The sequence below is a fragment of the Mesorhizobium sp. M0938 genome (genome assembly GCF_040319125.1).
GTDB classification, from domain to species: Bacteria; Pseudomonadota; Alphaproteobacteria; order Rhizobiales; family Rhizobiaceae; genus Mesorhizobium; species Mesorhizobium robiniae.
In genome coordinates, this window is record NZ_JAMYNS010000009.1 from 114,224 (window position 1) to 170,841 (window position 56,618).

51 protein-coding genes, 1 tRNA gene, 1 other RNA gene and 1 pseudogene (2 of these 54 running past the window's edge) are annotated in these 56,618 nt (G+C 62.9%); 21 read left to right on the forward strand and 33 right to left on the reverse strand.

Translation table 11 applies throughout. The features are described from left to right. From NKH73_RS17825 to NKH73_RS17850, 6 genes are all read right to left on the reverse strand, one after another. On the reverse strand, window positions 1-17 hold the beginning of the coding sequence (locus NKH73_RS17825; protein WP_352934083.1) for a DUF1513 domain-containing protein. Its footprint begins 1,090 nt before the window's first position; only the first 17 of its 1,107 coding nucleotides appear in the window; its start codon is at window positions 15-17; the stop codon falls past the left edge of the window. A 2-nt stretch (window positions 18-19) separates the two neighbouring features. Further along, window positions 20-1,111 carry an imelysin family protein gene (locus tag NKH73_RS17830; RefSeq protein WP_352934086.1) on the reverse strand — a complete coding sequence of 364 codons (1,092 nt, stop codon included), beginning with the start codon at window positions 1,109-1,111 and terminating at the stop codon, window positions 20-22. A gap of 89 nt (window positions 1,112-1,200) precedes the next feature. Further along, window positions 1,201-2,808, reverse strand: coding sequence for a di-heme oxidoreductase family protein (locus NKH73_RS17835; protein ID WP_352934089.1), 1,608 nt, complete (start codon window positions 2,806-2,808; stop codon window positions 1,201-1,203). Window positions 2,809-2,820: 12 nt separating this feature from the next. Continuing rightward, window positions 2,821-3,306, reverse strand: a complete 486-nt coding sequence (gene bfr / locus NKH73_RS17840; protein ID WP_352934092.1) for a bacterioferritin — start codon at window positions 3,304-3,306, stop codon at window positions 2,821-2,823. Beyond that, entirely contained in the window at window positions 3,272-3,583 is a 312-nt protein-coding gene (locus tag NKH73_RS17845; protein WP_065005901.1) for a (2Fe-2S)-binding protein, read from the reverse strand. The genes bfr and NKH73_RS17845 overlap by 35 nt, the downstream gene beginning before the upstream one ends. A 107-nt stretch (window positions 3,584-3,690) precedes the next feature. Further along, a complete protein-coding gene (locus NKH73_RS17850; protein WP_352934468.1) occupies window positions 3,691-4,983 on the reverse strand; it encodes an imelysin family protein in 1,293 nt (430 codons plus the stop codon). 456 nt (window positions 4,984-5,439) lie between these two features. Here NKH73_RS17850 and NKH73_RS17855 point away from each other — a divergent pair, with 456 nt between their 5' ends. Beyond that, window positions 5,440-6,693, forward strand: coding sequence for an NAD(P)/FAD-dependent oxidoreductase (locus NKH73_RS17855; protein ID WP_352934096.1), 1,254 nt, complete (start codon window positions 5,440-5,442; stop codon window positions 6,691-6,693). Between the two features lie 157 nt (window positions 6,694-6,850). Here NKH73_RS17855 and NKH73_RS17860 read toward each other — a convergent pair whose 3' ends face one another. The 14 genes from NKH73_RS17860 to ffs all read right to left on the reverse strand — a co-directional run bounded on the left by NKH73_RS17860 (window position 6,851) and on the right by ffs (window position 20,373). Next, window positions 6,851-8,128: a 4-aminobutyrate--2-oxoglutarate transaminase gene (locus NKH73_RS17860; protein WP_352934099.1), complete on the reverse strand. Its 1,278-nt coding sequence runs from the start codon at window positions 8,126-8,128 to the stop codon at window positions 6,851-6,853. 213 nt (window positions 8,129-8,341) lie between these two features. Next, window positions 8,342-8,671 carry a hypothetical protein gene (locus tag NKH73_RS17865; RefSeq protein ID WP_352934102.1) on the reverse strand — a complete coding sequence of 110 codons (330 nt, stop codon included), beginning with the start codon at window positions 8,669-8,671 and terminating at the stop codon, window positions 8,342-8,344. Between the two features lie 30 nt (window positions 8,672-8,701). After that, on the reverse strand, window positions 8,702-9,451 hold the full coding sequence (locus NKH73_RS17870) for an ABC transporter ATP-binding protein (protein WP_352934105.1): 750 nt from the start codon (window positions 9,449-9,451) through the stop codon (window positions 8,702-8,704). Then, window positions 9,448-10,281: an ABC transporter ATP-binding protein gene (locus NKH73_RS17875; protein WP_352934108.1), complete on the reverse strand. Its 834-nt coding sequence runs from the start codon at window positions 10,279-10,281 to the stop codon at window positions 9,448-9,450. Before NKH73_RS17875 ends, NKH73_RS17870 begins: the two co-directional genes overlap by 4 nt. A gap of 25 nt (window positions 10,282-10,306) precedes the next feature. Continuing rightward, complete coding sequence (gene nikC, locus NKH73_RS17880; RefSeq protein ID WP_352934111.1) at window positions 10,307-11,227, reverse strand: nickel transporter permease; 921 nt, start codon at window positions 11,225-11,227, stop codon at window positions 10,307-10,309. After that, the gene (locus NKH73_RS17885) at window positions 11,224-12,291 is read right to left on the reverse strand and encodes an ABC transporter permease (RefSeq protein WP_352934114.1); all 1,068 of its coding nucleotides are present in this window, start codon (window positions 12,289-12,291) and stop codon (window positions 11,224-11,226) included. The genes nikC and NKH73_RS17885 overlap by 4 nt, the downstream gene beginning before the upstream one ends. Before the next feature lie 18 nt (window positions 12,292-12,309). Beyond that, the gene (locus tag NKH73_RS17890; RefSeq protein ID WP_352934471.1) at window positions 12,310-13,950 is read right to left on the reverse strand and encodes an ABC transporter substrate-binding protein; all 1,641 of its coding nucleotides are present in this window, start codon (window positions 13,948-13,950) and stop codon (window positions 12,310-12,312) included. 224 nt (window positions 13,951-14,174) lie between these two features. Continuing rightward, on the reverse strand, window positions 14,175-15,452 hold the full coding sequence (locus tag NKH73_RS17895; protein WP_352934117.1) for a lytic murein transglycosylase: 1,278 nt from the start codon (window positions 15,450-15,452) through the stop codon (window positions 14,175-14,177). Between the two features lie 176 nt (window positions 15,453-15,628). Further along, on the reverse strand, window positions 15,629-16,234 hold the full coding sequence (recR, locus tag NKH73_RS17900; protein WP_352934120.1) for a recombination mediator RecR: 606 nt from the start codon (window positions 16,232-16,234) through the stop codon (window positions 15,629-15,631). A gap of 170 nt (window positions 16,235-16,404) precedes the next feature. Beyond that, on the reverse strand, window positions 16,405-17,340 hold the full coding sequence (locus NKH73_RS17905) for a cell wall hydrolase (RefSeq protein WP_352934123.1): 936 nt from the start codon (window positions 17,338-17,340) through the stop codon (window positions 16,405-16,407). A gap of 155 nt (window positions 17,341-17,495) precedes the next feature. Beyond that, window positions 17,496-17,810: a hypothetical protein gene (locus NKH73_RS17910; protein WP_352934126.1), complete on the reverse strand. Its 315-nt coding sequence runs from the start codon at window positions 17,808-17,810 to the stop codon at window positions 17,496-17,498. A gap of 120 nt (window positions 17,811-17,930) precedes the next feature. Next, on the reverse strand, window positions 17,931-18,254 hold the full coding sequence (locus NKH73_RS17915) for a YbaB/EbfC family nucleoid-associated protein (RefSeq protein ID WP_352934129.1): 324 nt from the start codon (window positions 18,252-18,254) through the stop codon (window positions 17,931-17,933). Between the two features lie 26 nt (window positions 18,255-18,280). After that, entirely contained in the window at window positions 18,281-20,134 is a 1,854-nt protein-coding gene (locus NKH73_RS17920; RefSeq protein WP_352934131.1) for a DNA polymerase III subunit gamma/tau, read from the reverse strand. A gap of 142 nt (window positions 20,135-20,276) precedes the next feature. Continuing rightward, window positions 20,277-20,373: signal recognition particle sRNA small type (ffs, locus tag NKH73_RS17925), an RNA gene on the reverse strand. A gap of 275 nt (window positions 20,374-20,648) precedes the next feature. On the opposite strand from ffs, the gene NKH73_RS17930 reads away from it, so the two are divergent. Genes NKH73_RS17930 through NKH73_RS17940 form a run of 3 tightly spaced genes read left to right on the forward strand, consistent with a single transcriptional unit; the run spans window position 20,649 to window position 22,362 of the window. Continuing rightward, window positions 20,649-21,068 (forward strand): HIT family protein, encoded by a 420-nt coding sequence (locus NKH73_RS17930; RefSeq protein WP_352934134.1) that lies wholly within the window; start codon window positions 20,649-20,651, stop codon window positions 21,066-21,068. 36 nt (window positions 21,069-21,104) lie between these two features. Beyond that, window positions 21,105-22,052: an NAD(+) diphosphatase gene (gene nudC, locus NKH73_RS17935; protein WP_352934137.1), complete on the forward strand. Its 948-nt coding sequence runs from the start codon at window positions 21,105-21,107 to the stop codon at window positions 22,050-22,052. A gap of 13 nt (window positions 22,053-22,065) precedes the next feature. Further along, window positions 22,066-22,362, forward strand: coding sequence for a Dabb family protein (locus NKH73_RS17940; protein WP_352934140.1), 297 nt, complete (start codon window positions 22,066-22,068; stop codon window positions 22,360-22,362). A 54-nt stretch (window positions 22,363-22,416) separates the two neighbouring features. Here the strand turns inward: NKH73_RS17940 and NKH73_RS17945 are convergent, their stop codons facing one another. The 5 genes and pseudogenes from NKH73_RS17945 to NKH73_RS17965 form a co-directional block, all read right to left on the reverse strand. Beyond that, complete coding sequence (locus tag NKH73_RS17945; RefSeq protein WP_352934142.1) at window positions 22,417-23,070, reverse strand: glutathione S-transferase family protein; 654 nt, start codon at window positions 23,068-23,070, stop codon at window positions 22,417-22,419. Window positions 23,071-23,215: 145 nt separating this feature from the next. Beyond that, the gene (locus NKH73_RS17950; RefSeq protein ID WP_352934145.1) at window positions 23,216-24,019 is read right to left on the reverse strand and encodes an alpha/beta hydrolase; all 804 of its coding nucleotides are present in this window, start codon (window positions 24,017-24,019) and stop codon (window positions 23,216-23,218) included. A gap of 171 nt (window positions 24,020-24,190) precedes the next feature. Next, window positions 24,191-24,981 (reverse strand): annotated as a pseudogene (locus tag NKH73_RS17955) (phytanoyl-CoA dioxygenase family protein). Window positions 24,982-25,212: 231 nt separating this feature from the next. Further along, the gene (locus tag NKH73_RS17960) at window positions 25,213-26,076 is read right to left on the reverse strand and encodes a prephenate dehydratase (protein WP_352934148.1); all 864 of its coding nucleotides are present in this window, start codon (window positions 26,074-26,076) and stop codon (window positions 25,213-25,215) included. 35 nt (window positions 26,077-26,111) lie between these two features. After that, the gene (locus tag NKH73_RS17965) at window positions 26,112-26,849 is read right to left on the reverse strand and encodes a 3-deoxy-manno-octulosonate cytidylyltransferase (RefSeq protein ID WP_352934150.1); all 738 of its coding nucleotides are present in this window, start codon (window positions 26,847-26,849) and stop codon (window positions 26,112-26,114) included. Window positions 26,850-27,042: 193 nt separating this feature from the next. Between NKH73_RS17965 and NKH73_RS17970 the strand changes: the two genes are divergently transcribed. The 7 genes from NKH73_RS17970 (at window position 27,043) to NKH73_RS18000 (ending at window position 36,522) form a co-directional block, all read left to right on the forward strand. After that, window positions 27,043-27,738: a c-type cytochrome gene (locus NKH73_RS17970; protein WP_352934153.1), complete on the forward strand. Its 696-nt coding sequence runs from the start codon at window positions 27,043-27,045 to the stop codon at window positions 27,736-27,738. A 157-nt stretch (window positions 27,739-27,895) separates the two neighbouring features. After that, the gene (locus NKH73_RS17975) at window positions 27,896-29,770 is read left to right on the forward strand and encodes an extracellular solute-binding protein (RefSeq protein ID WP_352934156.1); all 1,875 of its coding nucleotides are present in this window, start codon (window positions 27,896-27,898) and stop codon (window positions 29,768-29,770) included. After that, window positions 29,770-31,656, forward strand: coding sequence for an extracellular solute-binding protein (locus NKH73_RS17980; RefSeq protein WP_352934159.1), 1,887 nt, complete (start codon window positions 29,770-29,772; stop codon window positions 31,654-31,656). Before NKH73_RS17975 ends, NKH73_RS17980 begins: the two co-directional genes overlap by 1 nt. 30 nt (window positions 31,657-31,686) lie before the next feature. After that, window positions 31,687-32,781, forward strand: coding sequence for a microcin C ABC transporter permease YejB (locus NKH73_RS17985; protein ID WP_352934162.1), 1,095 nt, complete (start codon window positions 31,687-31,689; stop codon window positions 32,779-32,781). After that, window positions 32,781-33,920 (forward strand): ABC transporter permease, encoded by a 1,140-nt coding sequence (locus tag NKH73_RS17990; RefSeq protein ID WP_352934167.1) that lies wholly within the window; start codon window positions 32,781-32,783, stop codon window positions 33,918-33,920. Before NKH73_RS17985 ends, NKH73_RS17990 begins: the two co-directional genes overlap by 1 nt. Then, entirely contained in the window at window positions 33,917-35,548 is a 1,632-nt protein-coding gene (locus NKH73_RS17995; protein WP_352934170.1) for an ABC transporter ATP-binding protein, read from the forward strand. Before NKH73_RS17990 ends, NKH73_RS17995 begins: the two co-directional genes overlap by 4 nt. 32 nt (window positions 35,549-35,580) lie before the next feature. Further along, on the forward strand, window positions 35,581-36,522 hold the full coding sequence (locus NKH73_RS18000; RefSeq protein ID WP_352934173.1) for a 2-hydroxyacid dehydrogenase: 942 nt from the start codon (window positions 35,581-35,583) through the stop codon (window positions 36,520-36,522). Between the two features lie 148 nt (window positions 36,523-36,670). On the opposite strand, the gene NKH73_RS18005 is transcribed toward NKH73_RS18000, so the two are convergent. Beyond that, window positions 36,671-37,030 carry a hypothetical protein gene (locus NKH73_RS18005; RefSeq protein ID WP_352934175.1) on the reverse strand — a complete coding sequence of 120 codons (360 nt, stop codon included), beginning with the start codon at window positions 37,028-37,030 and terminating at the stop codon, window positions 36,671-36,673. Window positions 37,031-37,236: 206 nt separating this feature from the next. Between NKH73_RS18005 and NKH73_RS18010 the strand changes: the two genes are divergently transcribed. Beyond that, a complete protein-coding gene (locus NKH73_RS18010; protein WP_352934178.1) occupies window positions 37,237-38,247 on the forward strand; it encodes a ligase-associated DNA damage response exonuclease in 1,011 nt (336 codons plus the stop codon). A 237-nt stretch (window positions 38,248-38,484) separates the two neighbouring features. Next, on the forward strand, window positions 38,485-40,086 hold the full coding sequence (locus NKH73_RS18015; protein WP_352934474.1) for a cisplatin damage response ATP-dependent DNA ligase: 1,602 nt from the start codon (window positions 38,485-38,487) through the stop codon (window positions 40,084-40,086). A 39-nt stretch (window positions 40,087-40,125) separates the two neighbouring features. On the opposite strand, the gene NKH73_RS18020 is transcribed toward NKH73_RS18015, so the two are convergent. Continuing rightward, window positions 40,126-41,295, reverse strand: coding sequence for a hypothetical protein (locus tag NKH73_RS18020; protein ID WP_352934181.1), 1,170 nt, complete (start codon window positions 41,293-41,295; stop codon window positions 40,126-40,128). Between the two features lie 334 nt (window positions 41,296-41,629). Here NKH73_RS18020 and NKH73_RS18025 point away from each other — a divergent pair. Further along, window positions 41,630-41,705, forward strand: a tRNA-Thr gene (locus tag NKH73_RS18025). Window positions 41,706-41,753: 48 nt separating this feature from the next. Here the strand turns inward: NKH73_RS18025 and NKH73_RS18030 are convergent. Beyond that, entirely contained in the window at window positions 41,754-42,881 is a 1,128-nt protein-coding gene (locus NKH73_RS18030; protein WP_352934184.1) for a PQQ-dependent sugar dehydrogenase, read from the reverse strand. Between the two features lie 559 nt (window positions 42,882-43,440). On the opposite strand from NKH73_RS18030, the gene NKH73_RS18035 reads away from it, so the two are divergent. The 3 genes from NKH73_RS18035 (at window position 43,441) to NKH73_RS18045 (ending at window position 44,922) form a co-directional block, all read left to right on the forward strand. Further along, complete coding sequence (locus NKH73_RS18035; protein WP_352934187.1) at window positions 43,441-43,866, forward strand: globin family protein; 426 nt, start codon at window positions 43,441-43,443, stop codon at window positions 43,864-43,866. Window positions 43,867-43,932: 66 nt separating this feature from the next. Next, a complete protein-coding gene (locus NKH73_RS18040) occupies window positions 43,933-44,259 on the forward strand; it encodes a hypothetical protein (RefSeq protein ID WP_352934190.1) in 327 nt (108 codons plus the stop codon). Between the two features lie 75 nt (window positions 44,260-44,334). Then, entirely contained in the window at window positions 44,335-44,922 is a 588-nt protein-coding gene (locus NKH73_RS18045) for a DUF2380 domain-containing protein (protein WP_352934193.1), read from the forward strand. A 49-nt stretch (window positions 44,923-44,971) separates the two neighbouring features. Here NKH73_RS18045 and NKH73_RS18050 read toward each other — a convergent pair whose 3' ends face one another. The 5 genes from NKH73_RS18050 to NKH73_RS18070 form a co-directional block, all read right to left on the reverse strand. Continuing rightward, entirely contained in the window at window positions 44,972-46,564 is a 1,593-nt protein-coding gene (locus NKH73_RS18050) for an indolepyruvate oxidoreductase subunit beta family protein (RefSeq protein WP_352934196.1), read from the reverse strand. After that, window positions 46,557-48,710, reverse strand: coding sequence for a thiamine pyrophosphate-dependent enzyme (locus NKH73_RS18055; RefSeq protein ID WP_352934198.1), 2,154 nt, complete (start codon window positions 48,708-48,710; stop codon window positions 46,557-46,559). The genes NKH73_RS18050 and NKH73_RS18055 overlap by 8 nt, the downstream gene beginning before the upstream one ends. 44 nt (window positions 48,711-48,754) lie before the next feature. Further along, a complete protein-coding gene (locus tag NKH73_RS18060) occupies window positions 48,755-49,234 on the reverse strand; it encodes a MarR family winged helix-turn-helix transcriptional regulator (RefSeq protein WP_352934200.1) in 480 nt (159 codons plus the stop codon). Continuing rightward, complete coding sequence (locus NKH73_RS18065; RefSeq protein ID WP_352934202.1) at window positions 49,234-50,805, reverse strand: phytoene desaturase family protein; 1,572 nt, start codon at window positions 50,803-50,805, stop codon at window positions 49,234-49,236. The genes NKH73_RS18060 and NKH73_RS18065 overlap by 1 nt, the downstream gene beginning before the upstream one ends. 313 nt (window positions 50,806-51,118) lie before the next feature. Then, window positions 51,119-51,910 carry a cyclase family protein gene (locus NKH73_RS18070; protein WP_352934205.1) on the reverse strand — a complete coding sequence of 264 codons (792 nt, stop codon included), beginning with the start codon at window positions 51,908-51,910 and terminating at the stop codon, window positions 51,119-51,121. 124 nt (window positions 51,911-52,034) lie between these two features. Here NKH73_RS18070 and NKH73_RS18075 point away from each other — a divergent pair, with 124 nt between their 5' ends. The 4 genes from NKH73_RS18075 to NKH73_RS18090 all read left to right on the forward strand — a co-directional run. After that, on the forward strand, window positions 52,035-53,609 hold the full coding sequence (locus NKH73_RS18075; protein WP_352934208.1) for a phytoene desaturase family protein: 1,575 nt from the start codon (window positions 52,035-52,037) through the stop codon (window positions 53,607-53,609). A gap of 109 nt (window positions 53,610-53,718) precedes the next feature. Then, the gene (locus NKH73_RS18080; protein ID WP_352934211.1) at window positions 53,719-55,245 is read left to right on the forward strand and encodes an ABC transporter substrate-binding protein; all 1,527 of its coding nucleotides are present in this window, start codon (window positions 53,719-53,721) and stop codon (window positions 55,243-55,245) included. 70 nt (window positions 55,246-55,315) lie between these two features. Beyond that, the gene (locus NKH73_RS18085) at window positions 55,316-56,323 is read left to right on the forward strand and encodes an ABC transporter permease (RefSeq protein WP_352934214.1); all 1,008 of its coding nucleotides are present in this window, start codon (window positions 55,316-55,318) and stop codon (window positions 56,321-56,323) included. Next, window positions 56,316-56,618, forward strand: partial view of an ABC transporter permease gene (locus NKH73_RS18090; protein WP_352934217.1) — the start only. The gene runs 546 nt beyond the window's last position; 303 of the gene's 849 nt are visible here — the first part of the coding sequence; the start codon lies at window positions 56,316-56,318; its stop codon lies beyond the right edge, outside the window. Before NKH73_RS18085 ends, NKH73_RS18090 begins: the two co-directional genes overlap by 8 nt.

The window sequence follows — 56,618 nt, forward strand, 5'->3', positions numbered from 1 at the left end:
ATCAGCGGCGTGCGCATGCTCAGTCGCCGTCGAGCGACGAGAAGCCGGCGGTCAGGCCGAATTCGGCGGTCAGCCTGGTGCCGATCAGGGTCGTCAGGCTGGATGTCACCAGCGAGAAGTGATCGAGCTTCTGGCGCAGTGCCGGGTCGGCGAGCGCCTTGTCGATTGGACCTCTGATGGCCGCAGCGTCGGCGGCCCCGTTGACAAGCTGGATGTGGATGGATTCCGCCATCCAGCGCGCGTCAGGCGACAGCGCATCGCCAAGCTGCGAGGCCTGGAACAGCGCGTCCATGCCCGAAAGATTGCCGGTCAGCGAACGCGCCGTATTTTGCGACCGCCAGTAGATCGCCTGTTTCGGCTTGTCGGCTTGCGGATTGCTGCCCAGAAAGCCTTTCAGGCGCACGTCGCGGACCATTTCCAGCTCGTTGATGAAGACGCCGACCAGTTCGGTCACCGCTTCCGTGCCGTCGCGGTAGAGCGCGTTTTGCGGGCCCGGATTGGCCCAAAGCGCTGCAAAACCGTTTGGCTTGTTCCAGGCGTCGCTGACGTCGGCGGCAATCGTTTCGATGTTGCCGGCAACGGCGGCGCCGTAAGCGCAGCGATAGGGATCGTCCTTGTCGGCGAGCTGCTCGGCGCCATCACCGTAAAGCACGAATTCCAACGCGCCGAGCCCTTGCATGGCGACACTCTTTGTCGCCAGCTGGGCCGGATCGGCGGCGGTCTTATCTTTACCGGCCAGCGCCGCCTGCACCTGTCTCAGGCCGATGCTCTTGCGGTCCGGCCAGAACAGCATGCGCTCCAGCTGGTTGTTCTCGGTTATCGGTCCAATGCGAATGATTTCCACGACCGACCACGCATCCACAGTGCCGGAGAATTCCGTGCGCGCCGCATCGAGAAGGTCTTGCGAGGGCGCGTCGCAAAGCGCGCGCATTGCCTTGGTCAGGCTGTTCGCATGGTCATGCAGGCGTGCATAGGCTGGGCGGACAAAGCCGTCGATCGCCCGCTGGATCACGTCGGAGGCCTTGACCGCGGCGGATGCCGGCAACGCGCCGGCGAGGATCAGCGGGAGAACCAGGGCAAGCGCTAAGCAGGCATTCGTGGGCTGGCCCACGAATGCCTGCTTAGATGCTTTTGTTTGTCGCAGGTTCCTGCCGCAAAACCGTGGGACACTTTTGCGGAACCTGCTTAGACGCTTCGACATCACAACGACTCCAGGAATTTGACCAGTGCGTCGCGATCAGCCGCATCGGCGGCGGCAAAGCGGTCGCGCGCCTTCTGCCCCTCGCCGCCATGCCACAGGATCGCCTCGGCCAGAGTGCGCGCGCGCCCGTCATGCAGGAAGAAGCTGTTGCCGTTGACGGTCTCGGTAAGACCGATGCCCCAGAGCGGCGGCGTGCGCCATTCGCTGCCGGTAGCCTCGCCCACCGCCTGCCCGTCGGCGAGGTCCGGTCCCATGTCGTGCAGCAGGAAGTCGGAATAGGGCCAGATCAGCTGGAAGGCCTGCGCCTTATTGGGGGTGCCGCGACGGGTGACGAATTTCGGCGTATGGCAGGAAATGCAGCCCATGTCGTAGAACAGCTTCTTGCCGGCCAGCACTTCGGGCTTGTCGAGATCGCGCCGCGCCGGCACGGCGAGGTTTTGCGAATAGAAGGTGACGAGATCCATGACCGGCGGCGGCGCCTCGACCGGGCCGAGGCGCTCCTGCACGCCGTTTGGCATGGCAAGACATGCCTTTTCGGCCGCGCTGCAATCGCCCCAGTGGTTCGGCACTTCCGGCGTCGAAATGCCGATGTCGCCGGCGAATGCGTCCGCTGCTTGCTGGCGGATCGATGGGGTCTGCCCCTTCCAGCCGAAGCGGCCGATCGTCGGCTCGCCGCTCTGGCTGTCGCGTACGATGTTGGGCTTGCCGGAAATGCCATCACTATTCCGATCGTCCGGATCGGCATGGGCGAGAATGTCCGCCGGGGCGATCTGCTCGACCAGACCGAGGCCGATCATCGGCGGCGTCAGGCGCGGCGAAAGCGTGGTGCGCGGATCGAGCGGTCCGTTGGCGAGATCATCGACCGAATAGCTCGGCTTGCGCAGCGAAACCACGGTGCCGTCCGGCAGCGTGACTTTCTGCTCCTGATAGTCGACACGCATCCTGCCTTCGCCGCGAAGGCCCGGAACGGCCAGGTCCTGCAATTGCGAGCCATAGACCGGATCGGGGAAGTTGAGCACCTTGCGGGCGGCCAGCGCGGCTTTCTCCTCCTCGGTGCTCGCCTGGCGCGCCAGCCGCAGGAACATGGAGGTGGTCGCGCTTTCGCCTTCCGGCGGATGACCGCGACCGTCCTTCAGATGGCAATTCTGGCACGCCCGTTCGTTGAACAGCGGCCCAAGACCATCTGATGCCTGCGTCGAAGAGGGCGATGACACCCAGTTCTTGCGGAAAAGGGCATTGCCGAGCTTGAAGGTGCCCTCTTCCTCGAAGGTGATATTGGCCGAGGATTGCGAGAAAGCGTCCTTATTGGCATCTTTGCGCGATGTGCCGGCGCCGCCCTGCATCGGCTCGAACTGTTCGGGCTTGGAAAAATCCTTGGTCGGCTTTGTGATGGCAATGACGCGCGCCAGATCCTTCGGCGTCAGATCGCTGCGGCTGGTGGCGAGGCCCGCCGGTTCGGGTGCGCCGGCCAGCGCCGAGGCCGTCAGCGCAACCACTCCGGCAAGCGAAAGCCCGCGAAGCCATCTGTGTCGCGGGTTTTGCTGGGGCGGCAGGCCGCAATCCTCGGCCCGCCGCAAGCGGCGCAAGAAATCTAAGGGGCGCCGCATTCCCGCATGTCCCTATTCCGCCTCGTCGGCCGATGCGGCGTTGAGCTGGCCATATTTTTCCTCGCCGATCGAGGCGAGCAGGTCGAGTTGCGTCTCGAGGAAGTCGATGTGACCTTCCTCGTCTGACAGCAGGTCCTCGAACAGCTTCATCGTCACGTAGTCGCCTGCTTCGTCACAAATCTCGCGCGACCGTTTGTAGGCAGTGCGCGCGTCGTATTCGCCGGCAAGATCGGATTCGAGCACTTCCTTGACATTCTGTCCGATGCGCAGCGGCGCTACCGACTGCAGGTTCGGATGACCTTCAAGGAAGATGATGCGGGCCACGAGCCTGTCGGCATGGTGCATCTCCTCGATCGATTCAGCGCGTTCCTTTTTCGCCAGCTTAGCGTAGCCCCAGTCTTCCAGCAGCCGGAAATGCACCCAGTACTGATTGACCGCTCCAAGTTCCAGAAATAGAGCCTCGTTAAGCCGCTCTATGATCTGCTGTTCGCCTTTCATGGGTTCTGCTCCCGTATTGGACGCGCAGGCCTCTGACGCGATCCAGGTGTGAAACGACATCCACGCCGCTCGCCTCCGAGCGGGCGTGGTAATTTTCGGTTACCCGAATGATCGTTTCGACCACATTTGGGAAGCAGCCGCAACAGCGACCACGCTTCTGCATGGCATGATAGATCTTCGCCGGTACGATAAGCTGCCAGGGATCCTGATCCAGCAGCCCGACGATCGTCTGCTCAATCTCCTTTTCGGTGATGATGTTGCAATGGCAGATCAGCATTATTTGCTCTGTATGGCTGACGGCGCTTGCTCGGCGCCGTGTGGCTTGTTTCTTGGTCGAGCCTGATCCCGAAAACCGGTTCGGGATCTTGCTCAGCTTTTGACGCCTTACTGGAACACCTTGTCGGGCGCGTCGAGGCTGTCCGACCCCTCGAAGGCGATGGCATTGAGTTTCAGGGTGCCGACGGCGCGTTCGATCGACTTGGTCTGGTCGACCAGTGCGTCGATCGCCGCCTGCACGGTGGCGTTGCCCTCGGTGTTGCCTTCTCCAATCTGCTGGTCATAGGCCTCGCCGCCAAGCGCCCGCGCCTTGATGGCTTCCATCTTGGCGACGGTGACATCCAGCTTGTCCGACAGTTCCTTGTCGATCGCCGGATCGGTCTCCTTGACCATGTCGGATACCGAGGGCCCTTCGACGACGGTGCCGTCGAGGCGCGTGTAGCTGCCACGATAGGCGGCGCGAATGCCGACGGCATCGTAGAGATGGGAATCGTAGGTGTTGTCGGAGAAGCAGTCATGCTCCTCTTCCGGATCGTGCAGCAGCAGGCCGAGCTTCATGCGCTCGCCGGCGAGTTCGCCATAGGACAGCGAGCCCATGCCGGTGAGGATGGTCGAGATGCCGGCTTTCGGCTCGCTATCGGTAAGGTTCTTGCGGGCGGCGCCGCCTTCCTTCCAATCGTTGACCATGTCCTGCAGATCGGAAACCAGGAGGTCGCTGGCCGACTTCAGATACTGCGCGCGACGATCGCAATTGCCGCCGGTGCAGTTGGCGAGATCATAGTCCGTATAGGGCCGTTCGCCGGCGCCCGGGCCGGTGCCGTGCAGGTCCTGGCCCCACAGCAGGAATTCGATGGCGTGATAGCCGGTCGCCACATTGGCCTCGATGCCGCCGGCCTCCTGCAGCGTTGAGGAAAGGAACTCCGGAGTAAGATTGGTGGCGTCGATCTTCTTGCCGTCGATCTCGATCGACTTGTTGGCGATCACATTGGCGGTGTAGAGCGCATTGGCGTCCGACTCGGTGCCGTAGCCGGCGGCGACATAATCGATCAGGCCTTCGTCCAGCGGCCAGGCATTCACCTTGCCTTCCCAGTCGTCGACAATGGCGTTGCCGAAGCGGTAGACTTCGGTCTGCTGATAAGGAACGCGCGACGCCCTCCAGGCCTCGCGGGCGGCAGTCAGCGTTTCCACCGAAGGCTTGGCGAGCAGCGCATCGACAGCCTTGTCGAGCGCCTGCGCCGTGGTCAGCGAATCCTCATATTTGGCGAGCGCAATATCGGAATAAGTCTTGATGACCGCCTTGGCGTCGGTTTCCGCCTTGGCCGGCAACACGAATATCGCCGCCGTCAAGGCCGCCGTGGCGCCGATCGCTGCGAGCCTGCTGCCATATCGCGCCGTGATCATCGCTCTCATGATTGTCATCTCCCTCGGGAATTCAGTGAAATGCCGGCGCTAAAGGCGCATCGACAGATAATCGGCGCCAAGGCAAGTCCATGCCATTGGGCGAGAAACAGGCCGCGACATGGCGCGGTTTGCGGAAGAAAGACATCGAAATGCCTCCAATCGAAAGGGTTCAAGGCCCAGACATCAAAGGGATGCGCTTGACACGCAAGCTTCCATAAAGCGATGAAGGCGCCGGAAGTCAATCAATTTCAGAAAGAAAAGCCAATCGAAACAACATTTTAGAATTATTCTAAACTGCAAGTGTCAACTTTAGCCGCATATATTGTGCCGTCATTGAACAGCACTCTTGGCGGACCGCCGTTCCGGGTGCGACTTGCAAAGGCGGTCTTGCGGCGGCGTCAGACAATTGCCACTTGGCGAGACGTCCTAGACTTGGATCAAGGAATTGGGGCTACGATGAAAAACGGTGTGGTCATTGTCGGTGCGGGTCATGCGGGCGTGCAAGCGGCCGCCAGCCTGCGCGAGGACGGTTACGACGGGCCCGTGATCCTGGTCAGCGACGAGAACGAGCTGCCCTACCACAAGCCGCCGCTGTCGAAGACCTTCATCAAGGATCAAGAGGCCAAACCGCAGCCCCTGCGCGGCGAGGCCTTTTATACCGGCAGCGCGATCGACTACCGGCCGGGCATTCGCATCGATCGCATCGATGCCGGCGACCGCAGGCTCGAAATATCAGGTGGTGGCATGCTGCCGTTCGATCGGCTCATCCTGGCGACCGGTTCGCGACCGCGCATCCTGTCGCTGCCGGGTTCGGATTTTTCGGGCGTTGTGTCGCTGCGCTCGCTCGCCGACGCGCGCCTGGTCCGCGAATTGAGCGCGCAAAGCGGGGATGTCGTCATCCTCGGCGGCGGCTTTATCGGGCTGGAGATCGCCGCGACGCTCAAAGCGGCCGGCCGCAAGGTCACCGTGGTCGAGGCGGTCGACCGGCTGCTCGGCCGGGCGGTGGCGCCGGTCATCGCGAGCCATGTGCGGCAGCGGCTGGAAGCGATCGGTGTCCGCATCCTCACCGGCGCCACGGTTGCGCGGCTGGAAGGCGAGAACGGCCAAGTCTCGGCTGCAATCACCGCATCCGGCGAGCGGCTGCCAGCGCAGATGGTCATCATCGGCGTCGGCGTCGTGCCGAATGTCGAACTGGCCGAGGCAGCAGGCATCACGATCGCCAACGGCATCCGCGTCGATCCGCAGATGCGCACGTCGGTGCCCGAAATCCTCGCCATCGGCGATGCCGCCTCCTACCGGCACTGGCTCACCGGCGGCGATGTGCGACTGGAATCGGTGCAGAATGCGACCGACCAGGCGCGTCTTGCCGCGCGCACGATTCTCGGCCATGCGGACGCCTTCGGAGCGGTGCCATGGTTCTGGTCCGATATCGGCGACATGAAGCTGCAGATGGTCGGCCTGATTTCGGGCGGCGACAACCATGTCGTGCTGGGCGACGTCAACGAGAACAAATTCTCCATCTATCACTATGCTGGAAATCGTCTGCTCGGCATCGAATCGGTCAACCGGCCGGGCGACCATATGCTTGGCCGCAAGATGCTCGGCGCCGGCTTCTCGCCGACGCCGCAGATGGTCGCGACCGGGCCCGACGGACTGAAGGCGGCGCTCGCCGCCTTCCAGCAGGAAGAGCCTGTCCGCGCCGCCGAATAGGATATGTTGATATTCAGGTGATGCCAGCCTGCGAACGGCGGTTTCCTGCGCTTCCGGTACTCACGTACCCAAAAGTACGCTCCGTTCCGGTTCTCGGAACCCACCATTCTCGGCTCGGCCTGACCTGAATCTCACCACATCCCGGAGCAGACGAGTGTCAGGCGGCGCGAACTTCGCGGATCGAGCTTTCCAGGATGTCGAGCGCTTCGTTCATGACGCCGTCCTGGATGGTGATCGGCGCCAGGAAGCGGATGACATTGCCGTAGACGCCGCAAGTGAGCAGGATCAGGCCCTTGTCGAGCGCTTTCAGCCGGACCGCATTGGCGATCTCGGCCGACGGCAAGCCCTTTTTCACATCGTTGAATTCGACCGCGTTCATGAAGCCGGGGCCTCTGATATCGACAATCTCCGGCGTGTCGTCGCGGATCGATTGCAGCCGCTGCTTCAGCCGGTTGCCCAGCGTGTTGGCGCGGTCGCAGAGATTTTCCTCGTCGATCACGTCGAGCACGGCGTGTGCTGCGGCAACGCCGATCGGGCTGCCGCCATAGGTGCCGCCAAGCCCGCCGGGGTTCGGCGCATCCATGATCTCGGCGCGGCCGGTAACCGCCGACAGCGGGAAGCCGCCGGCCAGGCTTTTTGCCATGGTGGTGATGTCGGGCGCCACCTCGTGATGATCCATGGCAAACATCTTGCCGGTGCGGGCAAAGCCGGTCTGCACTTCGTCGGCGATCAGCAGCATGCCGTGCTGGTCGCAGATCTTGCGCAGCGCCGTCATAAACTCGCGGGGCGCCTCGTAGAAGCCGCCCTCGCCCTGCACCGGCTCGACGATGATGGCGGCGACGCGGGCCGGATCGACATCGGCCTTGAACAGCCGGTCGAGCGCCGCCAGCGAATCGGCGACCGAGACCCCGTGCAGCGCCACCGGGAACGGCGCGTGGAAGACATCCGCCGGCATGGCGCCGAAGCCAACCTTGTAGGGCACGACCTTGCCGGTCAGGGCCATGCCCATGAAGGTGCGGCCGTGGAAGCCGCCGGCAAAAGCGATGACCGCCGGCCGGCCGGTGGCGTTGCGGGCGATCTTGATGGCATTCTCCACCGCCTCGGCGCCGGTGGTGACGAAGATCGTCTTCTTGTCGAATTTGCCCGGTAGCATGCCGTTCAGCCGCTCGGCCAGCCTGACATAGCTCTCATAGGGCACCACCTGATGGCAGGTATGGGTGAAGCGGTCGAGCTGCGCCTTGACCGCTTCGATCACCTTCGGGTGACGGTGACCGGTGTTGACTACGGCAATGCCCGACGAGAAATCGATGTAGCGGCGGCCTTCCACATCCCAGATTTCCGAGTTTTCGGCGCGGTCGGCATAGATCTGCGTGGTCATGCCGACGCCGCGCGAGATCGACTGGTTCTTGCGTTCGGAAATGGCTGAGTTCTTCATGATCGCCCTTCGCCGGGCCGGCGCCCGTTCTCGTTTGATAGGTATTCAAAACCCTTCTGGCTTTATTTCATGTTTTCCTCAAGTGGGCACCGCCGGCGGGCGATTGGGCCTGCGCGGCCCCGCGCTTTATGTGACATGGCTCGAGATCAAGTAGCCGAACGGCCGGCAAGAGCCACCTGTTCTGGAGAGCGGGGAACCGCTGCAAGCTCCGACTTAGGGCTCTGCTGGATCATCGTTGTCATCAAAGCCCACGGGCGGCGATTTTGCCCGCTGCCAAGGCGATAATTTCGAGCTGCGCCAAGCGTGCCAGCCGTCCGGCAAGTCGGCCAATTCGAGGATGCTCTCATCTCGCTTAACCACTTCCTGCAGCCCGACGATCATTATGTCGCCGTCATCGACGGGTCCGGGCTCGCTGTTGTGAAATTGCCAACTGCCGTCTTCGTCGTCATGCGACACATACGCGATCCAATCATCCCGGCGGAAGATGCCCCTGTCTACGAACACCGCGACATTGGGCGGATCTGAAAACTTCCATTCGCCCATAACATTTCCCCCAAAACAGTCCGGGCGAAGTCACGCCGTCCTCACAAACCCCTCGCTCGCCCTGAGGAGGTTGCGCGTATAATCCTTGGTCACGCGGTGCCCGACAAGCTGGCTTGCCGTGAGATTCTCCACCGCCTCGCCGTTCTGCATCACCATCAGGCGCTCGCACATATGGGTGATGATGGCGAGGTCGTGGCTGACCATCAAGAAGGTCAGCTTGCGCCGCCGCCGAACTTCTTCCAGCAGGTTGAGCACTTCCGCCTGCACCGAAGCATCGAGCGCCGAGGTCGGCTCGTCGAGCAGCAGGATCGAGGGTTCGAGGATCAGGGCACGCGCGATCGCCACGCGCTGGCGCTGACCGCCCGACAATTGATGCGAATAGCGGAAGCGGAAGCCGGTTCCCAGGCCGACCTCGTCAAGCGCCCGCTGGATGCGCTTTTCACTATCGGCGAAGCCGTGGATGGCGAGCGGCTCCTGCAGCAGGCGGTCGACGGTCTGGCGCGGATGCAGCGAGCCATAGGGGTCCTGGAAGACCATCTGCACCTCACGATAGAAAGCCTTGTCACGGCGCGCGCCGAGTCTTTTTCCGTTGACGGTGATGCTGCCCGAAGCGGCCGGTGCGAGGCCGGCGATTGCCCTGAGCAGCGTCGATTTGCCGGAGCCGGATTCGCCGACAAGGCCGAAGGATTCGCCTGATTGCACTTCGAGGCTGACGCCCTTCAGCGCGCGAAACCGGTCGAAGATCACTTCCAGCCTGTCGACGGAAAGTGCTGAAGTCATGCCGCCCACTCCGGCTTGCGGTCGAGCACCGGCAGCGGATGGCGTTCGAAGCCGATCCTGGGCATGCAGTTGAGCAGGCCGCGCGTGTAGGGATGCTGGGCATCGCGGAGTTCCGAGGCCTTGAGCTGCTCGACCACTTTACCGGCATACATGACGATCACCCGGTCGCAGAAGGACGAGACCAGGCGCAGGTCATGCGAAATGAAGATCAGCCCCATGCCGCGCTCGCTCACTAGCTTGTCGAGGATGCCGAGCACGTCGAGCTGCACGGTGACGTCGAGCGCCGAAGTCGGCTCGTCGGCGATCATCATCTCGGGACCGGCGATCAGCATCATGGCGATCATGGCGCGCTGGCCCATGCCGCCCGAAACCTCGTGCGGATGCAGGTCGAAGACACGCGAGGGATCGCGGATCTGCACCGCCTCCAGCATGGCGAGCGCGCGATCGCGGGCTTCGGCCTTGCCAACCTTCTCATGCGTGCGCAGCGTCTCCACGATCTGGCGGCCGATGCTCATCACCGGGTCGAGCGAGTATTTCGGATCCTGCAGGATCATGGCGATGCGTTTGCCGCGCAGCGCTCGGCGATCGCGAGGCGGGGCCGCGAGCAGATCGATGCCGTCGAAGGCAAGTTTGTTGGCGGTGACCTCGGCCTGCGGCGGGGTCAGGCCCATGATGGCGCGGCCGGTCTGCGACTTGCCGGAGCCGGATTCACCAACGATGCCTAGCCGTTCGCGGCCAAGCGAGAAGGAGACGCCGCGCACCGCCTCGATCCGGCCGGTGCGCGTCGGAAAGGTGACGCGCAGATCGTCTACCTCCAGAAGTGTGCTCATCGATAACCGCTCATGGGGCCGCTACTCATTGATCACCACTCCGGGGGTCGAGCGCGTCGCGCAAACCGTCGCCGAGCAGGTTGAAGCCGAGGCTGACGATGAGGATGGCAAAGCCCGGGGCGCCGGCCACCCACCACTGGTCGAGCACAAAGCGGCGGCCCGACGCGATCATCGCGCCCCATTCCGGCAGCGGCGGCTGGGCGCCGAGGCCGAGGAAGCCGAGACCGGCGGCAGTCAGGATGATACCCGCCATGTCGAGCGTCACCCTGACGATCAGCGACGAGATGCAGAGCGGCATGATGTGGCGCAGAACGATGCGGAACGGCGAAGCACCCATCAATTGCACCGCCTTGATGTAATCCGAATTGCGCACGGTCAGCGTCTCGGCACGGGCAATTCGGGCGTAAGGCGGCCATGAGGTGATGGCGATGGCGAGCACCGCATTCTCGATGCCGGGGCCAAGTGCCGCGACGAAGGCCAACGCCAGGATCAGCTTCGGAAAGGCCAGAAAGATGTCGGTAATGCGCATCAGGATCGCATCGATCCAGCCGCCGGCATAGCCGGCGACGGTGCCGACCAGCAGGCCGATAGGGGCGGCAATGACGGCGACGAGAATGACGACGTAGAGCGTCCATCTTGAGCCGAAGATGACGCGCGAAAAGATGTCGCGGCCGAGGTCATCGGTGCCGAACCAGTGCTCGGCACTCGGGGCCAGCAAGCGCGAACCCTTGAGGTCGCCGAATGTCGGCGAATAGGGCGCCAGCACATTGGCAAGGGCGGCGACCACCAGCAAAGCAATGATGATCAGCAGGCCGAGAAACGCCAGCCGGTTGGCGGAAAAGCGACGCCACGCCACATAGGCGCGGCCGAGCCTGGCCTGCATGCGCGAGGCCGGCCGCTCGCTGAGCAGCCAGTCGCGGCGGCTCTGGATCGTCTCAGCGCTCATCGTACCTTGGTCCTTGGATCGAGCACCCGGTAGAGCAGATCGGACAAGAGATTGATGCCGATGAAGACCGAGCCGATGACGATGGTGCCGCCGAGCACAGCGTTCATATCGGCGTTCTGCAGGGAATTGGTGATATAGAGGCCGATGCCCGGCCACGAAAACACGGTCTCGGTCAGCACCGAGCCTTCGAGCAGGCCAGCATAGGAAAGCGCAATCACGGTGACCATCGGCACCGCCGCGTTGCGCAGCGCGTGGCCCCAGATGATGCGTGTTTCGGACAGGCCCTTGGCGCGCGCCGCGACGATATATTCCTGGGCAAGCTCGTTCAGCATGAACGAGCGAGTCATGCGGCTGATATAGGCGAGCGAGAAATAGCCAAGCAGCGCGGCCGGCAGGATGATGTGGCGGAAGGCATCGCGAAACACATCCCACTGCCGCTGCCACAGCGCATCCAGAAGATAGAAGCCGGTGATCGGCGTGAAGGTGTATTCGTAGACGATATCGAGGCGGCCCGGAAAAGCCACCCATTGCAGCCTGGCATAGAACAGCACGAGCGCCAGCAACCCCAACCAGAAGATCGGCACGGAATAACCAACCAGGCCGATGATCCGCACGACCTGGTCGATGATGCTGCCGCGCTTGACGGCGGCCAGCACGCCGAGCGGCACGCCGATGAGTGCACCGATCAGCGTGCCCAGCGTCGCCAGTTCGATCGTCGCCGGAAAGGCGCGGCGGATGTCGGTCATGACAGGATTGGTGGTCAGCACCGATGTGCCGAAATCACCATTCAGGGCATTCTTCACATAGATGTAGAATTGCTCGATCAGCGGCAGGTCGAGCCCCATCTCGCGGCGTGTGCGCTCGACGACATTGGCGGGCGCCCGGTCGCCGAGCACTGCCAGCACAGGGTCGATCGGGATCACCCGGCCGATGAAGAAGGTCACAGCGAGAAGCCCGAGATAGGTGGTTATCGCGATGACCAGGAAACGGGCGATCGACGATGCGACAGCGACGGCACGGGCGCTACCGCGCCCTGCCGTCACTTCGCTTTCAACAGTACTCATGCGGCGCGTCCGCCGGCATCATTCCTTGGAGATCTGGCCGACGAAGTTGGTGTCGAAGCTCGGGCCGAGCGCGAAGCCCTTGAGGTTCTTGCGCAGGCCGGCCACTTCCAGCTGCTGGTGAACGATGATGAAAGGGCTGGTCTCCAGGATCTTCTTCTGCAGATCCTGGTACATTGCGGCGCGCTTGGCCGGATCCTTCTCCAGCAGGGCCGCTTCGGTCTCCTTGGTCAAGTCCGGAATGTCCCAGGCGTTGCGCCAGGCAAGGGTCTTGGTCTTGCCTTCGTCCGAATTGTCGGGGTTGCTGGCGAACGTCTGCGCATTGGAGTTCGGATCGAAATAATCCTGGCCCCACTGGCCGATATAGATGTCGTGGTTGCGGGCGCGGTATTTGGTCAAGGTCTGCTTGCCGTCGCCGGGAATGATCTCCAGCTTGACGCCGGCCTGTCCCAGCGTCTGCTGGAACGATTCCGCCATGCCGGTCACCGGCTGGGTGTTGCGCACGTCCATGGTGACGCTGAAGCCGTCGGCGAGGCCGGCTTTGGCAAGCAGTTCCTTGGCCTTGGCGACGTCGAATTTGAACGGGTTCTCGTCCAGCTCACCAAGCACGCCTTTCGGCAAGAAGCTCTGGTGGATCTCGCCGATGCCCTTGAGAATGGTCGTGCTCAAGGCGTCGTAGTCGACCAGATATTTGAAGGCCCGGCGAACCTCTGGCTTGGCGAGGTTCGGGTTCTTTTGATTGAGGCTGATGTAGTAGACCGTGCCCTTCGGCGCGCTGGTGGTGGTAAGATCGCCATTCTTGGCAATGGCGTCGAGGTCGTTCGGCTCGAGATTGCGGGCGACGTCGATGTCGCCGGCCTCGAGTGCCAGGCGCTGGCCCGAGCTTTCCTTCATGTTGCGATAGATGACGCGGGCAAGCTTGGCCTTTTCGCCGTGATAATTGTCGTTGCGCTCCATGACCACGACTTCGTTGGCCCGCCATTCGCGCAGCTTGAAGGCGCCGGAGCCGGCATAGCCGGTCTTCAGCCAGGCATTGCCGAAGTCGTTGTCGTATTTATAGTCGTCGCTGGGCGTGACCGCGGCGACATGTTCCTTGACCACCTTGGCATCGACGACCGAGGCGACCGTTGCCGACAGACAGTTCAGGACGAAGCTCGGCGCATAGGCCTTGTCGACGGTGAATTGGAACGTCGTGTCATCGACGGCCTTGGCCTTCTCGGTGACGTTGTCGCCATTGATGCCGAACTGCCCGATGATGAAGGCCGGGCTCTTGTCGAGCTTGATAACGCGCTCGAACGAATAGGCGACGTCGGCCGCCGTGATCGGATTGCCTGACGCAAATTTCAGGCCGGGCTTTAGCTTGAAGGTGTAGACCAGGCCGTCATCTGAGACAGCCCAGCTTTCAGCGAGGTCGCCTTTGACCTTGGACGTATCGCTGAGATCGAGGCGGACAAGAAGATCGTAAGTGTTGCCCGTGACCTCTGCGGTCGACAGTTCGAAGGCCTCGCCAGGGTCCATGGAGATGATGTCGTCGATGGCGAAACCCTCCACCAGCGTGTCGGCGGGTGTGACCGCAAAGGCAGGCGCACCGGCCAGAAGCAGCGCGGACATGGCCGCACCCGCGAGCAGGAAGCGGGAGCGTAAAGCAAGCTTTTCCATCATCATTTTAATTGTTCCCTGTTTTTTGTTGACCTGAGTTCCCGGCTCAGGTTGCAGCGTTCTTTGCCTGGCCGAACGACGGCCGCCCCGGACCGTTGTCACGGCAATTTTTGTCCAGTTGGTCCATTACCATATCCGGCGGTTTCCAAGCCGGCAACGAGCATTTGCAACTGGGTTGATCGGGCCGGTATCGGCTGCCTCCGACCATGGGACGCAGGGGTGATGCGCTACTTCAACGCAGTGACCAGATCGGCATTGGGAAAACAGGTGGCGGCGCGACCGTTCTTTGCCTGCCACTTGCCAATCGAGCGGCGCGTCTTGAAACCGGGCAGGCCGTCGGCGCTGCCGACATCGTAGCCCTCGGCTTCCAGCACCCGCTGCAGGGCTGCGATGTCAGACCTGTGGAGCCCGCCGACCGCGCCCCAACTGCCGGAAAAATTATTGTCGCCATGGGCGATGCGGTCGGCGCCGTGACCGATGAAGAGGGCGTAGAGATCGCTGGTATTGTACTGCTTCAGCACGTAGAAATTGGGCGTGACGATGAAGGCCGGACCGCTGCGCCCGGCCGGCATCAAAAGAAAGCCTTCGGCCTTCAACTCGCGCGCCGGAAACGGCCTTGCCGCGACGCGCTTGATGCCCAGATCAGCCCATTCGGAAATCCTCTTGCCCTGGTCCGGACCTTCGAGCGAGCAGGAAACCGCCTCAGGCACAGTCACCTCGAAACCCCAGCCGCGGCCCTTCACCCAACCATAGTGGACGAGATAGTTAGCGATCGAGGCCAGCGTGTCCGGCACCGAATTCCAGATGTCGGCCCGACCGTCGCCATCGAAGTCAACGGCATGGTTCAGGAACGAACTCGGCATGAACTGCGGCTGGCCGAGCGCCCCTGCCCAGGACGATTTCATCGCGCTGACCGGGGCCAGCCCACGCTCGACGAGCTCGAGCGCCGCCATAAGCTCGGTACGGAAGAAGTCCTTCCTGGTCGCCATGAACGCCTTCGTGCCCAGCACTTCGAAAGCGTCGTAAGGCATTTTCGCCGCGCCGAAGCCGCTCTCGCGGCCCCAGATCGCCAACAGCACCTCGCCCGGCACGCCGTAGCGCTTCTCGATCGCGGCGATCGTCCTGGCATTGGCCGCCTTGCGCGCCCGCCCGCCCGATGTGACGGCGCGAACCGTCTTTTCGGCGAAATAGGCACCGGGCGAACCGAACTCCGCCTGATGCTGCTTCTGCGGTGTCGTCGGCTTTTTGCCCGGCATCACAAGGTCGGGCAGTTTGAGGTTCGGTTTGACGCCGTCGAAGGCGGCTTCGAAGGTTTTTCTGGAGATGCCTTTGGTGCTGGCTTCGGGCCAGAGGTTGTTCTGCAGCCAGGCGCGGAACTGGTCGTCGATCGGTGCGGCGGAGGCGGGGGCGGAAATGAAAAGGCCGGCTAGCGCGGCCAGAAGAAATGCAAAGACGAGATTGCGGAGGTTGCGTTCTGTCGCGCCCCCCTCTGTCCTGCCGGACATCTCCCCCACTTGGGGGGAGATTGGCAGCTTTGACGGCGGCGCCCTTTCTCCAGCGCTGGAGGTTGGCGAAAGCCGGCGTGACATCCAATCTCCCCCCTTGTGGGGGAGATGTCCGGCAGGACAGAGGGGGGCGCGAAGGAATGCAATCATCTCAAGTGCCCCTCCCAGCAACCACCTCAAAACGCCGTCCGCGAGCGCAGCGCCGCGGCCAGCGTGCCTTCGTCGAGATAGTCGAGTTCGCCGCCGACCGGCACGCCATGCGCCAGCCGCGTTACCTTGATGTCGAGGCCGGACAATTGGTCGGTGAGATAGTGCGCGGTGGTCTGCCCCTCGACCGTGGCGTTGACGGCGAGGATCACCTCCTTGACCTCGCCGCCGGCGACACGGTCGACCAGCGAGCGAATGTTGAGCTGCTCGGGGCCGATGCCGTCGAGCGGCGACAGCGTGCCGCCGAGCACATGGTAGCGGACATTCATGGCGGCCGCCCGCTCCAGCGCCCATAGGTCGGCCACGTCCTCGACGACGATCAGCGTGCCGGCCTCGCGGCGCGGATCGGTGCAGATCATGCAAGGGTCGGACGTATCGACATTGCCGCAGGTCGAGCAGATGCGCACCTTGTCGACCGCCTCGCTCATGGCGGCGGCAAGCGGCGACAGCAACTGTTCCTTCTTCTTGATGAGATGAAGCGCGGCTCGCCTGGCCGAACGGGGGCCCAGGCCCGGCACCTTGGCCAGGAGCTGGATCAGGCGTTCGATCTCGGGACCGGCGATTCGCTTCGACATCGCATTGGTTTAGACCATGATCCCGAAAAGTGGAAACCGGTTTTCGGAAAAGATCATGGTCAAACAAGAGGATAGAGCCCCATTCCGTTTTAATCGGAATGGATCAGGCCCTATGATTTTTCCGCGCGCTTTGGAACACTGCCGAGCGCAAGACCAGAATGCCGCTGCCGTCAGTATGCTTCCAGCGGCCGGGTCTGGCCGGCGATCATAGCGCCGATGGCGTCGGTGTTCTCCGGCGTCGATTCAAACGCCATTGTCGGCTCGGCCGAGGCGGCCGGAAACGAGGTGACAGACGGGATTTCGGCCGTGCCGCCGAAACGGGACGCATCCGGCTCCTGCATCGGTTCTTGCATCGCGACAAGGGTCGCCTTCTGTGGCGTCACCTTCTCCAGAGTTGCCTTTGCCGGCTGCGATGCGACCGCGGTCACATAGGTTGCATCGGCGGATGTGGCAGCTCTGGCGGTTGTCGCCTTGGTGGCGCGTACCGGTGCAGCGGAGGCGACGAGCATCGCCGGAGCGGTGGCTGCGGCCGCCGGCGCCCGCGGCGTGGCTTGTGCCACGGCGACCGTGGGCTCGTCGGGCAGCGGCTTCCAGTTGCGGCCGCGCTTTTCATAGAAGGCGTTGCCGCCGGCAACCATGGTGTAGTGCATGTTCTTGTAAGGGAAGCGCAGGCCAGCGGTGTGAAAGAACATGGTGTTTTTCAGCTTGGCCTTGCGCTCGCCCTTGAGCACCGCCTCGGCGGCCTCTTCGACATCGGGCATCGCCTTCGAATTCATCCGCCGCGTCATTACGCCCGGCGCGAACTGTCCGCGCTCGCCGACCACCTGACAGATGGTGTTGCCGTGCTTGCCGGAGCGCAGCCGGTTCATGACCACCGTGCCGACGGCAATCATGCCGTCACGGCTAGACCGGTTGGATTCGAAGAACATCGCGCGCTGGAGGCACTCCTTGTCCTTCGCTGTGTGACTGTAGGGCCGGGACCTGACGGCATCGGTCAGACTGGCGACGGACAGGCCGTGCGAGGTGGTCTGACTACAGGCGGCCAAAAACAGCGGAGAGGTGATGACGCCGAGCAACAACGGCGTCTTCCATTGGGTAGAGATCAACAGATATCCCCTCGTTTCTGCTGCCAGCCCGCCCAGGCTGCGGCAAGAATGAGACACTTTCAGGCAAAAAGATGGCTAAAGGGTTATTAAACGACGAGAGTGGCCGAATCAGCACATCTGGCGGCCAAATCTGGTCGGCAATGACGGTACGGGGCCTACCTGCCGGCCGGAACGGCGATCGGTTGCCCTGGTTCGGATTCGTCGAATTCCTCTGAGAACAGGCCGCGCCTCAGGAATAGCGTCCGCGCTTCCCGTGCCTGGGGCGCAATCTGCTGAGGCCAGCCGCTCTCGATGAACTCGGCTTTGGTGAAGTCAGGGATCGCCGCGCAGGCAGCCTCCAGCAAATCGGCCAGTTCCAGCACGATCGCGCGTTCGTCCTTCGACAGGACCGACATGCCGGGTTCGACGGACGGGCGATGGAGGAAATCGTCGAAGAGATTGAAATAGCCGTTGATTCCAACGAGATTCACGCCCGCATCGCAGTCGGCCAGGATTTCCAGTATCTCATAGATCCGGTTTCGGAGGCGCTGCTCTATCAACCTGGCTGATGGCTCTTTGCTCATGGCGCCGCTGAAACGCTAAGTTCAGATCTAGAACGGCAGCTTCATTCCCGGCGGTATCGGAAGTCCCGCGGTCAGCGCCTGGGTCTTTTCCTGCATGATCTGCTCGACTTTGGCCCTGGCGTCATTGTGGGCGGCGAGAAGCAGATCCTCCAGGATCTCGACCTCGTCCTCTTTGAACAGCGACGGATCGATCTTCAGCGCCTTCATCTCGAATTTGCCGGTCAGCGTCACGCTGACCAAGCCGCCGCCGGCCTGTCCGGTGGCTTCCAGCGTGGCGATCTCGTCCTGCATGGCCTGGAACTTGGCCTGCATTTCCTTCGCCTTGCCCATCAGGCCGAGAAGATCTTTCATCGTGGGGTCCTCTAGATTGATCTGTATCAGGTTTCGTCGTCGTCTGCCGCCGGCTCGACCGGAACCTCGGCCTCGACCGCATCGGCTTCCGGCGCGTCGGGAATGCGCACATCGATGATCTTGGCGCCTGGAAAACGCGCCAGGATGGCGGCGACGGTCGGGTCGCTCTTGGCATCGAGGAGGGCGTTTTCGCGTTTGGTCGATTCCATCTCGGCCAGCGTCTGGCCGCCCTCTTCCTTCGACAGCGATACCAGCCAGCTGCGGCCGGTCCAGGCGCGCAATTTGGCGGTCAGATCGTTGAGCAGCATCTTCGGCGCGTCGTCGGTCAGGCTGACGTCGATGCGGCCCGGCTCGATGCGCACCAGGCGCACGCAGCGCTTCACCAGCACCTTGAAGGCCATGTCGCGCTGGGCATCGGCAAGGGCGACGATATCGGCCAGCGATTTCACCGGCACCGGCGGCGCATCCGCAACCGGCTCCGGCGCCGACGCCGGAACGAAGGCCGCCGGCATCGGCTCGGGTTCGACCAGCCGCATGGTCTGTGCGCCGCCATTGGCCGCCGGCATCCGCGTCTGCGCCACAGCGCTGGCGCCGCCGCCGTTGCTCGGACCAGCGGGACCAGTATTTGCGGGGCCAGCATTTGCCGGGCCAGAGCTTGCGGGCGCACCATTCGAGCGTGGCGCGCCATTCGGCACCAATGCTGCGCTCTCCAGCGATTTCAATGCCTCGTCCAATGTCGGCAGGTCGGCGGCATGGGCCAGCCGGATCAGCACCATTTCGGCGGCGCTGACCGGCCGATTGGAAGACTGCACCTCGGGAATGCCTTTCAACAGCATCTGCCAGGTCCGCGACAGCACCCTGACCGACAGCGCCTTGGCGAAGTCGGCGCCGCGCCGCCGCTCGTCCTCGGACAGCGAGGCGTCGTCGAGGGCCGTCGGCACGAAGCGCAGCCGCGTGACAAGATGGTTGAATTCGGCAAGATCGGTCAGCACCGCGGCCGGATCGGCGCCGGTGTCATACTGGTTGCGGAATTCGGCGAGGGCGGCCGCCACGTCGCCCTTCATCACATGTTCGAACAAGTCGACGATGCGGGCGCGGTCGGCCAGCCCGAGCATGGCGCGCACCGCTTCGGCGCTGACCGAGCCGCTGCCATGGGCGATCGCCTGGTCGAGAATGGACAGCGAATCGCGCGCCGAGCCTTCGGCCGCACGGGCGATCATCGCCAACGCGTCATCGTCGACCGCAATGCCTTCTTTGGCGGCGATCGAGGAGAGATGCGCAACCAGTGCGCCGGCATCGATACGCCTGAGATCGAAGCGCTGGCAGCGCGACAAGACGGTGATCGGAACTTTTCTGATTTCGGTGGTGGCGAAGATGAATTTGACGTGCGGCGGCGGCTCTTCCAGCGTCTTCAGCAGGCCGTTGAAGGCCTGGGTGGAGAGCATGTGCACTTCGTCGATGATGTAGACCTTGTAGCGCGCCGACACCGGCGCATAACGCACGCGCTCGATGATGTCCCTGATGTCATCGATGCCGGTATGGGAGGCAGCGTCCATCTCGATGACGTCGACATGGCGGCCTTCCATGATCGCCTGGCAGTGCTCACCCGGAACGGCAAGATCGACCGACGGCTGGTCGACGGTCGATGTTTTGTAGTTCAGTGCCCGCGCCAGTATGCGCGCCGTGGTCGTCTTGCCGACACCGCGCACGCCGGTCAGCATCCAGGCCTGGGCGATGCGGCCGGTGGCGAAGGCGTTGGTGAGGGTGCGAACCATCGGCTCCTGGCCGATCAGTTCGGAGAAATTCGCAGGACGGTATTTGCGCGCCAGAACGCGATAGGCAACCGCCTTTTCCGTTTCCGAATTTCCGGCTTCGCTCATTCGCCCGTAAAGCTCCAAGGGCCGCGCCTGCAGGCGGCCGATTCCTGCGCATAGTTTCGCCCGCAGGGCTTGGCGCCGTCAACGTCGCCAAAAAAAAGGCGGGGTCGCCAAAGAAAGGCGGGGTCGCGGGAGAAAGGCGAAGGCGGGAGGCTGGAACAATGACCCGTTCCGGGCTCGTTAGGGCTGCTTCCTTCCGGACCTGACCCGGTTGGCGAGTGGACCGTCCACCACCAACCTCCCGCGCTCCATATCGGCAATTCGGCGATGAAATGCAAGGGCGCAGGATCAATCAGCCGGGATGGCGTCGAAAGCCGACATAATAAACCCGCCTCGGGGGCGGGTCGTCATCAGCGGATGATTTGGGCGGATCGTTGGCGCAAATCAGCACCATGGACAATTCACTAGCATAACTGCCGTCACAAAGCAATGATTCGCTTGCCGCCTCTTGCGGCCCCAATGCAGCCGCTCTAGCGTTCACTGGTCTAAAAATACAACAAAAGTGAAGGAAACGCCGATGTTGCCGGGCCTCGAGGCCGGATTCGCGCTGGATGCTCGTCTGGAGACGGACAGCGAACAGTTGATGTGGCTCGGCCTATGCGAGTTGCGGGTGATGAACGACCGCCGCTGGCCGTGGCTGCTTCTGGTGCCGCAGCGGCCGGGCGTAGAGGAAATCCACGACATGACGCCACTCGACCAGGCGATGCTGACCTTCGAGACCAACATGGTGGCGCAGGCACTGAAAAGGGTGACCGGCTGCACCAAGATCAACACCGGCGCGCTCGGCAACATCGTGCGCCAATTGCATGTCCATGTCATCGCGCGCTCGGAAGGCGATCCCGGCTGGCCAGGCCCGGTGTGGGGCCACGGGATGCGCGAGCCTTATCAGCGCGCGGACCTACGCCGGTTTGCGCAACAGATAAAGGCGGCGCTATAAGCCTGTCCCGTGTCCATCCTGAATCCAGAGTCTCCCATGAGCTTCCGCCTGTTTGACGCGCCCTTGCGCGAGCCGAGCCAGTTCGTCGGCTTCGCCGGCAATGTGATCGATCGGCAATCCGAAAACCGCGCCGACGATTCCGTCGAAAAGGCGCTCGCCGACCCCTCAGCCAGGCTTTTGCTGATGCACGGCGGACGCCTCTATCTGAAGCCCATCGGTGACGGCTTCGACCCTTGGTTCAGCGCCGAGGAAAGCCAGCCGCTCCAGGCGTCGCTCGACCGCGGCGTCCTGCTCGGTTTTTCCGACAGCGGTCCGGTGCTCGCCGTGCCGGCCGGCATCGATCCCGAACAATTGCCGGAGACGATCAAGGCCATCGATTATCGCTCGGTCTACATGCAGGGGCTGATCGACGAAGCCGCGGCCGGCGCCATGGCGCAAGGAGCAGCGCTGCTCGCCTGGCATGCGAGCCATCGCTTCTGCAGCAAATGCGGCAGCGAAGCCGAGATGCGGGCCGGCGGTTACAAGCGGCTTTGCCCGGCCTGCGCCACCGAGCATTTCCCGCGCACCGATCCGGTGGCGATCATGCTGACGGCGACGCGCGAAAAATGCCTGCTTGGCCGTGGCCGGCATTTCGCGCCGGGCATGTATTCAGCACTTGCCGGCTTCATCGAACCGGGCGAGACGATCGAGGCGGCGGTGCGCCGTGAAACGCTGGAGGAGGCCGGCATCAGGCTTGGTCGGGTCGTCTATCATGCCAGCCAACCCTGGCCGTTTCCCTATTCGCTGATGATCGGTTGCTTCGGTGAGCCGCTCAACGACGACATCCAGGCCGACCTCAACGAGCTGGAAGACTGCCGCTGGTTCTTTCGCGACGAGGTGCTCTCGATGTTGGCCCGCGAGCATCCGGGTGGCCTGGTCACGCCGCCGAAGGGAGCGATCGCGTATAACCTCATCCGCGCCTGGGCCGACAGCGCGGAAACCTAATAGGGGAGCAACAATGATCCGTCACACAGTGGTGTTCAGGCTGAAGCACAAAGACAGCTCGGCCCAGGAAGCAAAATTCCTCGCTGATGCGAAAAGAATTCTCGTGGCGATACCGGGCGTCGAAAAGTTCGAGCAGCTGCGGCAGGTCAGCCCGAAGAACGACTATCGCTTCGGCTTCTCGATGGAATTCGCCGACCAGGCCGCCTATTCAGGCTACAACGACCATGCCGAGCACGTCGCCTTCGTTCGCGACCGCTGGATTCCCGAGGTCGAGGCGTTTCTCGAGATCGACTACGAGCCGCTGGGGTAGGATCACAGTTCAAACATTCCGGACGAGCAAGTTCGGCCCCACAGAAGACCTTTATCAGCCGGCCGGTGACTTGCCGGTGAAAACCGCCAGTTGAGCGGCGAAAGCACGCTTATAGGCCGGTCGGGCTTCGCCGCGGGCGACATAGGCGGAGAGGTTCGGATATTCGTCCAGCATACCCGATGTTTTCAACCTTAGCAGCACGTGCACCATCATCAGGTCGCCCGCGCTGAACGCACCATCGAGCCAGTCGGCATCGCCGAGACGACTGGAAAGTTCACCCAGCCGGTCACGGACGCGATCCTCGACGACAGGCAGGCGCTGTTCGTGCCAGGTCTCGTCGCGCTCCAGGAGCACGGCGGTTTGGCGCTCAAGGATAGGCGGCTCCACCGTGTTGAGCGCGGCAAACATCCATGAGATCGCGCGCGCCCGGGCATTCCCATCATCCGGCAACAGGCCCGTATGGCGCTCGGCGATATGGAACACGATCGCCCCCGACTCGAACAGGGCGAGATCGCCTTCCTCATAGGTCGGAATCTGCCCGAAAGGATGGAGTGCTCGATGCGCGGGTTCGTTCATCGCTTTGAACGAAACAAGACGAACCCTGTAGGGCTGGCCGACTTCTTCAAGCGCCCAGCGAACGCGCATGTCACGCGCCAGTCCCGTTCCGCGATCGGGCGACCGTTCAAAGGCGGTGATGGTGGGGGTCATCGGCAGGCTCCGGAGATTGCATGACACCGTCGTGCGTGATGTCGTCGATTGAGATCGGTTTCCTCATCTCATCGCGTCCCTTCTTCGATTGTGGCAAGCAAAGGACGAATGTCGAGCCGGAATTCCGACATCTGGGAACTGCTCGTCAATCGCGGGTGACCGCGGCAACGGAGGCGCGTAGCGCCTCGGCAAAGTCGGGATGGCCATAGAGGTCGTTATGGCCAGCCGCTATGGCGATGTGGCTGCGCAGATCACGGGCGGCCTCGCGCAGAGATGCCGAGCGTGCCGCAGGAACGATGGTGTCGTTCTCGGCTATGATGACGGCCGCGGGCATATCGAGGTCGCGCAGAGATTCTGCCGCTTCCATGCGGTGCCGCAGCAGGAGGCGCACCGGCAGCCAGGGATAGTGGTGAGCGGCAAGTTCCTTCAGCGAATCGAAAAGTGTCACCATGACGATGCCGCGCAAGGGCCGGGCCGTCGCCAGATCGACCGCAACCGCGGCGCCGATGCTAAGGCCGATGGCGACGATGCCGGCTTTGGCATCGGTGGCCAGGTGGTCATAGGCGCGTCTGGCGTCTTCGAACAGGGCGGAGGCCGACGGGCTTCCACTGCTCGGCCCATATCCGCGGTAGTGCAGCGCAGCGACCTCATGTTCGGGGAATAGCTGGTGCAGCATGAGGGCAAGTGCGTCAGCATTCCAGGCATTGCCGGCGAATCCCAGCAGGAGCGGGCGTGGCTCCGACGATGCTTGCCTTGCCGGCAGGCGTACCAGAACGACGCGCTCGCCATCCTGCGTCGCCAGTTCGACATGGCGGGCCCCGGCCGGCAGATCGGGTCCAAAACCCGCAAGGCCGGCTGGGAAGATCAGCCATGACTGAAGCACATACGCGACGGCGACAACGACCGCATACAATCCAGCGGCTGCGAGCGCCAGTTTCAGGAGCCACATCGCAGGAATGTCGCCCGGCGCTCGCTACTTGGCAAGGCGCCAGGTCAGGGCACCGCAGAGCTCTCGATGAATGCTATAGGTTCAGGACCCGACCAAAGCGTCGGATGACGGCTCCGAGTCCGTGGTCTTTGGAGCACCCGGGACCGTTCGACGGTCCCGGGCGTTGTCTGACTATGGCGTTAACCCACAAGCCCGACGGATGGCGACCTGAACCGGCGACGGAGCCAACAGCGGGTCGAACTCACCTCTCGGCAGCAGCGGTGGTTGTGCCATGAAGCGCGGCTGCTTCCCTCGGTGAGGTTGCGCGGCATGAACGAGGAATGGGTGGCACAGATAGACGGTGCCTGCCGCACCGGTTGCCAGTCCAACCTCGCAATCTTCTGTCGAAGCATAACCATTGGCAGAGATCTGCCTGAGCGTCGCGCCGGCGTCGCCATAGGGCAGTAACTCCCGCGCAATGGTGGCATGGGAACCTTTCCGTATCTTCGTGGGCGCATCGTCAGGGCCAACATCCGAAACAGGAAGAGCATCAGCAATGCCCGTCCGCTGCTCTTCACATTGGCACGCCACTCCATGAAATCCGGATTGTCGTCGCCAAAACTCATGTCCACGTGCCAGCCATCATCACCAGGAGATTCCGGTGAGGGAAAGCGGATCGGAAAGGTTCCGACGCCTTTGGGCGCAAGCCAGCGGCGATCACCGACGAGTTGATCATAGGTCTTGTGCAGGATCGGCGTGTTGGCGGCTTCAACAAATGGGGGCGAAGCCTTGAACCCAACCCGAACAACTGGCTGAATCCAGTTTTCGGGTTCGTCTGGCGACAGACCAATATCCGCCCACAGCTCGTCCCTGCATTGCTTTGCAAGGTGGGTGCTGAAGGCATTTTCGATTTTGACGAAACCGTCGTCGGTGAAGTTCTGGACCTGATGCGAGCTCAGACCGATGTGCTCGGTTTTGGGCATTACACATTCTCCGTTCGCGGCCGCCGCGTCAGCACAGCCGCTTGATCTGATTGGCGCGGATGCGCCGGAACCACTTGGACCGCTCAGATCAGGGGGAAGAATGTGGACATGAACATCATGATGGGAACGTATACTGAGGCGCAGGGAGGGATCAAGGCACGCAGGACATAGGGCATCCCGAACAGTATGAGCGGCGCAAAAACAAAGAGATAGAGCGCTCAAACAAGGGAGCTAATCCGCCACCTTCCATTGCTCGCGGGATTCGCTGGCCGGATAGACGCCGAGAATTCGCATTTCGCGCGAGAAGAAGCGCAGCTCGTCAAGTGCGAGCTTCACCAGCGGATCGTCGGGATGGCCCTCGATATCGGCATAGAACAGCGTCGCCGTGAAGGCGCCGAGCTGGTAGCTCTCCAGCTTGGTCATGTTGATGCCGTTGGTGGCAAAGCCGCCCATCGCCTTGTAGAGCGCGGCCGGCACGTTGCGGACGCGGAAGATGAACGTCGTCATCATCCTGGCTGCGGCGGAAGGACGTTCGGCCCATTGCTTGTTCTTGGTCAGCACGACGAAGCGGGTGACATTGCTGTCGGTGTCCTCGACATTCTCCTCGATGATGTCGAGCCCATAGAGCGTCGCGGCCAGCGCCGGCGCCAACGCCGCCATGGTGCGATCCTTCACCTCACCGACCAGCTTGGCGGAACCCGCGGTGTCGCCGGCGACCACCGGCTTCCAGCCGTTCTTGCGGATGTATTTGCGGCACTGGCCGAGCGCATGGATATGGCTGTGCACGGTCTTGATCTCGTCGCGCCTGACGCCCGGCAAGACCATCAGTTGGAAATGGATCGGCAGGAAATATTCGCCGACGATGTGCAGCTTCGATTCCGGCAGGAGATGGTGGATGTCGGCGACGCGGCCGGCGATCGTGTTCTCGATCGGGATCATGGCGAGGTCGGCCTTGCCGGTCTCGACCGCATTGAAGGCATCCTCGAAGGTCGGGCAAGGCAACCGCTCCATATCAGGAAACATGTTGCGGCAGGCGGTGTCCGAATTGGCGCCCGGCTCGCCCTGGAAGGATATTCTGTTGGTCTTTTCAGGCATGCCAAATGTCTCGTTTGATCAGATATCGGGGTCGATCAAATATCTCGGGTTGAAAGGATGGTTCTGGCGCGTTCGAGGTCGTCCGGCGTATCGACGCCGAACGGCGCCGACTGCACGATCTCGGCGTCGATGCGCATGCCGGCCTCCAGCGCCCGCAATTGCTCGAGTTTCTCGCGCCGTTCCAGCGGCGACGGCTTCAACGCGACGAAGCGTTCGAGTGCTGAGCGGCGATAGGCGTAGAGGCCAATGTGATGATAGAGCGGCCCCTCACCCCAGGGTGCCGTGGCGCGGGTGAAATAGAGCGCCCGCAGCCGTGTCTCCGACAGTGGCGAGCCGACGATCTTGACGACATTCGGATTGGCCTTTTCCTCGTCGCGGACGATCTCGATGCCGAGCGTGGCGATGTCGACCGCGGCATCCTCGAACGGCTTCAGCGCGGCATTGATGATCTCGGGGTCTATGGTCGGCAAGTCGCCTTGCACATTGACGACAGTTTCGACCTTGTGCCGGGGATCGAGCGTCGCCAGCGCCTCGAAGATGCGGTCGGAGCCCGATTCGTGATCCATCCGCGTCATGACTGCCTCGAAACCGTGCGCGCGCACCGCTTCGGCCACGCTTTGCGTATCGGTGGCGACCACCACGCGGCCAAGGCCGGCCTCGGCGGCGCGGCGGGCGACATGGACGATCATCGGAGCGCCGGCGATATCGGCCAGCGGCTTCCCCGGCAGGCGGGTCGAGGCCATGCGGGCCGGGATGAGGATGAGGGTGGACATCGGGTGATGAAGCGTTCGAAAAAGAGGATTGGAAAAGTGGCAAAAGGTCTCACTGGAAGCGCCCTTATAGGTGTTGCAACGCCAGAGCAAAAGACCTAGTTTCCGCCCGATTTGACCGCCTCGCGGGGTGGTTCACGATTACCGACGGACGGAGTGGACGGATCGGTCCGCCGGAAAAGGGAGCCTGGGGCGTATGGACTCTTTCGAAATCAACAAGCTGATCGGCGGGCTGCTCGGAACCGTGTTCGTCGTGTTCTCGGTCGGCATCGTGTCCGATGCGCTGTTCGCCTCCCCCGCCCCGGAAAAACCCGGCTTCGCCATCGAGGCGACCGAGGAACCTGCCGAAGGCGGCCCGGCAGCCCCTGCGGCAGAAGCCAAGCCGATCGCCGACCTCCTGGCCACCGCCAATGTCGAGGCAGGGGCCGCCGTGTTCAAGAAGTGCCAGGCCTGCCACTCCGGCGAAAAGGGCGGGCCGAACAAGGTCGGTCCCGATCTCTGGGATCTCATTGACCGTCCCGTCGCCGAGCATGCGGGCTTTGCCTATTCGGCCGGCATGAAGGAGTTTTCCAAGGACGGCGCCGAGAAGTGGACCTACGACAATCTCAACCACTTCCTCCTGTCGCCGAAGAAGCTCGTGAAGGGCACGGCGATGGGCTTCGCCGGCCTGCCGAAGGATGAGGACCGCGCCAACGTCATCGCCTATCTGCGCACGCTATCGGACAGCCCGAAGCCGCTGCCTGCGCCTGGCGCTTCAGCCGATGCGGCTGCGCCCGCCGGGGGTGAGGCCAAACCGGCCGAAGGTGAAGCACCGGCCAAGCCCGCGGAAGGTGAAGCACCTGCCGCTCCCGCGCCAGCCCCTGCTGCTCCCGCACCGGCTCCGGCGCAATAACGCAATTGTCATGGCAACGTCCTAGAAAAGCCGGGTTCAGCCCGGCTTTTTTGTTAGGAAAAACGCATGTGCGGCGACAAAGCCGGCTTGTCGCGGTTTTCATAGGCGTCAAATGATCTAGATTGTCCGCTGACAGGTATCGCAAAGAGGAGAAGGCATGACGGTTGGCCGAACGTTTCTCAGATCGATGCTGGTTGTGGCGACTTTTGCCGGCGGCCTGCAGGCAGCCTTCGCGGACGAATGGCGCACCACCTCGTCGCTGATCGGCGAATCCAAATACGGCAACAACTTCCAGCGCTACGACTACGTCAATCCGGATGCGCCGAAGGGCGGCACGCTGAATTCGGTGACGCTTGGCACTTTCGACAGCTTCAACCCGTTCATTGCCCGCGGCACCGCTGCCGCGGGGTTGAATTATCAGGGCGGGCTGCTCTACCAGTCGCTGATGGCGAAGTCCCTTGACGAGGGTAGCACCAATCACCCCGAGATCGCCGAGGCATACAAGCACCCGGATGATTTTTCATCCGCGACCTATCGGCTCGACCCACGTGCCAGATGGCATGATGGCCAGCCGATCACCGTCGACGACGTGATCTGGTCATTCAATTTCCTGAAGGAGGAAAGCCCGCAGTTCAACCACTATTTCGCCAATGTCACCGAGGCGGTTGCCGTTTCAGATCGGGAAGTCGAGTTCCGTTTCGACCAGAAAGGCAATCGTGAACTGCCGCAGATCATGGCGGATGTGGTGGTGCTGCCGAAGCACTGGTGGGAGGGCACCGACGCCAACGGCAAGAAGCGCGACATCACAAAGCCAAGCCTCGAAATCCCGCTCGGCTCAGGACCATACAAAATCGAGAGCTTCAAACCTGGCTCGGAAGTCGTCTGGCGGCGAGTTCCCGATTTCTGGGCGGCCGGCCTCGGCATCAATGTGGGGCGCAACAATTTCGACCGCCAACGGTTTACCTATTTCCTCGACGACAATGCCGCCTGGCAGGCCTTCACCAAAGGCGGCTATCAGGACATTCGCATGGAGAATAGTTCCAAGAAATGGGCGACGGAATATAACTTCCCGGCCTTGAAGGCCGGTGACGTCATCAAGCGAGAATTCAAGGAGACATCCGGCCAGCCGATGCAAGGTTTCGCGCTCAACATGCGCCGGCCGCAATTCCAGGATCGTCGCGTGCGCCAGGCACTGACACTGGTCTACAATTTCGAATTCATGAACCGCACCCTTTTTTATGGGCTCAACACCCGTACATCAAGCTATTTCGAGGGTCAGGATCTTGCCTCTTCAGGCCTGCCTACCGGCAAGGAACTGGACATCCTCGAGCAGTATCGGGACAGGCTGCCGGCCGAGGTGTTTACCGACCAGTTCAAGCTACCTGTCTATGATACACCTCAGGCGGAGCGGCAACATCTGCGCCAGGCAATCGCGCTGTTTGGCGATGCCGGCTGGAAAATTGTCGACGGCAAGATGATCGAATCCAAGACCGGCGCACAATTCCGGATAGAATTCCTCGGCAATGATTCAACGGACGAGATCCTGTCGAATTCCTACATCGCTTCCTTACGCAGGATCGGCATCGATGCTTCACTGCGCATCGTCGATGCGTCGCAATATATCAATAGGGTCACCAATTTCGATTTCGAGTCGATAACGACACAATTGGCCCAGTCTTCCTCGCCCGGCAACGAGCAGCGCGAATATTTTGGCTCGAAAGCCGCCGACAGGCCAGGATCGCGAAATGTCATGGGCATCAAGGATCCTATCGTCGATGCGTTGGTGGAGCGTGTCATCTTCGCCACCGACCGCGACGACCTCATCGCCGCCACCCATGCGCTCGACCGCGTGCTTTTGTGGAACTTCTACGTCGTGCCGCAATTTCATCGCTCAGTCGCCTGGGCCGCTTTCTGGAACAAATTCGGCATTCCAGAAAAGCAGCAAGGCTATTTCGGCGTCGATCCCGAGTCATGGTGGATCGATGCGGACAAGGAAAAGACGCTGGCGGCAAAATACAAGAGTGGCAATTGATGGCGGCGCTCCCCCGCCGCAACTCATTGGCCCGCCGCGACTTTCTGGCACTGGGCGCTGCTGCCACGGCGGCAGCACTGCTGCCCGGCCGGGCCTTCGCCGCCATCCCGACAGGCGTAAAGCTGCACGGCCTGTCGGCCTTCGGCGATCTCAAATATCCCCCGGATTTCACGCATTTCGACTATGTCAATCCGGACGCCCCCAAGGGCGGCCAGATGAATTTCGCACCGCCAAACTCCACCCTCAACCAGAGTTTCCTGACCTTCAACACGCTGAATTCCCTGGTGTTGAGGGGGGACTCGCCGCCGCGCACCGAACACTGTTTCGATTCGCTGATGACAAGCGCACTCGATGAGCCGGATGCGGTCTATGGCCTGCTTGCAGAGTCCGTTACCTTGACGCCGGACCGCAATGGCTTTCGCTTCAGCCTGCGGCCGCAAGCGCGCTTCCACGACGGCTCGCCACTGACCGCGGAGGACATCGCCTTCGCATTGAAGCTTTACAAGGACAAGGGCCACCCAAACCTCTCCCAGGTTTTGCGGCATATGACAGAAGCGGTCGCGGTCGATCCGGTTACCGTCGACCTCACCTTCGACGGCAAACAGTCGGCGCAGAATATCCTTGCGGTCGTCGCAATGCCGATCGTGTCCAAGGCCTTCTATACGGTCAACGAATTCGATGCCTCGACGATGAAACCGCCGCTCAGTTCCGGCCCATACAAAATAGGGCGCGTGGCGGCCGGACAGACCGTCGAATATGAACGGGTCGCCGACTATTGGGGCAGGGATCTGGCTGTGAACCGCGGCCTCTATAATTTCGATCGCATACGTATCGACTTTTATCTCGATCGCCAGGCAGCGTTTGAAGCCTTGAAAAAGGGGGACACGCATTTTCGCGAGGAATTTACCTCGCGCGTATGGGCGACCGGTTACGACTTCCCGGCGCTGAAGGACGGCAGGGTCGTCAAACGCGAATTTCCCGGCGAGAAAACGCCATCCATGCAGGCTGTTGCGCTGAACCAGCGTCGCCCGCAATTCCGCGATGCCCGCGTCAGACGGGCGATCGCCAATTGCTTCGATTTCGAATGGACCAAGCGGGTTCTGTTTTACGGCGCTTACGAGCGCTCGCAATCGAACTTCGAGCGGTCGGACTACAAGGCCGAGGGGCCGCCCTCGCCCGAGGAATTGGCCCTGCTGGAGCCGTTCCGGGCCGAGTTGCCGCCGGAAACCTTCGGCGAACCGGTGATGCAGCCGGTCTCCGACGGTTCTGGACACGACCGCAAGCTGCTGCGCGAGGCTTCGAGACTGCTTACTGAGGCCGGCTGGAAGCGTGCGGGCAACTTCGTCGTCAATGACAAGGGCGAGCGGCTGCGGGTGGAAATGTTGGCCGAGGACGATGGCCTGGTTCGCATTTTCATCCCGTGGTCCGAGAATATGAAGGCGATCGGGATCGACGCTTCGATCCGGCAGGTCGATTCGACGCAATACGAAGCGCGGCAGAGCAATTTCGACTTCGATTTCAACCTGCTCGCATGGTCGATCGGGGCGACGCCGACCGCCGACGGCCTGGAGATCCTCTATGATTCGCGGATGGCGAAAACGCCGGGACAGCGCAACTATCCCGGCACGGAAAGCAAAGCCATCGACGCGCTGATCGAGGCAGCCGGCAAGGCGCAGAGCCGGGTCGAACTCGTCACGGCGCTCAAAGCACTCGATCGGGTCTTGCGCGCGCGCCTAGACTGGATTCCAACATATTATCTCGCGAATCACCGAGTGGCCTATTGGGACATGTTCGGCTTTCCCGAGCAGAAGCCCGATTTCGGCTTTCCGGTCGAGGTGCTGTGGTGGTTCGACAAGGACAAGGCGGCAAAGATTGGCAAAGGGTGAAATTTTGGCGCACGCAGGGCTGAGAACCTGATGGGTGCCTACATACTGCGCCGTATCCTGCTGATGATCCCGACCCTGTTCGGCATCATGGCTATCTCCTTCGCCGTTATCCAGTTCGCGCCGGGCGGGCCGGTCGAGCAGGTCATCGCCAGGCTGACCAACCAGGGCGGCAGCGATCGGCTCGGTAGCGGCGGTGGCGACGCGGGCGGCGCCAATTTCGATGTCGCCGGCGACGTCGGCTCGAAATATCGCGGCGCGCAGGGACTCGACCCCGAATTCATCGCCAAGCTGGAAAAGCAGTTCGGCTTCGACAAGCCTCCGCTCGAGCGCTTCGGCATGATGCTGTGGAACTATGCCAGGTTCGATTTCGGCGACAGCTATTTCCGTGACATTTCGGTGATCGATCTGATCCTGGAGAAGATGCCGGTGTCGATCTCGATCGGGCTGTGGATTACGCTCCTGTCCTACCTGATCTCGATCCCGCTCGGCATCCGCAAGGCAGTCAAGGACGGCTCGGCATTCGATGTATGGACCAGCGGCGTCGTCATTGTCGGCTATGCCATTCCGGGCTTCCTGTTCGGCATCTTGCTGATGGTGCTGTTTGCCGGCGGATCGTTCTACGACTGGTTCCCGCTGCGCGGCATCACCTCCGACAATTGGGACCAGTTGTCCTGGCCGGCACGGATCGTCGACTATTTCTGGCACATGACCTTGCCGCTGACGGCGCTGGTGCTGTCGGCCTTCGCCACCACGACGCTGCTGACCAAGAATTCGTTCCTCGAGGAAATCCGCAAGCAATATGTGGTGACCGCACGCGCCAAAGGCCTGTCGGAACGGCAGGTGCTCTACGGACACGTCTTCCGCAACGCCATGCTGATCGTCGTCGCCGGCTTTCCGGGCGCCTTCATCTCGGCCTTCTTTACCGGCTCGCTGCTGATCGAGAACATCTTTTCACTCGATGGCCTCGGCTTGCTCGGTTTCAGGTCGGTGGTCGAGCGCGATTACCCGGTGGTCTTTGCCAATCTCTACATCTTCTCGCTGCTTGGCCTGATTGTCGGGCTCTTGTCCGACCTGATCTATACCTGGGTCGATCCGCGCATCGACTTCGAGCGGAGAGACGTCTGATGACCGGGGCCGCAGTCGAAACGGCGCCGGAGCGGATTGCCCGGCCCTGGCTGTCGCCGCTCAACCAGCGGCGCCTGCAAAACTTCAGGGCCAACCGGCGCGGCTATTGGTCGTTGTGGATCTTCCTCGTGCTTTTCGTGTTGTCGCTGTTTTCCGAATGGATCGCCAACGACAAGCCGGTCCTGGTTTCCTACAAGGGCGAAATCCTGTTTCCGGTGCTGGTCGCCTATCCCGAGGAGAAGTTCGGCGGCTTCTATGCCGTCACCGACTATCGCGACCCGGTCATCCAGGACGAGATCAATGCCCATGGCTGGATGATCTGGCCGCCGGTCCGCTACTCCTACCGGACGGTCAACAACGCCATCCCCGAGGCGGCGCCCACCAAGCCGTCCTGGCTCTATGACGTCAAGACACGCTGCAACCAGTATCCGCAAGGTGCGGCCGACCCCAATTGCGTCGTCGGCAACTGGAACTGGCTGGGAACCGACGATCAGGCCCGCGATGTGCTGGCGCGCGTCATCTACGGCTTCAGGGTCTCGGTGCTGTTCGGCCTGATCCTCACCGCCGGCTCGGCGTTGATCGGCGTGACAGCCGGCGCATTGCAAGGTTATTTCGGCGGCTGGACCGACCTTCTATTCCAGCGCTTCATAGAAATCTGGTCGGCGATCCCGGTGCTCTATCTCCTGCTGATCGTCGCCGCCATCCTGCCGCCCGGCTTCTTCATCCTGCTCGGGCTGATGCTGCTGTTCTCCTGGGTGGCGCTGGTCGGCGTGGTACGAGCCGAGTTCCTGCGTGCCCGCAACTTCGAATATGTCAACGCGGCGCGCGCGCTCGGGGTGTCCAACGGCACCATCATGTTCCGGCATCTGTTGCCAAACGCCATGGTGGCGACGCTGACGTTCCTGCCCTTCCTGCTCAGCGGCTCGATCTCGACGCTGACCTCGCTCGACTACCTTGGCTTTGGCCTGCCGCCCGGATCGGCCTCGCTGGGCGAGCTCCTGAAGCAGGCGCAGCGCAACCTCAACGCGCCGTGGCTGGGCATTTCCGGCTTCGTCGTCATCTCGCTGATGCTGTCGCTGCTGGTGTTCGTCGGCGAGGCGACCCGCGACGCCTTCGATCCGCGCAAGACGTTCAGATGAGCGAAGCTCCTATCCTCTCCGTCCGCGATCTTAGCGTCGCCTTCGTGCAGGAAGGCCGCCAATCGATGGCCGTCGACCATATCTCCTTCGACATCGCCAAGGGCGAGACGGTGGCGTTGGTCGGCGAATCCGGCTCCGGCAAATCCGTCACGGCGCTGTCGGTGCTGAAGCTTCTGCCCTATCCGGCCGCCAGCCATCCGTCGGGAAAGATCCTGTTCCAGGGCGCCGACCTGCTCTCCACCGACGAGAGAGAATTGCGCCGCGTGCGCGGCAACAAGATCACCATGATCTTCCAGGAGCCGATGACCTCGCTCAATCCGCTGCATACGATCGAGCAGCAGATCGTCGAGGTGCTGACGCTGCACCAGGGACTGGGCGACCGCCAAGCCAAGGCGCGCACCCTGGAACTGCTCAACGAGGTCGGCATCCGCGAGCCGGAGAAGCGGCTCGACGCCTATCCGCACCAGCTTTCCGGTGGCCAGCGCCAGCGCGTCATGATCGCCATGGCGCTGGCCAACGAGCCCGAACTGCTGATCGCCGACGAGCCGACGACGGCACTCGACGTGACCGTGCAGGCGCAGATCCTCGAACTGCTTGCGGAGCTGAAGAGCCGCAAAGGCATGTCGATGCTGTTCATCACCCACGATCTCGGCATCGTCAGGAAGATCGCCGACCGGGTCTGCGTGATGACCAAGGGCAAGATCGTCGAGACCGGACCGACGAAAGATATCTTCGCCAACCCGCAACACGCCTATACCAGGCATCTGCTGGCCGCGGAACCGAAGGGCAAGCCGCCCGCCGCCAACGCTGCCGCCATGCCTGTGATGACGGGCCAGGACATAAAGGTCTGGTTTCCGATCAAGAAGGGCTTTTTCCGGCGCACCGTCGACAATGTGAAGGCGGTCGACGGCATCGACGTCACCGTGCGCGCCGGCCAGACACTCGGCGTCGTCGGCGAATCCGGCTCGGGCAAGACGACGCTCGGCCTGGCGCTGGCCAGGATGATTTCGTCGACGGGGACCATTCGGTTCAACGGGAGCGACATCAACGAGCTGACTTTCAATGCCATGCGGCCGCTGCGGCGCGAGCTGCAGATCGTTTTCCAGGATCCGTTCGGATCGTTGAGCCCACGCATGTCGGTCTCCGAGATCATCGAGGAGGGGTTGAAGATCCACGAGCCGAACCTGCCGCCCGGCCAGCGCGACAAACGCATCGTCGATGTGCTGGGCGAAGTCGGACTCGATCCCGCGACGCGCAACCGCTATCCGCACGAATTTTCCGGCGGCCAGCGCCAGCGCATAGCCATCGCCCGCGCCATGGTGCTCAACCCGCGCTTCGTCATGCTGGACGAGCCGACCTCGGCGCTCGACATGAGCGTGCAGGCGCAGGTGGTCGACCTTCTGCGCAGCCTGCAGGCGAAGCACGACCTCGCCTATCTGTTCATCAGCCACGATCTGAAGGTCATCCGCGCGCTTGCCAACGACGTCATCGTCATGCGCAATGGCAGGATCGTCGAGGCCGGCCCATCCGAACAGATTTTCGAACGGCCGCAGACCGACTATACCAAGGCGCTGATCTCGGCCGCGTTCAGGATCGAGACGGCGCCGGTCGGCATCGTCAGCGAGTGACAGGTCCGCCTAAATAGGAAAAAGAAACCGCAATGGAAAAAGGCCGTATCCTGCTTGCCGTCACCGGCTTTCATCCGCAGCGCTGGCGCGAACTCTTGTCGGCGGAACGCGAGGTGGTGCTCGAGCCGGACGGCGCCAGCGATCCCTCGATCACCTATGCGGTGGTTTGGAAGCAGCGGCCGAACCTTCTGTCGTCGCTGCCCAATCTGCGCGCTGTCTTTTCGATCGGCGCCGGCGTCGACCACATCTTGGCCGATCCCACTGTGCCCGACGTGCCGATCGTGAAGGTCGTCGCCGACAACCTGACCCAATATATGACCGAATATGTCGTCTGGCGGGTGCTCGATCATCACCGTCAGGGCATGCTCTACCGGTCGCAGCAGAAAAGGAAGATCTGGCACGAGCCGCCGCAGCGGCCAGCCGGCGACATCTCCGTCGGCATCATGGGGCTCGGCACGCTTGGCCGCGCGGCGGCGTCGGTGCTTTTGTCGCTCGGCTTCGCGGTCAATGGCTGGTCGCGCAGCGAGCGGCCGATGGAAGGTGTTTCGACCTATGCGGGCGAGGCCGAGTTGATCCCGTTCCTCAACGCCACCGACATTCTGGTGGTGCTTTTGCCGCTCACGCCGCAGACGCAAGGCATCATCAATTACGGCGTGCTGAAGGAGTTGAGGAAACGCAACGGCCTTGGCGGATCAGTGCTGATCAATGCCGGGCGCGGCCGCCTGCAGAAGGATGCCGACATCGTGCGCGCGCTGGACGACGGCACGCTGAAGGAGGCGAGCCTCGACGTGTTCGAGGTCGAGCCGCTGCCGAAGACCAGTCCGCTGTGGAGCCACCCGAAAGTGTTCGTGACGCCGCATGCGGCGGCGACCTCCGACCCCGTTCATCTGGTGCCTATCATGCTGCGCCAGATGGCCGCCTTCGAGCGCGGCGAGAAGCTTGAGAACCTGGTGGACCGCGACGCGGGGTATTAGAGCATCGGACCCAAAAGTGCGAAGCGGTTTTGGGAAAATCCGATGCTCAAACAAAGAGATAGAGCGGCGGTACGATTCGACTTGAGAGTCCGCCGCGCTAGAGCGCTGCCGATCGGCCGGCAGCCGGCAAATCCACTGCACAGGGGAACTAACCCGGCAGCCCAACCGTGGTCTGCTTGGCCGGCTTGCCACATTCGCGGCGGGTGATCGACCGGTTCATCGCATCGATCCGGCCGCTTGCCTGTTCGACCTCACGCTGGGTCTTGGAACGGACGTCCGGCGTGAACGGGCCGAGACCCACCCCCGGATCGGAGAAGGATGGCTTGGCATCTTGCGGAAGGCGGTATTGTCGCGCCAGCCGGTTTCGTTGCGCCAGCAACTGGTCGCAAGGCACGCTGTCATATTGTAACGAAGATTGGACATTCTCATCCTGTCGCTCGGCAATCGAAGCGCCGGCGCAGCCGGCCATTGCCAGGCAAGATGCCAAGACCACCAAGTTCCAACGCATGGAACGTCCTCCGTTTCGATGTCCCGCCCTTTCGGGCACGCGAATCGGGCTTTTTCGCAGCCGCCGCCGGACGTGGCGCAGGCGATACGAAAAAGAGCGCCGGACGAGGCCTGAAAACGGAGGCCCGCCGGCAGTTGCCTGTAGGCCGAGTCAGCAGTCACTTGCAACAGGCTTCCCGCGCCGGAATTTGCAACTATCTTGGAGCCATGCGCGCCAGCGACCTGCTCCATCCCCGGCCCGAGGGCCTCTATTGTCCACCCGGCGATTTCTTTATCGACCCGGTGCGGCCGGTCAACCGGGCGCTGATCACGCACGGCCATTCCGATCATGCGCGTTCCGGCCACCGCTCCGTGCTGGCCACACAACAGACGATTGACATCATGGGGCTGCGCTACGGCGAGGGTTTTGCCGGCACGACGCAAGCGGCAGCGCTCGGCGAGACGATTACGCTGAACGGCGTCACTGTCACCTTTCATCCGGCCGGCCATGTGCTCGGCTCGGCGCAGATCGAGGTCGTGCACCAGGGCACATGCATCGTCGCGTCGGGCGACTACAAGCGCCAGAAGGATGCGACCTGCGCACCATTCGAACCGATCAGATGCGACGTGTTCATCACCGAGGCGACCTTCGGCCTGCCGGTGTTCCGCCATCCGCCCGATACCGAAGAGATCGCCCGCCTGCTGAAATCGACGGCGCAGTTTCCCGAACGCGCGCATCTGGTCGGCGCCTATGCGCTCGGCAAGGCGCAGCGCGTCATGCGGCTGCTGCGCAACGCGGGTTACGACAGGCCGATCTACATCCACGGCGCGCTGGCCAAGCTCAGCGACTACTATCAGAGCGAGGGCATCGACCTCGGAACGCTGGAGCCGGCGACCGTCGAGAGCGGCGGCAAGGACGATTTTGCCGGCGCCATCGTCGTCGGCCCGCCATCGGCCTTCGCCGACCGCTGGGCGCGACGCTTTCCCGATCCGATCTCGTGCTTTGCATCAGGCTGGATGCGCATCCGCCAGCGCGCCAAGCAGGGCGGCGTCGAGCTGCCGTTGATCATTTCCGATCATGCCGACTGGGACGAGCTGACCGCCACGATCAAGGAGACCGGCGCCGGGGAAATCTGGGTGACGCATGGCCGCGAGGAAGCCCTGGTGCGCTGGTGCGAACTCGAAGGCATCGCCGCGCGGCCGCTGCATCTGGTCGGTTATGAGGATGAGGGCGATTGAGCTGATGGGAGGTTCGATAATCACCTGCGCAGAGCTCTACGGCGCCCCCCTCTGTCCTGCCGGACATCTCCCCCACCTGGGGGGAGATCGGATGTCGCGCCGGCTTTCGCCAATCACTAACGTTGCAGGACGGGCGGCAAGAACGAAACTGCCAATCTCCCCCCTCGTGGAGGAGATGGCCGGCAGGCCAGAGGGGGGCGCCGTAGAACGCGACGCTCGCCCATGGTTCGTATCACCATGAACCGCTTCGCCGAACTCCTCGACCGCCTCGTCCTGACGCCGTCGCGCAATGGCAAGCTGACGCTGCTGACCGATTATTTCCGCGGCGTCGAGGATCCGGATCGCGGGCTGGCGCTGGCCGCGATCACCGGTGACCTCACCATCGCGGCGGTCAAGCCGGCGATGCTGCGCACACTGGTCATCGAGCGCATGGACCCGGTGCTGTTCGGCTATTCCTACGATTATGTCGGCGATCTCGCCGAGACCGTGTCGCTGGTCTGGCCGCAATCGCCCGCAGATATCGCCAACCATGAGCCGACACTCGCCGATGTCGTCGCGAAGTTGCAGGCGGCGAGCCGGTCCGACGGGCCGAAGGTGCTGGCCCGGCTGCTCGACAGCGCCAGCATATCGGCGCGCTTCGCCATCATCAAGCTGGTCACCGGCGGCCTGCGCATCGGCGTCTCGGCGCGGTTGGCCAAGCAGGCGCTGGCCGATCTCGGCAAGGTCGACATCGCCGAGATCGAGGAGCTCTGGCACGGACTGGCGCCGCCCTATGCCGAGCTGTTCGCCTGGCTGGAGGGCAAGGCCGAGAAACCTGAGAAAACAGCGCTGGCGCTGTTCCGGCCAGTGATGCTGTCGAACCCCATTGGTGACGGCGACCTCGAAAAGCTCGACCCCGCCGACTACGCAGCCGAGTGGAAATGGGACGGCATCCGCGTCCAGGCCGTATCGGAAGGTGGCATTCGCCGGCTTTATTCGCGGACCGGCGACGACGTCTCCGGGGCTTTTCCGGATCTCGCCGAGGCGATGGACTTTTCCGCCACTCTCGACGGCGAGCTTCTGGTCGGCGATCCCCGGCAGGCGACAGGCACGTTCTCGGACCTCCAGCAGCGGCTGAACCGCAAGAGCGTGACACCGAAGATCCAGCAGCAATATCCGGCGTTCATGCGCTGCTACGACGTGCTTCAGATCGGCGACGAGGATTTGCGCACGCTCTCCTTCCGCGAGCGGCGCGGCCGCCTCGAAGGCTTTGTGACGAGCCTCGATCCGAGCCGCTTCGATCTTTCACCGCTGGTGGAATTCACCGACTGGCAGGCGCTGGAGGAATTGCGCCGCAAGCCGCTGCATCCGGTCATCGAAGGCGTGATGTTGAAGCGCTGGGATTCGCCCTATCTCACCGGCCGGCCGAAAGGCCCATGGTTCAAATGGAAGCGCGATCCGCACACGGTCGACGCCGTGCTGATGTATGCTCAGCGCGGCCACGGCAAGCGTTCGAGCTTTTATTCCGATTACACGTTCGGCGTCTGGTCCGGGCCGGAAGGGTCGGAGGAACTGGTGCCGGTGGGCAAAGCTTATTTCGGCTTCACCGACGAGGAGCTGCGGCAGATCGACAAATATGTCCGCGACAACACGGTCGAGCGTTTCGGCCCGGTCCGCTCGGTGCGGGCCGACCGCAAACAAGGCCTTGTGCTGGAGGTGGCGTTCGAAGGGCTCAACCGCTCGACGCGGCACAAATCCGGCGTCGCCATGCGCTTTCCGCGCATTTCCCGGCTGCGCTGGGACAAGCCGGCCGCCGAAGCCGATCGCATCGAGACGCTGCAGGCGCTGCTCGACAGCTAGAGCGATGTGCGTCCAATTGGGCGCACGATGCGTTGAGACTCAAGGAACGATCGAGACGCGTATCTCGTAAATGTCGACCGACTTGCCCTGCTTGTCGAAGTCGGAATTGATGGCGATGGTGCCGGCAGCGCCCGGACGCTTGTCGGGAAACCGCACGTCGAACAGATATTCATTATGCTCATGGCCGACCGCGTAGCGCTTGCGGCCGCAGTCGCCGAGTTCGCCGAAATTGCAGTCGACGGAGATCTGCGTCTCCTTGCCCTCCTCGGAACGGGCGATGATGTCGAACACGGCGTGCTTGCCGGCGAGTTTTTCCAGCACGCCCTGCCCGACATCGAAGCTGATGGCCGAACCGGAGGCGCCCGACCGTATGCGCAGGAAGGAACCGCTGTCGTCCTCCATGACTTCGGCCCTGGCATCCGAAGGCGCGCTGACAAGCGCCGGGTCGCTCGGCGTAAACACATTGATCCAATCGCGATTCTCATCCGCGGCGCCGGGGGTCAGCGGCGAGGCCGTATCGCTTGGCGGCGTGAAATCATCGTCCTCCACCGTCGGCGGCGTTTGCGGCGGGGCCGTGTCGAGTTCTGCCGCCGACTTGAACACGCCGGTCTGCGCAGCGAAATAGACGCCGATGCCGGCAGCGGCGAGCAGCGTCACGCCGAGGAAGATCGCTGTAAGGGGCAGGCGGCGGCCCCTCACCCGCCTGTCGTCGCGGTCGGGCATCACCTCCGCGTCGCCGTCTCCGGTCGATGGAGATGACATGTCGATCTCCGGCGCACCGGAAATAACCGCTTCGGGCATGATATCGGGAACGACCGGCAGGACGCGCGACCGCGGCGCGTCGGATACAGGCGGCTTTACTGGACTGTCGACAACGATCTCAGGCGACGGTGAAGGCTCTGTATCGGCATCGACAGTCGGTTCGGCTGCACCTTCAGCCGGCCGCTCCACCGCCGGTGCCGCGGCGTCATCATCCGTCGCTGGGCCGACCTCGGGAACCGCCGGCAGGAACTCGGATTCGATTTCGGTGATCTTGGCCTGCACCGCCTTGCGGCGCTTGATGGCGACTTCCACCGTCACGCCCGGGTTGGCCTGTAGGGCGCGGTCCAGTGCAGCGAAGGCCGATCTATAGACCCTCTCGCGAAACGTCCGGTCTTCGGCATTGCCTTTCTCGAAGGCATTCCGGATCGCTTTTTCGATCGCGTCCAAACGGGACCCCTCTGCACGTACGGTCACATTGTCATGATCGTTAGCCGTAGGCGACCAATCAATCAACGGGCCAGCGGCCGCAATCTGCCTTGGCGACGCGTCCAAGGCCCATTTCGGCGGTTTTCGGTAAAGAAATCAACATTTTTCACCGATTTTCCCAACGCGGCACTGCGCAACCTGCCGGTGTGGCATCGCGCGACACATGGCGGAATTCGCGCGGCGGCCCTCTTAGTGCGCCCCGCGAGGCTCTCGACACGAATTGCCAAGTCCCATCTTGAATTCGCGGCCGGTTGCGTCTATCACCCAGCGCATCTTGGAGGCCCCGGCTTCCCGGGCCGCTTTAGCTCAGTTGGTAGAGCACATCATTCGTAATGATGGGGTCAGGTGTTCGAGTCACCTAAGCGGCACCAATCTCCTACCCCCGATTTTCAAGAAATTGTCTCACGCGCCGCTTGGGATCACTGCGATGTTGCCGGCGACAGTCGCAATATTCTTCCCGCTCGTTCATCGGTCAACGCCATGACCGCGCCGTCGGGAGCCTGCACCACGTCTCGGATACGCCTGCCGAGGGCGAGGACTTCCTCACCTGCGACCTGCTCGCCGTCGATCCTGACGCGAACGATGCCTTTCGCCGACAGTCCGCCGATCAACAGGTCGCCTCGCCAATCGGCAAACATGTCGCCGGTGTAGAAGGTCATGCCGGAAGGCGAGATGACAGGCGTCCAGCTATGGACGGAGCCGGCAAACTCCGGCCGAGTGGACGGATCGGGGATGCGTTCGCCTGAATAGTGTCGGCCCCAGCTGACGACGGGCCAGCCGTAATTCCTGCCTGCTCCAGGAATGTTCAGCTCGTCGCCGCCGCGCGGTCCCATTTCCGCCGTCCAGAGCACGCCGGTTTCAGGATGAATCGCTGCGCTTTGCACGTTGCGATGGCCGTAGGACCATATCTCGTCGGCGCCGTCCTTGCCGACGAAGGGATTGTCGTCAGGCACGGAACCGTCGGGATTGATTCGGACGACCGTCCCGAGATGATTGTTCGCGTCCTGCGCCTGTCGCGCCTTGCCGCGCTCGCCGAGCGTGACGAAGAGCTTGCCATCCGGCGCGAATACCAGGCGAGAACCGTAGTGGTGCCGGCTGGAGACGGCTGGTTCCTGCCGGAAGATCACTTCGAAGTTCGAAAGCGCGCGCCCGTTCTCGTCCAAACGTCCACGGCCGACGGACGTAGCCGCGCCGCCGCGGCGTTCCTCCGAATAGGAGAGATAAACCGTCCGGTTGTTGGCGAAATCGGGATCGAGCGCCACGTCCAGCAGGCCGCCTTGTCCGCTGGCGAGGACGTTCGGCACACCGTCGATCGGATCGGAAACGGCCCCGTCGGTCGAGACGAGCCGCAGGCGGCCCGGACGCTCGGTGACCAGCAACGCGCCGTCGGGCAGGTAGGTGGCGCCCCAGGGATGTTCGAGCCCCTCGGCAAAGGTCTCGACCGCAACGCGGCCTGTTTCGCTCTCTACGCTCCTGGAAGGGTCCTGCGCGAGCGTGGGCGTACCGAAGGCAAGAAGAAAAGACGAAGCAATGAGTATCCGCAGCATGATTTCTCCATCCGAACGGGTATAGGGAGGAGCCGCCGGCTCCGGATATAATGACCGACTACCGATGCGGTTCCAAGCTGACGCGCCTCTCAGCTAATGAGCACGTCATTGCCGACGAGCCCGGCGCGTGCGCCCTCCGTTGTCGCCGGCCTGGACCGCCGCCAAAAAGCCTGGTGTTTGCGGAACTTCCTTCCTGGGTGGCGAGGCTTTCCGAGCGGTTGTCGCGCCGTCCCTCCTGTCGCCAAGGATGCGGATCTGCCGGGGGTGCCGGGCGCCTGACCTGGCACTCAGCCAGGGAGCCAAGCATCCGCGTTTCGGTGTTCCTCGAACGATAGCCGCGACGTTTTTGCGAACGCCGTTTCAGACTGGCGCGCATCTCAATTGAAGTGTTGGAGCCCAGCGGCGCCCCAAGACCAAGCGAATATGAAGACAAATGCGTGCAAATGAAAACCAACTGAGACACAACTGAAACACATATACGCGCGGGCGACATGCGCGCGAAACGCTTTGCCGGGATGTTCCGAGCCTCACCAGGCCAGCAACGGCAGGAGCGTCGCCGATGACACCCGACCAGATCAGACTCGTCCAGGACAGTTTTCGCGAGGTCGTCCCGATACGGGTCACCGCGGCCACGCTGTTCTATGAACGCCTGTTCGCGATCGACGCGGATCTTCGCGCGCTGTTTCCGGTGACAGACATGACCAAGCAAGGCGCCAAGCTGATGGCGAGCCTGGGCTTCGTCGTGCACGGATTGGAGCGTGCCGACACCATCCTCCCGACGGTGCGCGTGCTCGCCAGGCGTCACGTGACCTACGGCGTCGAGGAGCATCATTACCCGATCGTCGGGCAAGCGCTCATCGAGACGTTGGCGGCCGGCCTCGGTGAGGCTTTTACACCGGCTGTCCGCGACGCTTGGGAGGCGGCCTACGGGTTGCTCGCGAGTGAGATGATCGCGGCTGCCCGCGAGGATCAGCTCGCAGCGTGATTTTTATTGGATGCAGCCGAAGGCGACCATCCACCCGAACGACAATTCCAAATGGAGAGAAATACGATGTTCAGATACACAGCTCTTGTAGCGCTTTGCGTTGCGGCAAATTCCGCTTCTGCCGGCGAACTGACGGCCCGCCAGGGTGGGACCGTCGATCTCGGCAATTTTCACGGCGTTGTCTACTACACCGAGGCCGATGACGGCTATCGCGTGGTCACCACGATGGCGGCGGGCGAAGAAAACCTGCCCGTGCGCTTCGTCGCGACCCTTACAGAGGGCCAGGCGATGGTGATCTCGGTCCCGGGCGAGTTGGCAAAACCCGGCCAGACACTCGAAATCTCGCGCGCCAAAGGCAAGCTCGTCGTCGCGAAAGTCGAGTCCACCCAGTAACGGGTGGAAAGTTGACGTTGCGACGCAACCGGGTAGTCTTGCGCTTCTCTCCGCGCCCAACAACGCGAAGAGACAATGGGCACCGCCATTGGGATCGCTATCGTCCCGACCTCGGAGAACGAGATGCTCAAGGTGCTATGTGCAGACGTTCGATTTCGACTTTTTGAGTGCGGACAATTTCTCCTCACCCTGATCGGCGCCGGTGTGCTTGCGTCGGCCGCCTTTGCCGATGCCGCCGAGCCAGCGGCCCTCGCTGTCGCGGATTTCGAGTTCAGGGACACATCCGGCGAGGTCAGGGACCAGACCGCCGAACACGAAGCGCGGCTGAAGACCTTTGGCGTTGCGTTGCGGGATAGTCTTTCGGGCAACCGGAAGATCGACCTCGTCGCGCTGCCCTGCCAGACGGAACAGTGCACCATCAGGGATCCCGGCCTTGTCGATCTCTCGAGGCAGGCAAGAACAGCCAGCGCGAAATATCTCCTCATCGGCCAGATGCACAAGATGAGCACGCTGGTCGGCTGGGTGAAGTTTGCAGTGCTGGATCTGAACGACAACAAACCTGTCTGCGATCGATACCTGACCTACCGGGGAGATACCGACGAAGCGTGGCGACGAGCAGCAGAATTCACGGCGCGCGACATCGAGAAGCACTGCATTCCGTAGGGTATCAACAGCTTGTTCGAGTCACGCAAGCAGTACCTGTATCTACCGATCAGCCGGACGATGCGGGGCCATCGCCCAGCGACGCCACCGTCTTCAGCGCGCCGTCGAGCATGTCGCCCTTCTCGTCCTTCAACGCCATCTCGCGCAGGCGCCTGATCCAATCGGCGGCATCGTCCCGGCCTTTAACCAGGTCGAGCGCCGACAGTACGCGGTCGAATTTCGACTGCGCGCGCACATGGGTGTCACTGTAGCCCTTGATCAGCCGGCGGCAGTTGAGGATTTCTGTGGCAAGCGCGTAGTCTTCCCTGACATGGCCCAACGCCAAATCATACCAGCGCTCGATATGCGCGGTCTCGACCTTGTGGCGCAGCAGGCGGCGGCGCCAGCGGCGCAGACCGCCGATGAACCACAGCGCGGCAAAGCCGGCAAAGCTGTCGGTGCGGATGCGGCGGCCGCGATTGATGCGGCGGTCGAGGAAGGCGGCAAGCTTCGGCCGCGCCTCGATATAGCTGCCCAGCCCCGACGGCAGCGTGCCGCAGAATTCCTCGATGCGCGGATGGAAATATTCGGTCACCTGCAGGATCGAGCCGTCCTTGACGCCGACCTCACGGCGCACGCGCTTGTCGCGCGTCGAGCGCGTCTTCAAATCAGCGACGCGGATCATGTCGTCGTAGCACATGGCATTGGCCAGATGCTTTGCCGCAGCGATCGACAGCGCGTAGTCATGCTCGGCGCTGTCCACGGCGACGGCCCGATCGAGCCGGTCGAGATACTCGCCGCCATAGGCGATGTCCTGATAGTCGGCGACCTTTTTCAGACCGCGAAGCGCCATGTCGCGCAGGGGAAGCGGCAGCGCGTCGACGCGCGCCGCGAGGTCCTGCCAGCCCTTCAGCAGGCTTTCCGGGCCGCTCACCTTTGCTGCCACGCCGGTTTCGACAGTTTTCGGCTCCGCAGCTTTTTCGCCTGGGGACGGCGCAGTCGTGATGCCACGGGCGCGATCAAAGGAGGCGCCGAAGGCGGCAAGGCTGGCCTTCACGCCGCGGCCGCCGGCACTGACCGCCTGCTCATAGCTCTCGCGCGTGAACGGCAAGGCATCGGAACCCGCCAGTGCGCCGAGCAGGCTGGCCGAGATCATCGAGCCATTGTCGGCGGCGATCTTCTCCATGTCGAAGGCGATGAAGCGCTTGGCCGCGGCTTCAGCCGTGGCATGCACCTTTGGTGACGAGGCCCGGCCATCGCCGGGCTCGATCTTTTCCGAGACGGCGGCGATGCGATGCGACGAGGCGATCAGCGTGGTTCGCTCGGGCGTGACGAAGCCGCGGATGATGGCGCGGCCGGCTTCCATCAGTTCCGCCGCGATCAGTATGTCGACATCGCCCTGCGACGGCGACAGCGCAAAGACCGGCAGCCGGCCGGTGTCTCTGGCCATCTCGACATAGTAGATGGTGGCGCCGGTGCGCTGGGCGACGCCGGCGACCGAGGTAGACTGAGCGAGGTAGCCGTTGCGCTCGGCGACGTCGGTGATCCAGTCGGCCAGCACGCCACCGCCCTGGCCGCCGACCGCCAGCACGGCAAGCTTAATGACGCGCTCGTCTTCGGGAGCACCGACCTTCGAGCGCGATGAGGGGACGGCGTCAAGCATCGGCGAATGTCAGGCGCCGGCTTTCACGGCGCCGCTGCAAGAGGTTGATCGTGGCGCGACGCGCGCTTTCCAGGAAACGGTCCCAGCGGCTCGGATTGTGCACCACGTCGGCGCGGTAGAAGGATGGGCACAGCACCGCCGCATCGGCGACCTCGCCGCAATTGCCGCAGCCGACGCAGCTCTGATCGATATGCGCCACCGGATCGTCACGCAGCGGATCGTCCAGCGACTTCACCGACAGCGACGGGCAGCCGGAAAGCCGCATGCAAGCATGGTCGCCGGTGCAGATGTCCTCGTCGACACCGAATTTCGGCTTGACGACGCGCTCGCCGCCCTTGATCGCCTTGTCGACCAGCGGCTTTTCGCGACGCTGCCGGTTGAGCATGCATTCGGACGAGGCGACGATGACTTTCGGGCCCTTCTCGTCCGTCGTTAGCGCCTCGCGCAGCGTGTCCTGCATCTTGGTGACATCATAGGTGCGGTCGATGTGGCGCAGCCATTTGACGCCCATGCCCTTCACCGCCTCGGTGATCGGGTGCTTTGTCGACTTCGTCTTGTTGCCGGCGCGGGATGAAAGAATATCCTGCCCTCCCGTCGCCGCCGAATAGAAATTGTCAACGATGACGATGACGCCGTCGTTCTTGTTGAACACGGCGTTGCCGATCGACGAGGTCAGGCCGTTGTGCCAGAAGCCGCCGTCACCGACGAAGGAGATCGAGCGGCGCTTGGCATCGGGCGAATTGAACGCCGAAGCCGAGGCCGGCCCCAGCCCGTAGCCCATGGTGGTGGCGCCGAGCTCGAAGGGTGGCATGATCGAGAACAGATGGCAGCCGATGTCGGAGGCGATGTGGTGCTTGCCGAGCTCCTGCTCGACCAGCTTGGTGGCGGCGAAGATCGGCCGTTCCGGACAGCCGACGCAGAAGCCGGGCGGACGGCCCGGGACGACATTGATCAGGTCGGCGGTATCGAGCCCGTCGCCAATCTTGTTTGGCGCGCGGACCTCGCTTGGCAGCAGATGCGGGATGGTGGCGCGCAGGAACGATCCGATGCCGTCGAGCATGACCTGGCCGGTGTATTCGCCGGCCATCGGCAGATGTTCCTTGCCGACGAGTTTGGTGCCGCGCCCGGCCTTGTGCAGCATCGCGGCAAAAGCCTGCTCGATATAATTGGGCTGGCCTTCCTCGACGACGAGCACGGCATCCTTGCCTTCGCAGAAGGACAGGAACTCGTCATCGACCAGGGGATAGACGGCATTGAGCACATAAAGCGGCACGTCGGTCTCGCCATAAGTGTCGGCGAGGCCGAGCCGCTGCAGCGCGCGGATGACCGAATTGTACATGCCGCCCTGCATGACGATGCCGACCGACCCGTGCTCCGGGCCGAAGAATTCGTTGATCTTGTTGTTACGGATGAAATCCACGGCAGCCGGCCAGCGTTTCTGCACCTTTTCCTTCTCGTGCAGGAACGAAGCGGGCGGCAGCACGATGCGGCCGGTGTCGCGGCGCGGCGCGTCGAGCGCATCGGCCACCGTCATCGCCGGCCGCTTGTTGTCCTTGGCGATGAAATGACCATGGACATGGCAACAGCGGATGCGGACCTGCAGCATCACAGGCGTGTTGGAAACCTCCGACAGTTCGAAGCCGTCCTCCACCGCCTTGACGATCGACGGCAGGTTCGGGCGGGGATCGAGCAGCCAGACCTGGCTCTTCATGGCGAAGGCGTGGCTGCGCTCCTGCATGATCGAGGAGCCTTCGCCGTAATCCTCGCCGACAATGATCAGCGCGCCGCCGGTGACGCCGCCCGAGGCGAGATTGGCGAGCGCGTCCGAGGCGACATTGGTGCCGACGGTCGACTTGAACGTCGCCGCGCCGCGGATCGGATAATGCACCGATGCCGCCAGCATGGCGGTGGCGGTCGCTTCCGAGGCGCTCGCCTCGAAATGCACACCGAGCTCGCCGAGAATATCCTGCGCGTCGGCGAGCACGTCCATCAGATGGCTGATCGGCGCACCCTGATAGCCGCCGACATAGCCGACGCCGCATTGCAGCAGCGCCTTGGTGATGGCGAGAATGCCTTCGCCGGAAAACTCCTCGCCGGCGCCGAGCCTGAGCTTTTCAACTTCTTTGGCAAAAGACCGTTCGGCCATTTTGGGCTCCTTCCGTTACCGCCGGCATCCGGCAGCGCGTAAGATCAAATGTCGTGCTTGCGAATGTTCTTCAGCATCTTCTGCAGCGTGGCGATCAGCGCCGCATATTCGGCATCGTCGATGTCGTCGAACATCGCCTCGAACGCGTCATGCATGGCCGGCCACGCGCGCGCGAACTCGGAGCGGCCATCGTCGGTCAGGAACACGTGGCGGATGCGGCTGTCGGTGACCCCCTGCTCGCGCCGCACAAACCCTTGCCCCTCCAGCGTGTCGAGCGTCCGGCTCAAGGTCGACTGCTCGATGACAGTGTAGACCGAGAGGTCGTTGACGGTGACGCCGTCGGTGACCGACAGCACGGCCAGCGTCCGGACCTGCGGAATGGTCAGGCCCTGCTTGCGGAAATCGTCGCGCAAGGTGGCGTTGTAGCGGCCCATGATGCGGTTCATCAGATAGGGCGCGAATTGCTGCAGGCCGATCTGGCCCAAAGTCGAGATGCGCTGGCGCTTTTCAACCTTCTGTTCCATCACAGCCTCCCCGCCAGCAGGAAGCCGGAGCCGCCGCCAAGCCCGGCGCCAGGGTGGGTGGAGGCGCCGATATGGTAGAGGCCCTTGATCCCGGTGGCGTGATTGCGACTCGTCTTGAACGGCCGCCACAGGAACGACTGGTCGATGGTCGAGGAGCCGCCATAGGGATCGCCGCCGACCAGATTGATGTTCATCGCTTCCAGATCGGCCGGCGAATAGGCGCGGCGTGCAATCACGCTGTCCTTGAACCCGTCGATATGGCTGGCGAGGATCGCTTCGGCGCGATCGGCGTAGGCCTCGCGCAACGCGTCGGTCCAGCGGCCGTCGGCCGGCGTCTGCAATTTGCCGGCGGCATCGCCCTTGATGGTGCGGGGCGCCTCGGGCAGTTGCAGCCACAGGATCGCCTTGCCGTCCGGACAGCGCGACGGGTCGAGCGCATGCGGCTGGCCAACGCAGATGGTCGGCACCTCCGGCAGCATGCCGCGCACCGCCTCGTTGCAGGCTTTCGACACGCCGTCGAGCCCGGGCGTCAGGTGCAGCAGCGCGACTTTGTCCAGGCCGTCGCCGCGCCAGGCGGGCGGCCTGTCCAGGGCATAATGGATCTGGAAATTGCCTTTGCCGTAGCGGTATTTTTGCGTTGCCTCGACGTCGGCCTTCGGGGCCGCGTCGCCGAGCAGCCGCTCGTAGAGCTGGGTCGGTGTGACCGAGCAGATGACGCTCTTTTTTGCAGTGACCGTTTCGCCCGAAGCCAGCCGCACGCCGGTGGCTCGACCTCCGCTCTGGACAATCGAGGCAACGTCACCGCCAGTCCGGATCACGCCGCCGCGCTCCTTGATCAGCGCTTCGAAGGCGGACAGCAGATTCCTGGCGCCGCCCTTGACGATCGGCGCGCCGGCAGCTTCCAGCGCGAAGGCGATAACTTTGGCGATCTGGCCGGAGAACGCGTCTTCCGGCCCGAGACCGGCATGCAGCACCCAGGGCGCCCACAGCGCGCGGGTGGTTTCGGATTGGTAGGTGCTCTCCAGCCAGCCACGTGCCGGCACCAGCGCTTCGCCGAGGAAGGCGGCAAGATTGCGCGGGCTTCGCCGCCATGCTTCGCCGGCGAGCAGCTTGGTCGTCGGATAGGACCATAGGCTGCCGCCGAGCAGCCCGAACAGCAGGCCGGCATTGCGCTCGATCTCGCTCACATCGCTGCCGTGCCGGTCGCCGTCGCCTGCGGCAAGCGCATTGGCAGCCGCGACATTGGCGGCGCGGTCGGTACGCAGGACGGCATGGCTGCCGTCCGGGCGCAGCACGCCGGTCGGCGTGGCGGTGCTGCAGAATTCCAGGCCGTGCCGCGCCAGGTCCTTGCCCAGCGCCGCATAGGCCGGCGAGGTTATGAACAGGACGAAGGTCGTCGCCATCACGTCATGGATGAAGCCGGGCGCGGTGATCTCCTCGGTGCGCATGCAGCCGCCGATGCGGTCGTTGCGCTCGAGCACCTGCACCTTCGCCCCCTTGCCGCCGAGCATCGCCGCGCAAACCAGCGCGTTGATGCCGCTGCCGACGATGATGTGATCGGGCGCGTTCATCGAGGGGTGCTCGCTGGGGGCGGGAGGTGGAATTCAATTGCGCGGGTCGGCGTTCCTTCGCGCCCCCCTCTGTCCTGCCGGACATCTCCCCCACGAGGGGGGAGATTGGCAGCTTCGGCGCTCCGCCTATCCCTGCGACGTTGGAGATTGGCGAAGGCGGCGGTGATAGCCGATCTCCCCCCAAGTGGGGGAGATGTCCGGCAGGACAGAGGGGGGCGCCGTAGGGTCGCAGCTTTGCAAGGCCGCCGCTCCCACCCCATCACTGCAGTACCACCTGCACGCATGATCTTCTCCCGAAGACCGCCACCTCGTCCTATTGTCTCGGCACCAGCGCCAGTGCGCGGATCGGGCTGCCGGTGCCGTGCTCGATCTTGAGCGGCGCGGCGATCAGGATCGCGCCTTTCGGCGGCAGCCGGTCGAGGTTGCAGAGGCTGGCGAGGCCGTAGCGGTTGGCCTTGTGCATCAGGCTGTGCGCCGGGAAAGGCGGCTCCATTCCCCCTGCCTTGCCGGCATCGGTGCCGATCGTCTCGCTGCCCCAGCCCTTGATGTCCTTGCTGATCAGAAACTGTATGGCCTCGGCCGTCGGGCCGGGCGTGTGCGGGCCGGTCTCGTCGGCGTTGAGGAATTCGGCTTCCGAGCCGTTGCGCTTGTACCAGTCGGTGCGCATCACCACCCATTCGCCGGCGTTGATCGCGCCGTGCTCGGCTTCCCACGCCTTGATGTGGTCGACGGTGAGCAGGAAGTCATGGTCGGCAGCGGCTTGGCTGGAGCAGTCGATGACATTGACCGGCCCGACGAAGTTCTGCGCCGGAATGGTGTCGGTGGCGCCGTCCGGATAATCCTTGCCGGTGATCCAGTGCTGCGGCGCGTCGAAATGCGTGCCCGAGTGCTCGCCGAGTTTCAGCCAGTTCCAGGCCCACCACGGTCCGTTCTTGTCATAGGCGGAGATGGCGTGGATCTCGACCTTCGGCGTGTCGACAGCGAGTTCCGGCGGCAGCTTGATCAGCGGCGTATTCGGCCCAAGCGGCGCCGTCAGGTCGACCACCTGAATGGCGCCTGAAAGAAGCTGGCCGGCGACCTCGCCGAGAAGTTTTTGCGTGTCCATGATCTCTGTTCCCTCTTTCTTGGATAGCTCTGAAGGCTCGTTGCGGCCCTTAATATCCTACTAGACGAAAACATATGCATCTGCAATTATCTTTAAGCATAAAGGAAATGGGGTTGGGTGGGGTGTGAGCGAGTTTGACGCCATATTCGTTGGGGCAGGCCACAACAGTCTGGCATGCGCCGCGCATCTGGCGCTCAAGGGTTGGAAAACCGGGGTTTTTGAGCGCGGCGCAACAATTGGTGGCGCCGTCCAGACCCGTGAATACACGCTGCCCGGCTTCCGGCACGATTTCGGTGCGATGAATTTGAGCCTGTTCTCCGGCTCGGCCTTTCACAAGAAATATGCAAATGAATTGAAAAGCCACGGGCTGGAATTTGCGCCGATCGCCGATTGCTTTGCCAGTGCGTTCCCCGACGGTCGCTGGTTCGGCGTCAGCAACGACCTGGAAAAGACCGCATCGCGCATGGCAGCTTTTTCCTCAGCCGACGCCGCCACATGGCGGCGGCTGGTTGACGCCTTCCCTGGAGAAGCCGAGCATCTGTTCCGGCTGCTGGGGGCGCCGATGAGCGGCCGGGCGCTGGCCGGCACCGCCTGGAACCTGTGGCGCAAGAAGGGCTTCGCCGGCGCGCTCGATACCGGCCGGTTGCTGCTTTCCTCACCCCGCGCGTGGCTCGATGAGAATTTCGAGTCGCCGCATGTCAAGGCGACGCTGGCCACCTGGGGCATGCATCTCGATTTCGCCCCCGACATCGCTGGCGGCGCCGTATTCCCCTACCTGGAATCGATGGCAAACCAGTGCTTCGGCATGGTGCTCGGCAGGGGCGGCGCCGACACCATCATCCGTGCCCTGTCCGGAATGGTCACTGCTGCCGGCGGAAAGATCGCCACCGGGGCTGAGGTGGCCGAGATCACCGTTGCCGCCGGCAAGGCGACCGGCGTGCGGCTCGCTTCCGGCGAGACGCACACTGCCACCAAGGCGGTCATCGCCGGGGTTGCACCAGGGGCGCTGCCGGGCAGACTGCTGCCTGATGGTTCCGGCGACACCGGTTTCGACACGGCGATGAAAAAATTCCGCCATGCGCCGGGCACGATGATGATCCATCTGGCGCTGGACGATCTGCCGGATTGGCGCGCCGGCGCCGAGCTTCGGCAATTCGCCTATGTCCATCTGTCGCCTTCGCTCGACGCGATGTCGCGGACCTATCAGCAGGCAATATCGGGCATGCTGCCGGACGAGCCGGTGCTGGTCGTCGGCCAGCCGACGGCGATCGATCCGTCGCGAGCGCCGGAAGACAAGCATGTGCTGTGGGTGCAGGTGCGCATGCTGCCCGCCGAAATCCTTGGCGATGCGGCCGGCAAGATCGCGCCGGATCACTGGGACAACGTCAAAGAAAGCTATGCCGAGCGCGTTCTCGACATCATCGAGACCTATGCGCCCGGCCTTCGCCGGAAGATCCTCGGCCGCGCCGTGTTCTCGCCTCTCGATCTCGAACGCGAGAACCCCAACCTCGTCGGCGGCGACCAGATCTGCGGCAGCCATCATCTTGCGCAGAATTTTCTGTTCCGCCCAGCACGCGGTTATGCCGGCTGGAACACGCCGGTCGGGAATTTGCATCTCACAGGGGCTGCAACATGGCCAGGCGCCGGCACCGGTGCGGCCTCGGGCTATATGCTCGCCCAACAGCTTGGCGAGAGGTAGAATTCAAAAACACACGTGGGGGAAGGAGGGCAAGGCGCGGTTGCCCAAGGAGCCTGAACCCACTGAACCACAACGACGCCGCGCACAGAAAACCAACAGGGGAACGACCATGACAATCAACAGACGAGAATTGCTCGGATATGGCGCAGCAGCACTTGGCGCCACCGTCATCGGCCTGCCGCAAATGGCCAAGGCAGCCGGCGAACTGACCATCGCCTACAACGTCAACCTGCCGTCCTGGGACCCGACCACCGGGCCTTCGGCAGTCAACCCGACGATCCAGGGCCTTTACCAGTCGGTGTTCGACCAGTTCATTCCGCAGAAGCCGGACCTGTCCTTCGCGCCGGGCCTGCTGACCGAATGGGGATGGAACGAGGATCGCACCAAGATCATGATGACGGTGCGCGAGGGCGTCACCTGGCATGACGGCTCGCCGTTCACGGCCGAGGACGTAGTCTGGTCGCTGCAGCGGGCGGGCGACGAAAAGACAGGGAATCCGATCCAGTTCGTCTGGAAGAACGTCAACAATTTCAAGATCGACGGCAACAAAATCACCGGCGACGTGGTGCAGTTCGACCCGGTTTATTTCAAGTGGATGTCGTTCCTGACCGGCTACATCATGCCGAAGGCCTACTACGAGAAGGTCGGTGCCGAGGGCTTCGAGAAAGCCCCGATCGGCACCGGCCCCTATATGGTCGACAAATTCGAGCGCAACGCCTTCTTGCGACTGAAGGCCAACCCGAATTACTGGGGCGACAAGCCGGCCTTCGAGAATGTGACGATCAAGTTCGTCACCGATGCGGCGAGCCGCGTTGCCGAAATCGAGTCCGGTTCCTCGCAGGTGACGCTCGAAATTCCCTATGAGGAATATGACCGCCTGATCGCCAAGGACGGGCTTGCCGGCTCGTGTAAGAATGTTTCCGACATCGGCATGATCTTCTTCAACGACATCGACGTGATGCTGGACAAGAACGTCCGCCAGGCCGCCGTCATGGCGATCGACAAGAAGCTGCTGGTCGACCGGCTGCTGCGCGGCTACGGCCTACCCATCGACACGCTGGAAACACCGGAATACGCGTCCTACGATCCGTCGATCAAGGTCGAGCACAATCCGGAAAAAGCTAAGGAATTGCTGGCCGCGTCCGGTTATTCGCCGGAAAAGCCGGTCAAGTTCACGATTCAGACGACCAAGGGCTTCAAACCCAAGGACTACGAGATGGTCCAGGCGATCGTCGGCATGTGGCGCAAGGTCGGCATCGAGGCGACGATCGAGGTCTACGAGATCGCCAAGCACTACGAACTGCGCGCCGCCGACAAGCTGGCGCCGGCCGCCTTCTATAACTGGGGCAACGCCATTGGCGATCCGACGACGTCGACCGGCTTTGCCACCTATGGCCCGAGCCCGCATTCGGTTTGGGACAGCCAGGATCTGATCGACATGATCAACCCGCTATGGGGCGAGAAAGACGAGGCCAAGCGCATCGCCGGCTGGAAGGCTGTCGACAAGTACATCGCCGAACAGGCCTATGTGCTGCCGCTGATTCAGTATGCGCAGCCGATCGTGCATGCCAAGGGCGTCAATGTCGTGCAGCATGTGTCCGGCGCGCTGTTGCCGGCGCTGATGACCCCGGCCTGAGATCGGTCCGGGATCGCCGCGCGCCGCCCGCAACGACGGCGCGCATTTTCCGCCAGGCATACAGGCGACCATGTTGCTGCAAAGATTCCTGATCCGTCTTTTGACGATGGCGATCACGCTGTTCGGCGTCGCCGTCGTGGTCTTTGTCGTCATTCGCGTCGCACCCGGCGACCCGATCGCGATGATGCTGCCGCCCGGCGCGACCGACGCCGACATTGCGCGGCTGCGCGCGCTCTATGGGCTCGACAAGACCATCGTCCAGCAGTTTTTCATCTGGCTGTCCGGCGTCATCAGGGGTGATTTCGGCACCTCGATCTCGCTCAGGCAAGATGTGCTGGGGCTGGTCTTCAATCGGCTGCCGGCAACACTGGAGCTCGCTATCGTTGCTCTTTTGATGGCGCTGGCGATCGGCGGCACGACGGCGATCCTCGGCGCGCGCGAACGCGGTACCGCGGTGGAAGCCGGCATCGATATCGCCAGTGGAACGGCGCTTTCCATTCCCGATTTCCTGTGGGGCCTAGTGCTGATCCTGCTATTCGGCGTGCTGATCCCCGTGTTCGATATTTCCGGCCGGGTGTCGCCGCAGCTCGACCTGCCCTTCGTCACCCAGTTCTATCTGTTCGAGAGCATTGCTCGGCTGCGCTTCGACCTGACCAAGGACCTGCTCGGGCACATGCTGATGCCGGCCGTGGCGCTGGCACTGCCGCTGGCCGCGATCATCTCGCAATTGCTGAAACAGTCGCTGAAGGAAGTGCTCGACCTCGATTACGTCGTGCTGGCGCGGGTGAAGGGCTTTTCAGAAACGCAGGTGATCCTGCGCGAGGCGCTGAAGAACGCCGCCTTGCCGACGCTTACCCTGGTTGGCGTGCAGTTCACCTTCCTCATCGGCGGCACGGTCATCGTCGAACGGCTGTTTTCCTATGAAGGCCTCGGCAACATGGCGATCGATGCCGTCATCAACCGCGACCTGCCGCTGATCCAGGGCATCGTGCTGGTCTTCGCACTGCTGTTCGTGCTGATCAACCTGACTGTCGACATGATGTATGCGCTGCTCAATCCGAGGCTGCGTCATGGATGAGGCCCGCATTGCCAAGCGTAGCTTAGGGCCAAGGCTGTGGCTTTCTGGCGGTTGGTTGCTGCTGGCCTTGCTTGCCGCGATCTTCGCGCCGCTGGTGGCACCTCAGGATCCGCTGGCGCAGGATCTGATGTTCGAACGCCTGCCGCCCTTCTGGATGAGCGGTTCAGAACCGGGCTTCTGGCTCGGCACCGACAGCCTCGGCCGCGATCTCCTGTCACGGCTGATCTTCGGCGCCCGCATCGCCTTCATCGTCGCCTTCGCGGCGGCCTTGGCCGCCTGCGTGGTCGGCTCGACG

What these genes read in the sequence shown, in the direction of transcription:
- NKH73_RS17970 (WP_352934153.1), top strand. Translation starts at nt 27,043, where the DNA reads ATGGACTCTTTCGAAATCAACAAGCTGATCGGCGGGCTGCTCGGAACC.
- NKH73_RS17885 (WP_352934114.1), bottom strand. Translation starts at nt 12,291, where the DNA reads ATGAGTACTGTTGAAAGCGAAGTGACGGCAGGGCGCGGTAGCGCCCGT.
- NKH73_RS18035 (WP_352934187.1), top strand. Translation starts at nt 43,441, where the DNA reads ATGACACCCGACCAGATCAGACTCGTCCAGGACAGTTTTCGCGAGGTC.
- NKH73_RS18060 (WP_352934200.1), bottom strand. Translation starts at nt 49,234, where the DNA reads ATGGAACAGAAGGTTGAAAAGCGCCAGCGCATCTCGACTTTGGGCCAG.
- recR (WP_352934120.1), bottom strand. Translation starts at nt 16,234, where the DNA reads ATGTCGAAGCGAATCGCCGGTCCCGAGATCGAACGCCTGATCCAGCTC.
- NKH73_RS18015 (WP_352934474.1), top strand. Translation starts at nt 38,485, where the DNA reads ATGAACCGCTTCGCCGAACTCCTCGACCGCCTCGTCCTGACGCCGTCG.
- nikC (WP_352934111.1), bottom strand. Translation starts at nt 11,227, where the DNA reads ATGAGCGCTGAGACGATCCAGAGCCGCCGCGACTGGCTGCTCAGCGAG.
- NKH73_RS18080 (WP_352934211.1), top strand. Translation starts at nt 53,719, where the DNA reads ATGACAATCAACAGACGAGAATTGCTCGGATATGGCGCAGCAGCACTT.
- NKH73_RS17965 (WP_352934150.1), bottom strand. Translation starts at nt 26,849, where the DNA reads ATGTCCACCCTCATCCTCATCCCGGCCCGCATGGCCTCGACCCGCCTG.
- NKH73_RS17920 (WP_352934131.1), bottom strand. Translation starts at nt 20,134, where the DNA reads ATGAGCGAAGCCGGAAATTCGGAAACGGAAAAGGCGGTTGCCTATCGC.
- NKH73_RS17875 (WP_352934108.1), bottom strand. Translation starts at nt 10,281, where the DNA reads ATGAGCACACTTCTGGAGGTAGACGATCTGCGCGTCACCTTTCCGACG.
- NKH73_RS17895 (WP_352934117.1), bottom strand. Translation starts at nt 15,452, where the DNA reads ATGTCCGGCAGGACAGAGGGGGGCGCGACAGAACGCAACCTCCGCAAT.
- NKH73_RS17930 (WP_352934134.1), top strand. Translation starts at nt 20,649, where the DNA reads ATGTTGCCGGGCCTCGAGGCCGGATTCGCGCTGGATGCTCGTCTGGAG.
- NKH73_RS18005 (WP_352934175.1), bottom strand. Translation starts at nt 37,030, where the DNA reads ATGCGTTGGAACTTGGTGGTCTTGGCATCTTGCCTGGCAATGGCCGGC.
- NKH73_RS17980 (WP_352934159.1), top strand. Translation starts at nt 29,770, where the DNA reads ATGGCGGCGCTCCCCCGCCGCAACTCATTGGCCCGCCGCGACTTTCTG.
- NKH73_RS18070 (WP_352934205.1), bottom strand. Translation starts at nt 51,910, where the DNA reads ATGGACACGCAAAAACTTCTCGGCGAGGTCGCCGGCCAGCTTCTTTCA.
- NKH73_RS17855 (WP_352934096.1), top strand. Translation starts at nt 5,440, where the DNA reads ATGAAAAACGGTGTGGTCATTGTCGGTGCGGGTCATGCGGGCGTGCAA.
- NKH73_RS18065 (WP_352934202.1), bottom strand. Translation starts at nt 50,805, where the DNA reads ATGAACGCGCCCGATCACATCATCGTCGGCAGCGGCATCAACGCGCTG.
- NKH73_RS17960 (WP_352934148.1), bottom strand. Translation starts at nt 26,076, where the DNA reads ATGCCTGAAAAGACCAACAGAATATCCTTCCAGGGCGAGCCGGGCGCC.
- NKH73_RS18000 (WP_352934173.1), top strand. Translation starts at nt 35,581, where the DNA reads ATGGAAAAAGGCCGTATCCTGCTTGCCGTCACCGGCTTTCATCCGCAG.
- NKH73_RS17975 (WP_352934156.1), top strand. Translation starts at nt 27,896, where the DNA reads ATGACGGTTGGCCGAACGTTTCTCAGATCGATGCTGGTTGTGGCGACT.
- NKH73_RS17990 (WP_352934167.1), top strand. Translation starts at nt 32,781, where the DNA reads ATGACCGGGGCCGCAGTCGAAACGGCGCCGGAGCGGATTGCCCGGCCC.
- NKH73_RS17940 (WP_352934140.1), top strand. Translation starts at nt 22,066, where the DNA reads ATGATCCGTCACACAGTGGTGTTCAGGCTGAAGCACAAAGACAGCTCG.
- NKH73_RS17835 (WP_352934089.1), bottom strand. Translation starts at nt 2,808, where the DNA reads ATGCGGCGCCCCTTAGATTTCTTGCGCCGCTTGCGGCGGGCCGAGGAT.
- NKH73_RS17870 (WP_352934105.1), bottom strand. Translation starts at nt 9,451, where the DNA reads ATGACTTCAGCACTTTCCGTCGACAGGCTGGAAGTGATCTTCGACCGG.
- NKH73_RS17865 (WP_352934102.1), bottom strand. Translation starts at nt 8,671, where the DNA reads ATGGGCGAATGGAAGTTTTCAGATCCGCCCAATGTCGCGGTGTTCGTA.
- NKH73_RS18030 (WP_352934184.1), bottom strand. Translation starts at nt 42,881, where the DNA reads ATGCTGCGGATACTCATTGCTTCGTCTTTTCTTCTTGCCTTCGGTACG.
- NKH73_RS17950 (WP_352934145.1), bottom strand. Translation starts at nt 24,019, where the DNA reads ATGTGGCTCCTGAAACTGGCGCTCGCAGCCGCTGGATTGTATGCGGTC.
- NKH73_RS18085 (WP_352934214.1), top strand. Translation starts at nt 55,316, where the DNA reads ATGTTGCTGCAAAGATTCCTGATCCGTCTTTTGACGATGGCGATCACG.
- nudC (WP_352934137.1), top strand. Translation starts at nt 21,105, where the DNA reads ATGAGCTTCCGCCTGTTTGACGCGCCCTTGCGCGAGCCGAGCCAGTTC.
- NKH73_RS17945 (WP_352934142.1), bottom strand. Translation starts at nt 23,070, where the DNA reads ATGACCCCCACCATCACCGCCTTTGAACGGTCGCCCGATCGCGGAACG.
- NKH73_RS18010 (WP_352934178.1), top strand. Translation starts at nt 37,237, where the DNA reads ATGCGCGCCAGCGACCTGCTCCATCCCCGGCCCGAGGGCCTCTATTGT.
- NKH73_RS17995 (WP_352934170.1), top strand. Translation starts at nt 33,917, where the DNA reads ATGAGCGAAGCTCCTATCCTCTCCGTCCGCGATCTTAGCGTCGCCTTC.
- NKH73_RS18040 (WP_352934190.1), top strand. Translation starts at nt 43,933, where the DNA reads ATGTTCAGATACACAGCTCTTGTAGCGCTTTGCGTTGCGGCAAATTCC.
- NKH73_RS17850 (WP_352934468.1), bottom strand. Translation starts at nt 4,983, where the DNA reads ATGATCACGGCGCGATATGGCAGCAGGCTCGCAGCGATCGGCGCCACG.
- bfr (WP_352934092.1), bottom strand. Translation starts at nt 3,306, where the DNA reads ATGAAAGGCGAACAGCAGATCATAGAGCGGCTTAACGAGGCTCTATTT.
- NKH73_RS17985 (WP_352934162.1), top strand. Translation starts at nt 31,687, where the DNA reads ATGGGTGCCTACATACTGCGCCGTATCCTGCTGATGATCCCGACCCTG.
- NKH73_RS18055 (WP_352934198.1), bottom strand. Translation starts at nt 48,710, where the DNA reads ATGGCCGAACGGTCTTTTGCCAAAGAAGTTGAAAAGCTCAGGCTCGGC.
- NKH73_RS17860 (WP_352934099.1), bottom strand. Translation starts at nt 8,128, where the DNA reads ATGAAGAACTCAGCCATTTCCGAACGCAAGAACCAGTCGATCTCGCGC.
- NKH73_RS18050 (WP_352934196.1), bottom strand. Translation starts at nt 46,564, where the DNA reads ATGCTTGACGCCGTCCCCTCATCGCGCTCGAAGGTCGGTGCTCCCGAA.
- NKH73_RS17915 (WP_352934129.1), bottom strand. Translation starts at nt 18,254, where the DNA reads ATGAAAGATCTTCTCGGCCTGATGGGCAAGGCGAAGGAAATGCAGGCC.
- NKH73_RS17845 (WP_065005901.1), bottom strand. Translation starts at nt 3,583, where the DNA reads ATGCTGATCTGCCATTGCAACATCATCACCGAAAAGGAGATTGAGCAG.
- NKH73_RS18045 (WP_352934193.1), top strand. Translation starts at nt 44,335, where the DNA reads ATGGGCACCGCCATTGGGATCGCTATCGTCCCGACCTCGGAGAACGAG.
- NKH73_RS17890 (WP_352934471.1), bottom strand. Translation starts at nt 13,950, where the DNA reads ATGATGGAAAAGCTTGCTTTACGCTCCCGCTTCCTGCTCGCGGGTGCG.